This is a genomic window from Ruegeria sp. HKCCD7221 (assembly GCF_013031225.1).
Taxonomy (GTDB): Bacteria; Pseudomonadota; Alphaproteobacteria; order Rhodobacterales; family Rhodobacteraceae; genus Ruegeria.
The window spans coordinates 340,473-396,046 of the sequence record NZ_WPZE01000002.1 but is presented as its reverse complement, the minus strand read 5'-3'; the positions used below and the strand labels follow the sequence as shown (position 1 = coordinate 396,046).

Sequence of the window (55,574 nt, the reverse complement as noted above, 5' to 3'; positions counted from 1 at the left end):
CCTGCGCCTTATCGATCGCCGCCAACCGTTCCTGCAATTGCGTCAGAGAGGTCGCGGTCTGTTTCGACGATCCATGCAGTGATTCTCTCATCCTCTCCTGCATCTCGGCCAGCGCGCGGGCGGATTTCATCGCGTTATCCGCCAGCCGGTCATTCATCTGCTGCTGCACCGAAGAAAGCCGCGCCTCAACCGTCTGGATCACCTGCACCTGCGCATTGGCCTGCGTGTCCGAGACATGTTGGAGTCCACCGCGCAACTGCTCCTGCCCTTGACCCAACTGCTGCACATTCTGCCCCAGATGCGCCATCTGCCGCGCCAATGGCTCGGCCATCCGTGCCGAACGGTTGGCGGCACGCAGCGACAGGAACAGCAGGAGCAGGATCAGCGCGACAATGCCACCGCTGATCAGGATCACGGGGTCATTCAACGCAATTTGTGTGCCAGAAATCTCGATCATGTCGCCTCGAACGTTCTTGTTTTATTCTTCTTACCGCGCAGCTTGCGCTGGATCAACTGCGTCCGAACAGACGTTCGATATCAGCCAGTTTCAGCTCCACATAGGTTGGCCGCCCGTGGTTGCACTGTCCGGAATGGGGCGTCGCCTCCATCTCGCGCAGCAGGGCATTCATCTCTTCGGCCCGCATCCGGCGACCCGACCGGACCGAGCCATGGCAAGCGACGCGGCTGAGGATCGCCTCTATCCGCGCCTGTACGGTTTGGCTTTCGCCCTGATCGGCCAGTTCGTCAAGGATATCCAAAATCATCGCCCGGGCGTCGACCTCACCCAATATGGCCGGCGTTTCGCGCACCGCGATGGCACCGCCGCCAAAGGGTTCCAGCGTCAGGCCAAGGCGTGACAGGTCATCGGCCACGGCCATTAGACGGGCGCAGTCGCCATCGGACAGTTCCACAATCTCAGGGATCAGCAGCGCCTGCGCAGCCACCCCATTTTCCGCCATCTGATGTTTGAGCTTTTCATAAACCAACCGCTCGTGCGCTGCGTGCTGGTCGACGATCACCATGCCGTCTGCAGTCTGGGCGATGATATAGTTCTCATGCACCTGACCGCGCGCCGCACCCAAGGGCAAATCCTGCGCTGGGGGCTCTTCTGTGGCCACGGGCGCAGGTTCCAAAATACTGCCGCTGTAGTCCTGTGACAGCTCCGCAAAACCCGGCGCTTGGGCCTGATACGCCACCTGTGGCGCGGCGGACGAGGGGCGGTCCATCTGATACACCCGCGCCGGGGTGGGTTGCGGGGGCAGCGCGGGTTCCGGCCGCATCGCACCCAGAGTCGCATTCGCTACGGTCGAGGATGCGCGATGTCCCGCCTCGGCCAGCGCGTGCCGCAGGGTCGAAACGATCAGCCCGCGCGCCACGCCGGGATCGCGGAACCGGACCTCGGATTTCGCGGGATGCACGTTCACATCAACCAGCGCCGGGTCACAGTCGATGAACAAAGCCGCTGCCGGGTGACGGTCGCGGCTAAGGAAATCGAAATACGCCGCCCGCAGCGCGCCGGTCAGCATCTTGTCGCGCACCGGGCGGCCATTGACGAACAGGTACTGCGCCACCGCCGCGCCCCGCGAATAGGTCGGCAGAGCGGCATACCCATAAAGGCGAATCCCTTCACGCGTGGCGTCGATCTGCAAGGCGTTCTCAGCAAATTCGCGCCCTATGACCCGGGCCAGACGAGCGTGCAGGGCATCAAACAGATCACCGTTCTCGCGGTCAGCGCGAAAGGTCACGCGCCCCTCACCCCCGCCCGAGACATCGCGCAGGGTGAAAGTAATCGCCGGTTCGGCCATGGCCAGACGTTTGACGACGTCCGTGATGGCCTGCGCCTCGGCCCTATCGGTGCGCATGAATTTCAGACGTGCGGGCGTGGCAAAGAACAGGTCGCGCAGTTCAACCACCGTCCCCGCACGCAGAGCGGCGGGCTTCACGGCGTCTGTCTTGCCGCCCGCAACGTGGATAGAAGCGGCCTCGGTCCCCGAAACGCGGCTGGTGATTGTCAGCCGCCCTACCGCGCCCAGTGACGGCAGCGCCTCGCCCCGGAACCCGAAAGTATGAATGTTCAGCAGGTCCGATCCGTCGATTTTGGACGTCGCATGACGAGACAGAGCCAGCGGCAGATCCTTGCCGGAAATCCCACACCCGTCATCGGTGACTCGGATTAAAGTCTTTCCTCCATCAGCAATATCAATGGCGATGCGCGTCGATCCCGCGTCGATTGCATTTTCAGCTAGTTCTTTCACGGCAGAGGCTGGCCGCTCGACCACCTCACCCGCCGCGATGCGATTGATCGCAGCATCGTCGAGCTGTCGAATTACGGGTCGAGCTTCGCTGATATTGGGGTTTGCCTGCGCCATACCCCTAGACCTAGCACAGTCACAGACGATTCTGCTACAGGTTTGGGGACTGGATTTTAGGGGGGCGAGGGGGCGTTCGAACAATCGCGCCGTGTCACAGAGAGGCGGCGAACATCGCCGCGATTGTCCGAACGAACCATTGTGAGTGGTGGACGTCCTTTAGCAATGATTGGTTCGTAGCACGATGAAACGCATGTGACTCTTAAACTCTGGTCGGGGTCATTTGGTGGGCGGAGATCAGCCGAAAGACCGCATCCTCACATAGCAAGATCACGCCTAGTCAAGTCGTACCGGGCGCGCCAGTCCGCGTTCGACAAGGGCCCCAAATTGCAGCGCAAGCAAGGATCAAACCCGAAACCGTTGCGATCATTCCCGCCGCGCTGACAGCATCTACAGCGCCCAACCACAACGGCCCGTACCCCGCCAGCACATAACCCGCGACAGCCGAAACAATCGCGAAAACGATACTCCAAGCGATCTGAGTTTCCAATCGGTTGGTCATCATGCGCGCCGCCGCCGGCGGGCATATAAACATCGCGATCACGATGATCGAACCCACGGCATCAAACGCCGCAACGGCCGCAATCGCCGCAACGATCACCAGAGCCATGCCAAGCGCTCCGGTCCTGATTCCGATCGTTCGGGCAAACCCTTCGTCGAAGGTAGAGATCTTGAGCGGTCTCCAGAACAGCCAAGTGAACAAGCAAACACCGGCCAATGTCAGCGCGATACGGGGCAATTCGGGCGGCAGCCCCGCCAGCGCCTGAACATCCCACACAGACGCCCATCCCACCGCGTCCAACCAGATCAAACTTTCAAGGTTCCCGTACAATGCATGTTCGACATCCAGATGAACGGTCGACGTGTCAGTTTGCTCCAGCAACAGCACTCCGGCTGCAAACATTGTGGTAAAAACGACCCCCATTGCGGCACCGGATTCAATCTGACCCAGCCTGCGGATGGCCTCGATCATGATAACCGCCACCACCGCGGCACCTGCGGCACCCAGCATCATGGGCCAGGTCGAAATCGCTCCGGTCAGCAGAAAGGCCACAACGATACCGGGTAGAACAACGTGGCTGATTGCATCGCCGATCAGAGCCTGCTTACGCAGCACCAGAAAATTGCCTGGCAAAGCGCAGGCGATGGCCGCAAAAGTTCCGATCAGCAATGGCGTGAGGGACAGGGGGACGAATTCTTCTCCGCTCATGGGGTCACTCCCTGCGGGTCGCCGATCTTACGGTCAATTTCGGTGATCTGATCTGGGGTCAGGACAGTTTCAATGTCACGCAAACCGTCATACAGGGCAGCCGTGGCCTCGTGCGCCTGATCCGCCCGGACGATCTCCCACCGTTTTTCGTCGCGCAGCGCCTTTGCAGCGCGTGCCCTGCCCGCCTCGGTCGCAACCCCATCGGCCCGGACCAGCCCCGCGTTGCGCAACAGGCGAAGCGTTAACGGCTCGTAGATTTTTTGCCCCTGCGCCAGCGCCAAAAGCCCTTGTCGAATATGGACCCTGCGTTGGAATCTGAGATGCCGCAAGACAGCCGCCAGTACCCCCCGCACCGGCGCAAGCAATAAGGACACTGCAAACAGGGCAAAGCTGACCAGAACAATGATCGGACCGGTTGGCAGATTGGGAGCCGAGGCCGACAGTGCCGCCCCCAGATATCCCGAAAGCCCTCCGGTCAGACCGGCCAGCAGCACCACACGTTCCGACCGCTCGGTCCAGAAACGCGCGGCAACAGGCGGAATGATCAGCAACGCAACGATCAGGATCAACCCGACGATTTTCAACCCCACAACCGTCACGGCCATGACCAGCCCCATCATTGCCAGGTCAATGCGATGCACAACATGCCCGCGGGCCGCCGCATATTCGGCGTCAAACGCCACCAGAGTCATGGGGCGGCGAATGATCATAACCAAAGCCAGCGTTGCCGCGCCACCAACCGCGATAATCATGGCGTCAGCCCACAACATGCCCGCCGTAGAGCCCAGCAAGAACCCTTCCAGCCCGGCCTGGCGGCCCATACCCATCGTCTGAATCACCGTTAGCAGGACGATACCAAACCCAAAGAACACGGACAGAACTGCACCGATCGCTGCGTCCTCGGCCAGCCTTGTGTGCCGGGTCAACCAGTTCATGCACAGAAGGCCCACCCAAGCGGAAAGGGCTGACCCAACCAGCAGACCGATCAGATTGCGACCATCGCCCCCAAGCGCGACCAGAACCATGAACGCCAGACACACGCCCGGCAGAGTCGCATGGCTGATCGCGTCACTGACAAGCGCACGTTTTCTCAGGAATAGAAACGTTCCGGTGACGCCAGCCGAAATACCCAGCAAAGTCGCGCCGATGGCGACCAGCGTGGCGTTATAGCCAAGCTGCAGGGTCAGGGCATCCCAAAGCATGTCTACCCCAGCGCGCGCGAAATCTGGTCGATCTGAGCGGTAGCAAGGCGGCCTCCATACGCAGATTGGAGCGTTTCGGCGGTGAATGCCTCGGACACCGGTCCTTCGGCGACTTTGCGCGTGTTGATCAGGAAGACGTGGTCAAAATAATCCGTGATGGTCGCCAGATCATGATGCACGGCGACAACAGTCTTACCGGCTGTTTTCAGCTCCTTCAACACCGCTATGATCGCCTTTTCTGTGGCCGCATCAACGCCCGCGAACGGCTCGTCCAGCAGGTAAAGCTCTGCGTCCTGAGCCAAGGCGCGTGCCAGAAAGACGCGCTGTTGCTGGCCGCCCGACAACTGACCGATCTGACGATCGGCAAAGTCGCGCATTCCCACCCGGTGCAGACAGTCCATCGCCCGCGATATGTGACGAAACCGCACCCGACCAAGCAGCCCCAACTGACCGGACAGCCCCATCAGCACCACGTCGATCACACGGGCTGGAAAATCCCAATCGACACTCGCCCGCTGTGGGACATAGGCGATCCGTTCGCGCTGTTTGTCCAGCGGCTTGCCAAACACCGTCACCTGACCGGACAAGGGCGAGACAATGCCCAAAGCCGCCTTAAGCAGGGTGGACTTGCCCGCGCCGTTGGGCCCGATGATCGCAGTCATCGCGCCCGGCTGAACCGTCATATCCACAGAAAAAACCGCAGGTTTCTGGCCGTATGAGACTGTCAGACCCCGGATCGCCAACGGGCTATCATCAAGACAGTCCTCCGATATCGAAACACCCTGATCAGCGGCCAGTTCCAGCATCACTCAAAACCCCGCAGACAGCTTTCCGTTCATGCCACGGTCAGGCACATCCGCACCCAGCGCCCCGGCAATCACGGTGATATTGTGATCCAGCATCCCAACATAGGTGCCTTCATAAGTTCCCGGCTCGCCCATGGCGTCCGAGTAAAGTTCGCCGCCAACGCCAACCTCATGACCCCGTGCGGCAGCACCTTCAATCAGGGCGCGCATTGACCTGTCAGAGACCGAGCTTTCGACGAATACCGCCCCAAGCTGTTGATCCACCAGCGTATCGACCAGTTCACCAATCCGGTTCAGACCGGCCTCGGACTGGGTCGAGATCCCCTGAATGCCCATCACCTCGTAGCCATATTCAGCCCCGAAATAGCCAAACGCATCATGCGCTGTGACCAACACGCGGTTGTTTTCGGGGACAGAGGCAAGGGCCTCAGCAGCATATGCTTCCAACTGTTCAATCTCAGCCAGATGCACCTGTGCGTTACTTGCAAAGAGGTCAGCGGCCTCGGGGCGCGCCTCGGTCAGGGCTGCTTGCACCTCGACCACCACGTCGCGCCAAAGGGCCGGGCTCATCCAGACATGCGGGTCGAACTTGTCGGCGTAGTCGTCATGCGCCCGCAGTTTAGAGGTATCTACCCCTTCGGCCACCGCCACGACGGGGCGTTTGCGGCCCAGATCATGAAAAAAGTCCTGCATCTGCGCCTCAAGATACAGCCCGTGCCACAGAATGAGGTCAGCGCGGGTCATGGCAACGATATCGCTGCGGGTCTGACGATAGGCGTGCGGGTCCACGCCCGGACCCATCAGGCCTTTGACGTCGACCTCATCACCGCCAATCTGACGAACGGCGTCTGCAATCATACCCGTGGTTGCCACCACCTTCAGCGGTGCCTCGGCCCATGCCGTAACGGGCAGTGCAGCGACAAATGCCAGCGCTGCAATAAAGGTACGACGAATCATAGTGTGACCCCGGTTTTCTATCCCCTTGAGTCTGAATATGCGAACCATTCGCAACTAAGTCAACGCTATTGCGAATTATTCGCAAGAAAGGTGGTGGATTTTGTCCATTTGGTCAAAAAAAACACCCAGGCGGCCGCCACGCCTTCCATTTAGGCGCAACCCGTGCGATTTTGGCGCAAACTTCCCAAAGGATGTGAAGATGGATACGCAGAGCTCAGACAGCCCCGTGCGCACCGCGCATCTGCCGCAAGTGACCGAACCCCGGAACCCTGGAATGGATCTGGACCTTGAATGGGTTCGGGGGGTTCAGGCCAACACCTCGGCAATCGAACGCCGCGCCGCGACCCTACCGGGCCGACGGTCGGTGAAAAAAGACCATCAGGCCGCGTGGCTGTTGAAGGCAATCACGATGATCGACCTGACGACGCTGTCCGGTGACGACACTGTGGGGCGAGTGCGCCGCCTGTGCGCGAAAGCCCGTCAACCGGTCGCACCCGCGCTGCTGCGGGCGATGGATATGCCTGCGATCACCACCGGGGCCGTCTGCGTCTATCATGATATGGTCGAAACCGCTGTTGATGCGCTGAAAGGCACTGGCATCCCAGTCGCCGCTGTCTCAACCGGGTTTCCAGCAGGACTGTCACCGTTCCACCTGCGCGTGGCTGAGATCGAAGAAAGCGTCAAAGCAGGGGCGGAAGAGATCGACATTGTCATCTCTCGCCGCCACGTTCTGTCAGGCGACTGGCAAGCTTTGTATGATGAGATGAAGGCATTCCGAACCGCCTGTGGTGATGCCCACGTCAAAGCCATTCTGGCGACCGGAGAATTGGGCAGCCTGCGCAATGTCGCGCGCGCTTCGGTCGTGTGCATGATGGCGGGGGCGGATTTCATCAAGACGTCGACCGGCAAGGAAAGCGTCAACGCCACGTTGCCCGTCACCCTAGTGATGATCCGCGCGATCCGCGACTACTATGACCGCACCGGGTATCGGGTTGGCTATAAGCCTGCAGGCGGGATTTCCAAGGCAAAAGACGCTCTGGTCTACCTGTCACTGATCAAGGATGAGTTGGGCGACCGCTGGCTGGAGCCGGACCTGTTCCGCTTTGGCGCGTCATCGCTGCTTGGCGATATTGAACGACAGTTGGAACACTATGTCACCGGGGCATACTCTGCCGGCTACCGTCACTCCATGGGCTGAGGAAAGAACAATGACAGTCAAAGAAATCTTCGAGACCATGGACTACGGACCCGCCCCCGAAAGCGCTGCCGAGGCTTTGGCATGGCTGGTCGATCAGGGTGGCAAGTTCGGCCACTATATTGACGGTGCCTTCACCAAGCCGGGCAAAGGCTTCGAAAGCCGCAACCCGGCGACCGGAAAGGTTCTGGCCAAGCTGACCCAAGCCAAGCAGGGCGACGTGGACGCCGCCGTTTCCGCCGCCCGCAAAGCCCAGCCCAAGTGGGAGAAACTGGGCGGTGCTGGCCGTGCGCGATACCTCTATGCCATTGCGCGGATATTGCAGAAACATTCGCGCCTGTTCGCGGTTCTGGAAAGCCTTGATAACGGCAAACCGATCCGGGAATCGCGCGACATCGACATCCCTCTGGTCCAGCGGCATTTCTACTATCACGCAGGCATGGCGCAGTTGATGGAAAGCGAGTTGCCCGACGCGCAGGCGTTGGGTGTGTGCGGTCAAATCATTCCGTGGAACTTCCCCCTGTTGATGCTGGCATGGAAAGTGGCCCCCGCTTTGGCAATGGGAAACACGGTGGTTCTGAAACCCGCCGAATACACCTCGCTTACCGCGCTGCTATTTGCCGATATCTGTTCGCAAGCCGGGCTGCCTAAGGGCGTGGTCAATATCGTCACCGGCGATGGCGAGGTGGGCGAGATGATCGTGGCCTCGGATGTGGACAAGATCGCCTTCACCGGCTCAACGGTTGTGGGGCGGCGCATCCGCGAAGCGACGGCAGGCTCGGGCAAAGAACTGACGTTAGAGCTGGGCGGCAAGTCCGCCTATATCGTCTTCGACGATGCGGATATTGATTCAGCTATCGAAGGGCTGGTTGATGCGATCTGGTTCAATCAGGGTCAGGTCTGCTGTGCAGGTTCGCGCCTGTTGGTGCAGGAGGGAATCGCTGATCGTTTTCATACCAAACTGCGCGCGCGGATGGACAACCTGCGCATTGGCGACCCGCTGGACAAATGTATAGACGTCGGCGCAGTTGTGGACCCGGTTCAGTTGCAGACCATCAAGGGTATGGTCGAAAGCAACACCGCAGGTGACCTCTACCAAGCCAATTGCGCGTTGCCCGATAATGGCTGCTACTATCCTCCGACCCTGATTTCGGGGTTGGAAACCTCGGACCCACTGATGCAGGAAGAGATTTTTGGCCCTGTTCTGGTGTCGTCCACCTTCCGCACCCCGTCCGAGGCGGTCGAGCTGGCCAACAACACGCGCTACGGACTGGCAGCGACTGTCTGGACCGAGAATGTGAACCTCGCGCTGGAAATTGCGCAGAAACTGGTTGCCGGGGTTGTCTGGGTGAATGCGACAAACCTGTTCGACGCCGCCGCCGGGTTTGGCGGCGTGCGTGAAAGCGGGTTCGGGCGCGAAGGCGGCTGGGAAGGTCTGACCGCCTATACCAAGCCCAAGGGCAAGTCCAATGCGCTGACAAAGCTTGACGCCACCACCGGCGAGGGTGCGCCAGTTGATCCAATCGACCGCACCGCAAAAATGTATGTCGGCGGCAAGCAGGCGCGACCCGATGGCGGCTATTCCAAACACGTTTGGGGTAAATCGGGCCTGTTGGGGCATGTGGGTCTGGCGAACCGCAAGGACGTACGTAACGCGGTCGAGGCTGCGGCAGGCGCAAAAGGTTGGTCCAAGACTACCGGCCATCTGCGGGCGCAGATTCTGTATTACATTGGCGAAAACCTCTCGGCCCGCGCAGGTGAATTCGCCGCGCGGATCGACGCCATGACCGGCGGCAAAACCGGCGCGGCCGAGGTTGAGGCCTCGATCCAACGCCTGTTCACCGCCGCCGCATGGGCAGACAAGTATGACGGTCAGGTGCATGGCGTCCCGATCCGGGGTGTCGCGATTGCGATGAAAGAACCCGTGGGCGTGATCGGCGCGCTTTGTGCGGATGAGGCACCTCTGCTGGGTCTGGTGTCAGCCATGGCCCCGGCGATCGCGATGGGCAACCGAGTGGTGCTGGCCGCGTCCGAGCCCTTTCCGCTGGCCGCAACGGATTTCTACCAGATCCTTGAAACCTCGGACGTGCCCGCAGGCGTGGTCAACATCCTGACCGGAAGCCATGCGGAACTGGCAAAACCGCTGGCCTCGCATCTGAACGTGGATGCGGTCTGGTCGTTCTCGTCCACCGACCTGTCGAAACAGATTGAGGTTGTATCTGCCGGGAACCTCAAGCGGACATGGGTCAACAACGCCAAGGCAACCGATTGGAACGTGGATCACACGCGCCAATTCCTGCAGGCGGCGACCGAGGTCAAGAACATCTGGGTCCCCTACGGCGAATAGGACGGCGCGGACCGGCCTGCCTGCTTTAAACGGGCGAAAGGTCGCTCATGCGTGAACATGTTGTGACGCGGGTCACATACAAGTTCACAGCCCCACCCCAGTTTAAGGCCCATTCAATCCCAGAATGGGCCTTTTTCATGCTGAATTTTCCAATAGATTTCCCAACGTCCCTTCAACTGGTCACAATGGTGGGCGTGTTCGGGGCGGGGCTTTATATCCTGAACTACTTTCTGCTGCAGATCGGCATCGTCCGGGGCAATGGGGCCCTTTACCCCTTACTGGTCATCATCGCAGCGGGCTGCGTTTTGATCAGCATGGCCGAAGAATTCAATCTGGCCGGGGCGATCATCCAGATGTCTTACATCGCAATCTCTGTGATCGGGTTGTTGCGCGGATACCTCTCGCGCCATTTGGTGCGCTTCTCCGAGGCCGAACGGCAATTCATCTCGCAACACCTGCACTCGCTCAAGCCCCATCAGGCACGCAGATTGTTGAACACGGCTGTGATACAGACTTTCGATACCGGGGATATCCTGATCGAAGAAGGTGAGACGACCGACTTTCTGGGTTTCGTCCTAAAAGGGCGCACAACGGTTCTGAAAGACGGGCAGGTGATCAATCAATGCGGTGCAGATGAGATTTTAGGGGAACTGACCTTCAGCCTTGGCCTGCCCGCGACGGCCACGGTGATCGCCACGGAACCCACAACCTGCTTGGTGTTCGACGACCGCCGCCTGTCCCGGCTGCTGCGGCGAAACCGGCATATCGACGACGCATTGAAAGCCGCGCATTTCAGACATGCGCGACAAAAGCTGTTGAACAGCAACAAACACACATTACAGGCCCAGAAACGGCCCACAGCGGCCTGAACTTTAGCCGTCCAGATCTTCGGGTTTGCCGACGACCGTGAAATGTAGACCCTCGGGATCCAGCAGTTCTGACGCGACGCGGTTCACGTCTTCCAGTGTCACCGCGTTCACCTTGTCGTTGCGGGTCGAGATATAGTCGATCGGCAGGTCATCCATCTGCATCCCGACCATGATGCTGGCAATCTGACCGTTCCCATCAAACCGCAGCGGATACGCGCCCGTCAGATAGGTTTTGGCATCATCCAATTCTTTCTGTGTGACGCCCTCTGATGCTGCGCGCGCCCATTCGTTTCGGATCACGTCAACCGCCTCGGCGATGCGGTCGTTTGAGGACGACACCGACCCCAGATAGACCGAGGCCAGATCCTTGGGGACAAGATAGGTTGCCACGCCATAGGTCAGTCCACGCTTTTCACGCACTTCCTGCATCAGGCGGCTTTCAAATCCGCCGCCGCCAAGAATGTGGTTCAGAACAAACGCCGCAAAGAAATCGGGGTCATCACGATCAATGCCCGCATGTCCGAACAGAGCGACCGACTGAGGGGTGTCGAATTCGACAATACTGATCCCGCCGGGAATGGTCACTTCGGCACGGTCTGGAATGGGTTTCCCCGTTTCGGGTAGATCGGCAAGCAGTTTGTCCAGCAACGTACCCAACTCGTCGGCAGTAATGTCGCCAACCGCGCCTACGTATAGCCGATCTTTCGCGAACACGTTCTCAAAGGCCGAAACTACGTCGTCCCGGGTCAGGGCCGTCACGCTGTCTATGGTGCCTTTCCCCTCGGACCCATAAGGGTGGTCCCCGTAGGCCATGCGCGCAAAATTGCGCCCGGCGATATCATTTGGGTCTGTCTGGTCCGAGCGCAGGCCCGACAGGACCTGCCCCCTGACACGGTCAACGGCATCCTGATCGAACCGGGGTTCGTGGAGCGTGGTGTGCAGCAGATCAATCACGTCATCCCGGTTTTCGGTCAGAAACTGCGCCGAGACCGAAACCGTATCATCGCTCGCATTATAGCTGAACGACGCTGCCAGCGATTCCAATTCGCGCGCATAGGTGCGGGCGTCCATATCCCCGGCCCCTTCTTCTATCAGGCCGCTCATCAGATATGTGGCCCCGCGCTTGTCGGGATCATCCAAAGACGTACCCCCGCGAAAGCGCAGTTCCAGCGCGGTGAAGGGGATCGAGTGATCTTCGACAAGCCATGCCGTGATCCCACCGGGCGAGGTGACCTCCTGAATGTCGATCTCGGCCCATGCGGGCAACGCGATGACAAATGCGATCAGGGTTGCGAAAATCCGTTTCATTGCGTCACCTCGTCGTCACGCATCAGCCACCCGGTCACAGAGGATTCCGGCTGCAAGACCTCACGGGCGGCTGCGATAATCTCGTCGCCGGTCACAGCCTGAAGGATATCGGGCCACGCCTGAACATCCTCGACCGTCAGCCCGCTGGTCAGGGCACGGCCATACCGATTCCCGATGCCGTCCACGTTGTCACGCGCATAAGTTTGCGAAGCGCGGAGCTGCATCTTGATCCGTTCCAGATCCTCTTGGTTCACACCTTCGGCAATAAAGTCGGCTACGGCCTGATCCATTGCATCTTCGGCCTCTTGCAAGGAAACGCCCTGCGCCGGTACGACCAAAAGATCAAAGGTTGTGTCGTCCAGGGACACCCCACGGTAGAATGCGGCCGTGTAAATGGCCTTTTGCTCCTCGAACTGCAGCTTTTCATTCAGGTAAGACGTGTTTCCGCCGCCCAGCAATTCAGCCAGCAAGAACAGCGCCGCCGCTTTTTCCTGCGCGCCGGGGTCACGCTCGGGCGCAAGATAACTGCGCTGAACATAGGGCTGAGACACGCGCGGATCCTTGTAGGTCAAGCGACGTTCAGCGGTTTGCGGCGGTTCCTGAGACCGCACCCGTTCGGGTAGGTCGGGGTTGGCAGGGATGACGCCGTAATACTGATCCGCCAGTTCCTTGACCGCGTCGGGCTGCACATCGCCGGTGACCACAAGAATCGCGTTATTTGGCGCGTAATGGGTCCGGTAGAAAGACAGCGCATCTTCCATGTCTAGCGTTTCCATCTCGTGCCGCCAGCCGATGATCGGAACGCCATAGCGATGGTTCAGGTATTGCGCGGCGTTCATCTGTTCGCCAAACAGGGCGCGCGGGTTGTTTTCGGTGCGCTGGTTGCGTTCTTCAAGGATCACATCACGCTCGGTGCGGATGTCCTCGTCGGACAGGCGGATGTTGCGCATACGGTCCGCTTCCATCTGCATCATCAATTCCAGCCTATCGGCTGCAACGCGCTGATAATAGGCGGTATAATCATAGGACGTGAACGCATTGTCATTGCCGCCGTTGGCCGCAACGGTCGCCGAAAACTCACCCGGCGCAAGCGTATCGGTCCCTTTGAACAGCAAATGCTCCAGAAAATGAGCCACGCCGGACGAGCCAATCGGCTCATCCGCTGACCCAGCGCGGTACCAGACCATATGCTGCACCACCGGGGCGCGGTGATCCTCGATCACGACGACATCCATGCCGTTGTCCAGCGTAAAGGTAGTGACCGCTTCAAGGCCATCCTCGGCAAAAACCGGTGTGGCGGCAATCAGGGCGGCCGACAATGCCAGGGCCCGAACCATGGGGCATCCTCCGTTTCGTTCTGTGATCTTCAAACTACGGTGGTGCGGCGCGGGTTCAAGGCCGATGACGAAAAGTTAAGGATTATTCATCGACCGGCGGTGCCGAGGGCGTCTCTATCCCTGCACGGCGCGCGGCTTCGTTCTGAATGTCAGCATCAAGGGCTTGGCGGCGATAGATTTGCGAGTACCGGTCGACCTTGAACAGGCGCAATCTGGTAAAGCGGCCCTGCTTTTTGCGGAACGCGGCATCTTCGCTGTCGACGACCTGACGCGTATTCGCTGGCACACCATAGCGGCTGGACGCTGTCACAAGCGCCCCATCCGACGACGGAATCGGCGTATTTGGGTTCAGCGCCGCAGCATTGCCGCCCAGCGCCACGACCGCGTCCGCATTGGGCGTCGGGTCTGTCAGATTGCCTCCGCCGGGTGTCGGTGCAGGCAGAAACTGATAATCCTTCGGCTGTGTCAGCGGTTTGACTGGCAGGACCGAGAATTCATCCGGACCCGGGCCGGGCGCTTCAAGATGGCGCAAGCCAATGTCAGAGCATCCCGCCGTAGCAACGGCCAATGTCACTGCAATAATGGAACGCGGCAACCGCATCAAAGTCTCCAGCCTGTTTGAGGGGCTTTTATCGCATTTCCCCGGGCGCGTCACGAGGCCTTTTTTCCATCAAACAACACAAGTCCGATGGCACCGGCAAAGATGAACACGTCGGCAAGGTTGAAAACAAACGGGTTGTTGATGCCGCAGCAGGACATGTTCAGAAAATCCAGCACATAGCCATACAGCACTCGGTCCAAAACATTCGCCAGCGCCCCGCCGATCAGCAGCCCGCCGCAAAACCGCATCAGTTTCGACGGTGTGGACCGCAGCAACCAGATCAGCACACCCAGCGAGATTGCCAGAGAAATCCCAATCAGCACCCAGCGCGCCGCATCCGTATCGCCCTGAAACAGGCCGAAATTGATGCCGCGATTCTCGCCGTACTTGAACACTAACAGGGGCGGCAGAACGTCAATACTGCCCTCGGCCACGCGCATGACGTGAACGACCAGATATTTACTGATCTGGTCGATCAGAAATGCCGCAAGCGCGGCCCAGAGCAGAGGACGATACCGCATCAGTGACGGAAGTGGCGCATGCCGGTAAAGACCATGGCAAGGCCCGCCTCATCCGCGGCCGCGATCACTTCATCATCGCGCATCGAGCCACCGGGCTGGATCACGCAGGTCGCGCCCGCCTCTGCCGCCTCCATCAGACCGTCAGGGAAGGGAAAGAACGCGTCCGAGGCCACGGCCGAGCCGATGGTCAGCGGTTGCGGCAGCCCCAGCACGTCGGCCATGCGCTCGGCTTTCTTGGCGGCGATCAGCGCCGAATCCACGCGGCTCATCTGGCCTGCGCCTACGCCCACGGTCGCGCCATCCTTGACGTAGACGATGGCATTGGATTTGACGTGTTTTGCCACTTTCCAAGCAAACAGAAGATCGCGCATCTGTTCATCAGACGGGGCCTTTTTGGTCACGACCTTCAAATCATCCATGCCGACAAAGCCGTTATCCTTGTCCTGCACCAGCAGACCACCAGCCACTTGCCGCACGGTCTTGCCGCCTGCGGTCACGTCAGGCAGCGCCTCGGTCGTCAGCAGGCGCAGGTTCTTTTTGGCCGCAAAGATCGCTTTGGCCTCATCCGAGGCACCAGGGGCAATTACGACCTCAGTAAAGATGCCCGTGATTTCCTGCGCGGTTTCCGCGTCCAGAGGCTGATTCAACGCCACAATTCCGCCAAAGGCGGACGTGCGGTCGCAGTCGAACGCAGCCTTATAGGCGTCGATCAGCGTGGCACCCGTCGCCACCCCGCAGGGATTGGCGTGTTTGATAATGGCACATGCAGCACCTTGGGTCGGGTCAAACTCGGCCACCAGTTCAAACGCCGCATCAGTGTCGTTGATGTTGTTATAGCTCAGTTCTTTACCCTGATGCTGCAGGGCCGTCGCCACACCGGGACGGTTGGTGCCATCGGTATAGAACGCCGCTTGCTGATGGCTGTTCTCACCATAGCGCAGGGTCTGTTTCAGCTCACCCGCAAAAGCACGACGGCGCGGAGCCTTGGCAGCCAGCGCATCGGCCATCCAGTTCGACACGGCAGTATCATAGGCCGCCGTGCGCGCATATGCCGTCTGCGCCAATGTCTGACGGAACGCATAGGATGTCTGGCCGTCATTGGCCGCCAGCTCTGCCAGCAGCGCGTCATAATCTTCGACATCAACCACAACGTTGACAAAAGCGTGGTTCTTCGAAGCGGCACGGATCATCGCGGGGCCACCAATGTCGATATTCTCGACACATTCGTCATAGCCCGCACCTTTGGCAACGGTCGCCTCGAACGGATAGAGGTTCACGACCAGCAGGTCGATCGCGCCAATGCCATGTTCGTCCATCGCCGCAACGTGGGTGTCATTGTCGCGCAGGGCCAGCAGGCCGCCATGCACCATCGGATGCAGGGTTTTCACGCGGCCATCCATCATTTCGGGAAAACCCGTCACGTCGCTGACATCCTTGACCTCAAGCCCGGCCTCCCGCAGCGCCTTGGCCGTGCCGCCGGTCGACAACAGTTCGACCCCGCGCTCGGCCAGTGCCTTACCCAAGTCTATCAATCCAGTCTTGTCGGAAACGGAAAGCAACGCGCGGCGCACGGGGTGAAGATCGGTCATGGGTCCAAAGGTCCTTTTGGCGTCAGTCGAAATCGGGCTCGTCCCGGTGCATGTCGCGCACGGCATAGGCTGTATCCTGAGCCTTGCTCAACGTCCACCGGATGCGCGTCGCATACTCCATTGCGCGGCCAGATAGAACGATCTGTTTTGTCGCGCGTGGCTTCAAGCGTCCCTTCTCAAGGTAAACGCTTGGTTCAACTGACAATTTTGCCACGCCATCGTGGCGGAACACCCAGATCTCACCACTTTTCAGCGCCATGGACACCGCCGCGCCACCCAGATCAATCGCTGCATCCACATCCGGGTGCAGGTGAAACCTTACGTCAAACTCGATACCTTTGAGGTTCGACGCATCCAACGCCTTGTCGAACTGCCGCTTGGCCTTGTCGGTCGCCGTCAGCAAAATATCTTCACCAGTCAGCTCGCGACCGTCAAAGCGCAGCTCGAAGGTTCTGGCATGGGTCAGACCGAACACCTTGGCGTATCCGTCGTGGCCGATCATGAAACGCGCACCTTCGATGACGTCCTCGAACTCTGTCGGCACGTCCTTGGGAGTATCGACCAGCGCCTCTTTCTCGGTGCCGGGAACCGGCCCGGTCAGGCGCGCGCTGGAATAACCATCCAGACACAGGGTTGAATGCGATGGCGTCGCCCGCCCGGCCCGGCGCCACTCCAACCCGAAACTCTCGCCCGAGCCGCAATTCACGATCAACGGCCGCCGACCAGACGTAAGCTCGAACGCCAATGTCGAGGCGTGCGCATTGTAAGACGCCGTGCCTTTGGGCGGGGCGCTTGCATCCACGATAACGCTGGTGCGCGCTGCGTATAGCCGGGCATATCCCATCGCCAACCCGCTTGCGTGCTGGGGCCGAACACCGCTTTGCGCCAAGGCTTGATCCAGCCGCCCTTCAAGGCCGCGACCACCCCCATGAAACCGGGCCAGCGCACCGTCCGAATGGCGCAGGTTGCGCAGGGTCGGCGCAATACGCTTGATTGCATCCGCCTGCGCCCCGGGTGTGCCACGCCCCAGATCGCTGAGCGCCGCCGACGTCCAGGTCAGCAGGGTAAACACCTCAAGCAACTCTTCGGGATTGCGCGTTGGGATGCCGCCCTGCGTGTCAATCTGTTTTTCGCACTCTCTCGCCAAAGCCCGCAGCGCCGGGTCCGCCATCTGCTCGAGCCCTTGCAACGCCAATCCTGCCTGCACCAACCCGGCCAAAGCCTCGAACCTCGGCAAACCAGGTGTTGCGGCCTGCCATCGTTTGGACAGGAACCAGGATTGCTGCGCCAAAGCCCGAAAAAACACCTTGGACCGTTCGTCATCCATGCCGCGTAACAGAAACGCCGAATGGTTGATCCACCGTATCACCCGGCGTCCGGTCAGATCCGGTGCCCAGCCCGGACCCTGCCCACGACCATGTGCGTCGATCCAACCCCACACCCAGCGCTGCGCCTTTTCACGGGCGCGCATATCTCCGACGGCGGCTAGATCATCCAGCCACGCAAACCCGTGGCGTTCATTGTCAAAACCAGTGCTGGGCGCAGTCACGTCCCACAGGCCGGTATCCTGCGCTTCGACCAGAAACCCCGCGAACAACAGGTTGCCAGCAACCAACTGACGACCCCGCGCGAACGAGCCCACGGTGCGCGGCTCAGGATCAGCCGCGAACCCTGCAACCGCCTTGCGACGCTGACTGAGCCGCGCATAAAGACGGTTCTGAAACCGCGTCCACCGATTGGCCATGGTATCTGAGTTCGACATGCCGCTCGTTACTCTGCCTCTTGCGCTCTGCTGGCGCCTGAGACCCAACGATAGACCGCGACGCCCGTCAAGTCACCGAAAAGCGTCGCCTTATTCCGTTTTGTTCAGACAGGCGATATAGAACCCGTCCAGTCCGCCGCGATCCGCCCAGTAATCGGGCCGTAGACGCAGGCCGCCTTCTTCGGTGATCCAGTCTTTGTCGACCCCGGCCACCATGACGGCCCCGCGATCGACCTGCATGTCGGGATATTGGGGCAACGCCTCTTCGATCTGAACCTCACCCTCGTCGGGCAGCAGCGAACAAGTGCAATAAACCAGCCGTCCGCCGGGTTTAAGCAGACCCCACGCATGAGCCAGCATCTGCGCCTGCAATTCGATCAACCCACCAAATTCCGATCCGTCCTTGGCAAAGGGCAAATCAGGGTGCCGACGAATGGTGCCCGTGGCGGAACACGGGGCATCCAACAGAATGGCGTCATATTGGCCCTGATGCTCCAACGCATCCCCGGCGATCACTGTGGCCTTCAACCCGGTCCGCACAAGGTTTTCGCGCACACGCTCAAGCCGCGACTCCGAGATGTCCAGCGCTGTGACTTCGGCCCCTTCTGCCGCCAACTGCAAGGTCTTCCCGCCCGGTGCAGCGCACAGGTCCAGTATTTTCTCACCCGACTTGGGTGCCAGTATTCGAACCGGCAGCGCCGCTGCCGCATCCTGCACCCACCAGTCTCCGCGATCATATCCTGGCAGCGCCGAGACCTGACCCGCATCACGCACCCGAAGCGACCCGGTCGGCAATGCCTCACCCGGACCCTGGGTGTCGGGTTTGGTGGATATATCCAGCGGAGCGCCGTCGAAATGCGCACTTTCCATACCCGTTACCGCCTCGGCGCCCCAAGCCATGACAAGCGGATCGCGCAACCATTCGGGAAGGCGCGGCACACGCATCTTTGGCCATGCGTCCGGCCCTTCGGCGGCCACTTTGCGCAGTACAGCATTCACCAACCCTTTGAGGCGGCCATGCTTGCGCGAGCGGCCCACAATTTCGACCATGGAATTGACGACACCATGCGCCGCCTCACCGTGGCACAGCTCAACCGCGCCAAGACGCAGGGCGTTATGGACCGTCAGTGCAGGCGTCCGGTTCAGGTGATTGTCCAGCAGACGGTCGGCCCGTTCCAAGCCGCGCAGGGTTTCCAGCGTCAGGCGCTGCGCCCGCGCGCGGTCCTCGGGGCTCAATCTGTCCAATGCGCCGGCGGCCAGACATTCGGACAACAGTCGCCCTTCTCCCAGAATCTGATCCAGCAGATAGATCGCGCTGCGCCGCGCTGCCGTTGCGGTGTCGGACATGAAATCGCCTTTCGATACGCCGCGCCTGCATTGCCAAGCGGGGACGGGGGCGTATATCAAGCCCAAGCACGGAAAGGAACCCGATGTCATGAGCGATGATTCCAAAGACCTGCCCCCAGCCGCCCAGCGCGCTTTGGCCGAGGCCGAAGAGCGCCGCCGCAAGGCCGCAGCCGACGCAAAAGAACAGCCTAAGGAACTGGGTGGCCGCGACGGCCCCGACCCTGCCCGATACGGCGATTGGGAGAAAAAAGGCATCGCAATCGACTTTTGAGCGGTTATCCCCGCAGCGCGGCCAGAAAATCATGGATCAGCGCGCGCTGCTTTTTGGACTTTGCCCGATCCTCGGGCCATGTCAGCCAATACCCGTCTTTCGTGTTCAGCGCAGGCAGGTCCAATTTACGCAAACGACCCTCGCGCAGGTGCGCGTCGGCCAACGGCACCGACCCCAGCACAACGCCCAATCCCTGACACGCCGCCGTCAGCGCGTGTTCCATTGAGTCAAAGCTGACTTTCGAAAGGGGCACGTCCTCGTGTCCGGTCTTGCTTGCCCAATCGCTCCAACCCGGTCGCTCACCACGCACGTTGATCAGCGGAGCCCCCCACGCGACGTCCGGTACAGCCATCGGAACCAGCACCTCGGGCGCGATCAGTTCTGCGTCGCGGCCGGGCCATGCCCCGCGCCCGTACCGGATCTGCAACCATGTAGGTTCCTCAGCCAAGGACGACCGACGCGCGACAGAGTCGGTCATGACCCGCACTTTGGGTCGAAGCGCTTGAAACCGGATCAGGCTCGGCAACACCAGCGCGTGGATATTCGACGACAAACCGGCAACGCGCAATTCACGGGGGGCTTTGCCAAACAGGTCTTCAGTATTCCGCTCTAACGCCTGCAGGCTGTCCTGCACCAGCGGCAGATAGCTTTCGCCTTCAACCGTCAGCGACACGCCGCGTGCCTCACGCACGAACAATGTCCGCCCCAGCCACGCCTCAAGGTTTCCGATCCGCTGACTGACCGCCGCCTGCGTCAAACCGAATTCTCGTGCGGCTGCCGAAAACCCGCCCAAACGCCCTGCGGCCTCGAACACGCGCAGCCAATCCAGTGGCGGTAATCCGACTTTCTTTTTAGACATAAATTTTTCCAGCCCTCAGTCGTAATAAGGTTTAATTGTGTTTATGTCACTGGACGCATATCTCCTCAAGCGTAGCCCGCGTTGATCAGGAGGCCCCTATGCTGCGTACAGCCAATCATGATGCGTCCGTTGTGACAGTAGAGTTTGATACCGGCACTCAGGCCCGATTCCATGCGATATGGCTGCGCGACAACGCGCTGGACCCAGAGACACGCGCACCCGGCAATGGCCAGCGCCTGATAACAATCGGCGATATCCCTGCCGATGTTTCCGTCGAGTCCGCAAGCGTAAAAAACGGCGACCTGCACATCACTTTTCAGCCCGAAAACAAAAGCGTGACCTTTCCCGCCGATTGGCTAGCCGATCACATCTATGACTGCGATCGACCGCTTCTCGCTGGTCGGACAGCCCCGGGTATAACGACGTGGCAAAGTGGTTTGGACGCCCCCAGCGCAGATTGGGATGAGGTTCACGCCGACCCCGCAGCCAAGCGCGACTGGCTGGCCGCCATTGCTGAATTCGGCTTTGCCAAGCTGACGAACGGCCCATGCGAGCCGGAATCCCTGCTGAAGGTCGCAGATCTGTTCGGCTATGTACGCAAGACCAACTATGGCCCCTATTTCGAGGTTCGGACCGAGGTGAATCCGACCAACCTCGCCTTTACCGGGCTGGGGTTGCAAGCCCATACCGACAACCCTTATCGCGACCCGGTGCCAACCCTGCAAATCCTCTATTGCCTTGAAAACAGTGCCGAAGGTGGGGACTCGATCGTGGTGGACGGCTTCCGCGCTGCCGAAAAACTGCGGGATCAGAACCCCGACGGCTTTGCCTTGTTGTCAGGTTACCCGGCCCGGTTCGAATTTAAGGGGTCTGACGGCGTTTGTCTGCGCGCGCGCCGCCCAATGATCGAACTGTCCCCGGACGGAGAGTTGATCGGCATCCGGTTCAACAACCGCTCCTCTGCTCCTTTCGTGGATATCCCGTTTGACCACATGGAAGCGTATTACACCGCCTATCGCCAACTGGCCGAGATCATTGATGACCCTGCAATGGGTGTGTCCTTCAAGCTGGAACCGGGCGAGAGTTTCATCGTCGACAACACCCGTGTCCTGCACGCGCGACTGGGATATTCCGGTGCGGGGTCACGCTGGTTGCAGGGGTGTTATGCTGACAAGGACGGCTTGCTATCGACGCTGGCCGCAATGGAAGAGGTCCAACCGGAGGCGGCGGAATGAAACCTGATTATTCGACCCTGAACCGGGACAATATCGTGGCCTTTATCGGTGACATCTTCGACCGCCGAGGCAGCGAAGAGTATCTGGGGGAACCCGTCACCATGGCCCAGCACATGCTGCAAGGCGCGACCATCGCCGAACAAAACGGAATGCCGGAAGAGATTATTGTGGGTGCCTTGCTTCATGACATCGGCCATTTCACGTCCGAGTTCGGCAGTTACCATCCCGACGACACTGAAGACCGCCACCACGAGGACGCAGGCGCGGCGGTGCTGGAACAGTTCTTCCCCTCGGTTATCACCGATTGCTGCCGCTACCATGTGGCCGCCAAACGCTATCTGTGCGCCACCAAACCCGAGTATTTCGACCGCCTTTCTGCGGCCTCAGTTCATACGTTGGAATTGCAGGGCGGCCCGATGAGCGCCGATGAAGTCGCCGAATTCGAGTCCAATCCAAACCTGAAAGAGATCGTTCAGGTCCGTTATCTGGACGAAGCAGGCAAACGCCCCGACATGGTACCCCCCGACTTCGCCCATTTCGCCCCCATGGTACAGAGGATGGTCGATCGTCATCTGGGCGCGGGCTGATCACAGGAATTAGCCTGCCCCCAATATTATGAAATTCCACCTGTCTTGTGCGGCAGACCTACGCCCTGCACGCGGTCTGGACCGACGTCTATGTTGCTTACAACTATCTGAGATTGCTGATTTAGCCCCTACAACCCCAGCACATCCACCATGTCATATTGACCCGGCGCCTTACCCTGCCCCCAGAGCGCGGCCTTCAACGCGCCGCGGGCAAAGATCGCGCGGTCGGTGGCCAGATGGCGCAGGACGATGCGCTCTCCTGGTGCGGCGAACAGGACGTCATGTTCGCCGACGATGTCGCCGCCGCGAATGGCGTGGAATCCGATATCCCCGCGCTTGCGCGCTCCGGTGATGCCGTCGCGGCCCCGATCAGACACATCGGCCAGATTGACACCGCGTCCTTCGGCTGCGGCCTCGCCCAGCATCAGCGCAGTGCCCGAGGGCGCGTCGACCTTGTGGTGGTGGTGGCCCTCGATCACTTCGATATCGAAATCCTCATCCAGCGCAGCGGCAACTTTTTTGGTCAGTTGCACCAGCAGGTTGACGCCGAGGCTCATATTACCAGCGCGCACGATCGCCGCGTGGCGGGAGGCAGGCTCAAGCGCGGCGATCTGTTCATCCGTCATGCCCGTCGTGCCGATCACATGGACACAACGTGCCTGCGCTGCCAGTGCAGCAAATTCCAGCGTCGCTTCGGGCGCGGTAAAATCGATGACAGCCTGCGCCTGTGCAAACGCCTCAAGCGGGTCATCCGTAACAGTAACACCCAGCGCCTGCCCGCCCATCGCGGTGCCCACGTCCTGACCGATCCAGTCATGGCCCTTACGCTCGACCACGCCGACCAGACGCGCCTGATCGCTGTCGGTCACGGTCTTGATCAGCATCTGCCCCATACGGCCCGAAGCCCCTGTGATGACGATCCCCGGAATATGGGTCATGGCGTTCTTTCCCTGTTTCTGTCGGCTCAAAGCCTCCTACCCGGTTCGGGGCCGCTTGGCAAAGGTGGGATTTGGGCTTAGATCGAGGACATGGCAAAGAACAAATTCCACGATGGCCCCGGCCCGTCCCAACGGCAACTGCGTGTCGGCGAACTGATCCGCCGCACCCTGTCCGAAGTTCTGGCGCGCGGAGATGTCCACGACCCCGACCTGAGCCGCATGTCGATCACCGTGGGTGAGGTGCGCACCTCGCCCGATCTGAAAATCGCCACCGCCTATGTGCTGCCATTGGGCGGCAAGGGCCAAGAAGACGTGATCGACTTGCTGGCCCGCAACAAGGGCGAGCTGCGGCGCATGATCGGCAAGAAGCTGAACCTGAAATTCTCGCCCGATCTGCGGTTCCGTCTGGATGATACTTTCGACCGTCTGGACGACACCCGCCGCATGTTCGAACAGGACGCGGTGCGCCGCGATCTGGACGAGTGATCCGCACGCTGGTCACATTGGGCGCGGTCCTTTGGGCCGCGCAGGCCGGTGCGGTAAGCTGCGAGAAAGTCACCCACGACGCCAAGCGTTATACTGTTTGCGAGGTGGACGCCGCCAACCAGGATCTGCGCCTCTTTCTGAACGACGACAATGGCGATCTGTTGGGTCATTTTTCCTCGGTGAACGACGCGCTGGCCAGTGACGGCAAGCGGCTGGCTTTTGCGATGAATGCCGGGATGTATCACGACGACCGCTCGCCCGTGGGCCACTATGTCGAGAATGGTCAGGAACAGATGCGCGTCATCGCCAATCCCGGCCCCGGCAATTTCGGCCTGCTGCCCAACGGTGTGTTCTGCATCCGCGAGGGCCGCGCGGATGTGTTCGAGACTTTAGATTTCGTTGATCAATCTCCTGATTGTCAGTTTGCAACCCAGTCCGGCCCCATGCTTGTGATCAACGGAGAGTTACACCCGCGCTTTCTGCCCGACTCGACCTCGGTTTTCGTGCGCAACGGTGTCGGCACCAGCGCCGACGGCACGCGGGCCGTGTTTGTGATCTCGGACGACTATGTCACCTTCCACGAATTCGGCAGCCTGTTTCGGGATGTGTTGGAAACCCCGAACGCGCTGTTCTTCGACGGTAATATTTCACGGATGTACGAACGGGCCAGCAATCGGTCGGACGTTGGTTTTTCGCTCGGGCCGATCGTGGGCGTGGTCGAGGACGCACCCTGAAATTGACAGGGCTTTTGTGATCCGCTAACTCGCGCTCCTTAGCAAGATTCAAGGTAAGACATGGGACGCAAACGCAAGGGCCGCGACATTTCCGGTTGGCTGGTGGTGGACAAGCCCGCGAGCATGACCTCGACCGCAGTGGTGAACAAGGTGCGTTGGGCGATGGATGCCAAGAAAGCAGGCCATGCAGGGACGCTGGACCCCGAAGCAACCGGCGTTCTGGCCGTTGCACTGGGTGAGGCGACCAAGACCGTTCCATATATCACCGATGCGTTGAAAGCCTACACCTTCACCGTGCGTTTGGGTCAGGCCACCAACACCGACGATGCCGAGGGCGAGGTGATTGCGCAAAGCGATGCACGCCCCACGGATGACGATATCAAGCAGGCGCTGACGCCGTTTCTGGGTGATATCATGCAAGTGCCGCCCAAGTTCTCGGCCGTGAAGATCGACGGCCAGCGCGCCTATAAGCTGGCCCGCGATGGTGAGGATGTAGAACTGTCCGCCCGGCCGCTGTGGGTTGAGGAGCTGATCCTTGTCGACCGCCCTGATGAAGACCATGTGGTGCTGGAGATGACCTGCGGCAAAGGCGGCTACGTCCGCTCGATCGCCCGCGATCTGGGCGCGGCGCTGGGCTGCCACGGCCACGTCAAAGAGCTGCGCCGCATCTGGTCCGGCCCGTTCGAGGTCGAAGACGGCCTGTCCATCGACCAGATCGACGAGATGGCCAAGACCGAAGCGCTGGACGAATATCTGCACCCGCTAGAAACCGGCCTCGCCGACCTGCCCGAGCTGAAATGCACCCCCGAGGGCGCAACTCGTCTGCGCAACGGCAATCCGGGCATGGTTATGGCCTCGGACGTGGAATACGGCGACGAGGCGTGGGCGTCTTTGGATGGTAAGGCCGTAGCGGTCGGCATCTACAAATCGGGCGAATTGCACCCCAGCCGGGTGTTCGTCACCTGAACACCGTGCTAGGCGGGGGCATGATTACCCGAACGCATATCAAGGGCGATGCCCCCTCGACCGCCGTCTATTCCGATTGCGAAAACTACCGTTATAGCCTGACCCGCGTGTGGGATGCGGACGGGCGTAAAGCGTTGTTCGTGATGCTGAACCCGTCCACTGCGACCGAGGTGCAGAACGACCCTACGGTTGAACGCTGCGAACGCCGCGCTCGGGCGCTGGGGTTTGGTGCGTTTCAGGTCACGAACATCTTTGCATGGCGCGACACCGACCCGCGCAAAATGCGCGCCGCCGCCGATCCAGTTGGGCCGAAAAATGACGCAGCCATTCTGGATGGTGTGCAATGGGCCGATCAGATCATCGCCGCTTGGGGCACCCACGGCGCCCATCTTGATCGCGGCCCGGCGGTCGAAACCCTCCTGCGCGGCACCGGGCACCCGCTGTTCCATCTGGGGCTGACCAAGGACGGCCACCCCAAGCATCCGCTCTATATCGCCTATACCCAACAGCCCGAACCATGGTGATCAAGGATTAACCACAAATCCAACTCGACTTTGACCAACCATCTGGCAACATGAGACAAATCCCCTTGATGCAGCACGTTTGCGGAGGGATGTCATGTTTCTATTCGGCTTGCTGGGCCTTGCCGCAGTTGGCGGCGCAGCCTATGCGATTGGTGATGTTTTTGAGGCCGACATAGACCTTGAAAACGAGGAAACCGTCGAGGATGAGCCGCAGGAGGTTTCAGAAGGCAACCTGTTGGATGTTGACGAAACCGGAGACATCCCTGCTGAACCCTCGACAGGGACAGTGATATCCGAATTCCAGGGTGATCTGATTATTGCAGGCTCAGAGGGTCCAGACATCCTGGCTGGGCAGGATGGCGACGACCAAATCAACGGGTACAGTAGCAACGATACTGTTGCAGGCGAGGAAGGTGACGACACTCTGCACGGCGGCGAAGGTGAGAATCTCCTTCTTGGCAAAGATGGCAATGATGTCCTGCACGGCGAAGGCGGGGCAGATCGAATAGCGGGGGGTGAGGGGAACGATGCGCTGTTTGGGCATCTCGGCGACGACATTCTGGACGGCGGCACGGGTGAGGACGAGCTATATGGCGGACAGAACAACGACACCCTGATCGGAGGTAAAGGCGCCGATGCTCTGCATGGCGGCTATGGCGACGATCATCTGGACGGTGGCGCGGGACAGGACGTCCTGTTCGGTGGTGATGGTGACGACGTCCTGATAGGTTCGGACGATACTGCGGATTTTCTGAACGGCGGTGATGGAAATGACACCATATTGGCTGATGGCAAAGATATTGTAACTGGCGGCGACGGCAGCGACGATGTTGTTGTGACGGATCAGCAGGAACAAGCGATCACTGTCATGGATTTCCAGCCGGGGCAGGACAAGTTGCTGATCTCATGGGAGGGTGAAGAAGACCCCGACATAAGGATCGAGCCGGACCCCGAGGATGACACGCTGACCAATGTCTCGATCAACGGCCAGCACGTCGCGCAGTTGCTGCACGCCGACGAGCTGACCACCAATGATATCCAACTGATCGCAGAAGGAGATCTGGCGCAACTGGCGGCGACAGGTTAAGCCGCACAGAATCCCTTTGCCATTTATCCCAATTCCGCTTATACGCGCGCATCCGTGCCGGAATCGGTGCGGTTTTCTCCATGGGCCTGCGCTGGACGACATCCCGGCCTGCGCCATCAACCTTAACCTTTTACAAGGAGACCCCGATGTCGATTACTGCCGCTGAAAAAGCACGCGTCATGAAAGAATTCGCGACCAAAGACGGCGACACCGGTTCGCCTGAAGTACAGGTTGCAATCCTGACCTCGCGCATCAACACCCTGACCGAGCACTTCAAGACCCACAAAAAAGACAACCACGGTCGCCGCGGTCTGCTGAAAATGGTCGCCCAGCGCCGTAAGCTGCTGGACTACCTGAAGGGCAAGGAAGAAGCGCGTTACCAGGACCTGATCCAGAAACTGGGCATCCGCCGCTAAACACCAACTGGTGTTTTCGGGTTCGAAAACCCGGATTTTTGACTTTAACGCCCACCAAGCGGTGGGCGTTTTTGTTTGGCCCATAGACAAGTTCAGGCTGCGATTCGATAACCGCAACCGAACCGGGACACCTGCCAAAACCTCGGAATTCCAAAAGCCGCACCGCAGGACCGCTGATCGCGAGCCGATGTCTTGCTTTTTGGCACCAACACCCGCCTAAAATCTTAACGTTTTCTACATTTTCTTTTCCACTCCGGGCGGCTGCCCTATGATTCCCCTCAGCCCTGACACAAGTCATCATGTAATTTGCGTAATTGTTTAAGGAGAGTTTGGATGAGGAAGTTTGCCCTCTTGTCCCTGATACCACTGGTACAAGCCGTTCCTGACGTGGCCCATGCGGATAGCACGTCTGCCGCAAGCGCGTTTGAGGGTGTCTATGCGGGGCTTGAAATTGGCGCGGCCGCAGCAGAGGGAACAACGGATTTTCCGGTTCTGTCCGGCGGTACGAGAAATGCCTCGTTCGATCCCGACAACGGCCGCAGCTTTGGTGCGCTATTTGGCTATAACATGCAGCGCGGCGATATGATCTATGGCGCTGAAGTCCGGTATTCGAACCTGTCTCATGTCGTCGAAAAGGGCGACCCCGAAACGCGGGAAGTGATGGATTTCGCTGACCTTCGTGGCCGGGTTGGGTACGTGAACGGCGATTTCATGTTCTACGGCACTTTGGGTTGGTCATGGTCCAGATTGCGGGTCCACCCAAGTGCGCAATTTGACAGGGAAAGCCAGACAACTCTGGACGGCTTCAACATCGGCTTGGGTATGGAGTACAACTTCAACGACCGCTGGTTTGCCGGTGCAGACTACACCTATCGTGATGTGAGCGGCGATTTTGACGACGCACCAAACGACTCGGATTTTGACCTGAGCACCATCACGGCACGCGTCGCCTATCGATTCTGACGCGCACAAAACGTCCGGCAGGTCCATAATCCTGACGGCCCGAAACAGGCTGATGCCGACAACTCGGCTCGGTCTGGCAAGCTCGTACAGCCGCGCTCCAAGGGAAAACCGATGCCCATTTTTCCGAACATCAAGGTGATCTTCGTCCACATCCCCAAATCCGGCGGATCAACTGTGACTACGGTTCTGAAGCGGGACCGCTTTTTTGGGCGGCAAGTCAATCCGCGCGACCCGCGCGACAAAAATATCGACTATATCTCTCAGTACTTTGACCTGTTGGGCGCCGACGCCAATGACTATTTCAAGTTCAGCTTTGTGCGCAATCCATGGGACCGCTTTGTTTCAGGGTATCACTACGTGTGTCAAAGGCGGCCCGAAATCACCGAGGTAACTGAACATGGGTCGTTCAAAGAATTCGCGCAGGCCCTTTCCCAAGGCCCTGAAAAGTTTCTGCAAATCCGCTATTTTCAACCGCAATATCTGTACCTGACCGACGCATCAGGAAACATGCCTCTGGACTTTGTCGGGCGTTTCGAACGGTTTGATGACGACCTTCGCAAGGCACTGAAACAGATCGGAATGCGGCGCCTCGTTATTCGGCACCGCAAACAGTCGAAGCGCACGGATTATCGGGATTACTATGACCAGGAAACCCGCGACATTGTTGGCCGCGTGTACGCCCGGGACATCGATGTGTTCAATTATGCGTTCGAAGATGGACGCCACCGTGAAAAACCGGGTTTATTTGGACGGCTCGGGCAGTCCTAATTACAGTCCGTAGCGCCAACAAGGCCGCCACTGAGCCCGTCCGGCACAATCGCCTAAAGGCATACTTAAAATGTAGAAACTTAAGAGATTTTTCAAAAAGTTCTGCAAGGTAATTGTAGGAACACTCTTTTCGAACGCTCCGGGATGGGCCATTAGTCGGTTCGTCAAACAAGGGAACAAAGTTTTTTGTTCTCGTTTAGATTCTCAGGACTGGTCGACCCTCAAATGGCAAATTTCAGCATCGCAAACGGTGACTCCGCCACGTTTACGGATACGTCCGCAGGTGACGGTTTCGTCATTGATTTTGACACACTGGACAACAGCTTCAGCATTCGGATCAACGATGTTGACCTGTTCATAGGCGGGCCAGCGGGCGCGGAGAACGAACTTCAGTTCCAAATTGTCCAAACCGAAGGACAGACTGTCCAGTTTGCCGATGGCGACCGGTACGAAATTGACACGCCCGCCGTCTGGCAGCTTGGCAATACCAACGGCGAACCCATCGTCCGCCTGGAGGTGAACCCCGACGGCACCATCGAACTGTACGGTGTAAAGGAAGACAACGGTCCGCTGGTCCCGCTGCAATTGTTCAACGGGCTGACCGTCAACACGGACGCAATTGCGGCGGCCTGGAATGACAGCGGCGACAACACAATTGAGATTGACCAGTCAGAAACAGGCCCCACAAACGCGGCCGGCGAATTTATCGACGTCCTGTGTTTTGCAGCCGGAACACTCATTGAGACCCGCGAAGGCCCCGTCGCAGTTGAAGACCTGAAAATCTCGGATCAGATTCTGACCTTTGACAACGGCTTTAAGCCTATTCGCTGGATCGGGTCGCGCGCGTTGACCCGGGCCGAGCTTGACGCCCAGCCAAGGCTCAAACCCATTGAAATCAGGGCGAACGCGCTGGGGGTCGGTTACCCCAAGCGGGACTTGATTGTTTCACCGCAACACCGCGTTCTTGTTTCGTCGGTTGTCGCCTTGCGCATGTTCGAACGCAAGGACGTCCTGATCCCGGCGAAAAAGCTGATTTCTCTGGACGGTGTGGAAACTCTGAAGGCGACACCAGATGGGGTGGAGTATTTCCACATCCTGTTCGATGCGCATGAAATCATCTGGTCCAACGGGGCACCGACCGAAAGCCTGTTTACCGGGCCGGAGGCTTTGAAATCCGTCCCCGAGGATTCCAGAAAAGAGATTCTGGAGCTGTTCCCCGAATGCTGCGAGCCGCAATTCCAGACACATTCCGCCCGATATATCCCGCAGAAGGGCAAACAGGTGCGAAAGCTGGTGGAACGGCACCGGGCCAATCACAAACCCCTTATTGACGGCCTTGCGTCCTCGGCTCAGAACTAGGCGGCAACTGACCCAATCGCGGCCTTCAAGTGCGGGTTACTACTCATTGCGCAGTCTTTAAACAAAAAAAACGCCCGCCAAATGACGGGCGTTACTGATTTCATTCGAACGTTGTTACATCTTGGCTTTCTCTGACTTCAGCGCCAGCCAGAGGCAATAGCACATGATCAGAACAACCATCGTAAACGGAATACCGGTCGAGACCGCCGCACCCTGAAGGGCAACCAATCCACCGCCCAGCAAGAGCGCGATTGCAACCAGCCCTTCCAGTGTGCACCAGAACACGCGCTGAATCACCGGAGCATCCATCTTGCCGCCCGCGGTGATCGTGTCGATCACCAGCGAACCGGAATCCGACGAGGTCACAAAGAACACCACGATCAGGATCAACGCGATCGGTGCGACGATACCATAAAGCGGAAGCTCTTTCAGGAAGCCAAACAGCGCGCCTTCGGGGGCATAGCTGTCGATCACGGTGGCGCGGACACCTTCCGCTCCGCCTGCGTTCAGCATGTCAATCGCGGCACCGCCGAAAGTAGACATCCAAAGGGCGCAAACCGCCGTGGGTGCCAGCAACGCGCAGATAACGAACTCTCGCACTGTGCGGCCCTTCGAGATACGGGCGATGAACATGCCCACAAACGGCGACCATGCAATCCACCAGGCCCAGTAGAAGGTCGTCCAGCCGTGGAAATAGCTGGTATCTTCTCGCCCGAACGGGTTGGACAAGGCCGGTAAGTGCAGCACGTAATCTGTCATGACGTTGAAATACCGCGCAATGGCCGTTCCAACACCGGTGACCGCGATCACGAACAGGAACAAACCAACGGCCATGATCATGTTGATCTCGCTCAGCCGTTTGACACCTGCATCCATGCCCAAAAGGACCGATCCCAGAGCAATCATCGTGATTCCGATGATCAGCAGCACCACAACTGTCGGGCTGGGTTCGATGCCGAACACCTCATAAAGGCCTGCGGCCACCTGCTGCGCACCCAATCCAAGCGAGGTTGTCAGACCGAACAGCGTGGCGAAAACAGCCAGGGTATCAATGATATGACCCCACCAGCCCCACACGCGCTCGCCAAGGATCGGGTAGAAGGCCGACCGTAGGGTCAATGGCAAGCCAAGGTTGTAGCTGAAGATGGCCAGCGCAAGGCCGACGGCGGCGTAGACGGCCCAGCCCTCAAGCCCCCAATGGTGGATCGTACCGACAACACCGGCATACTCATTACCGGGCACCGCGATATCAATTCCCAATGGAACTGCGTTTCCGCCCTCGGCAAAGTTGTAATAAACCGGCTCCATCACACCGAAGAACAACAAACCGATCCCGATCCCGGCTGCAAACATCATCGCAATCCAACCCGCATAGGAATAATCGGGTTTGGCGTCTTTGCCGCCGATCCGTACCTTGCCAACGGGCAAGACGATTAGCGCCAAACAAAACAGGGTGATTGCATCCACGGAAAGAACAAGGAACCAATCGAACGTACTGGTCAGCCATGGCCGGAGCCATCCAAAGAACGTCGCTGCGGCCTCTTGATTGGCCAATGCGATCAGAACGAACGCAAATATGAGGATACTTGAGATCAGGAATACCGGGTTATGGATGTCCAAACCGAAGGGTCGGACGTTATCCTGCCCAAGTTCGTATTCGGTTTCAAAGTCATAGATCCGAGGATCCGGATCCAGCATTTTCTTCGTCTGAGCCATTCGACTGCCCCTCTGTCCGCTAGGTGCAAACGCCAAGGTATTCGGTCGACTGACGGATATGAGTATTGTACCCCCTTGGCGCGTTTCCGTCTTTTCGACCGCGGGTTCAGTGATAACAGCTTACACTGACATCATATTTTTGCAAAATGCATTCGAATTGCCGCATTTGCTCAAACAAATTCGAACGAAAGCCTGGTATGTTCGGCAACTCTGTTCCGATGGGTCGGATTGCCGTCAATTGCCCCACTATGCGGTTTCGCTTTCCTTTGGCTGCAATCTCATGTATGCGCGCGGGTATCTGAGACGTTGTGCCCTGACCCCGGCACTCGAACGGAAGATAAAATGGGGTCGGCGGCAATGGGGCCGCCATGCAAAACGGGAGACCCGGAGGGCCGGGAGTGCTCCCTTTTAGGATACGCAAATGTTTGATGTAACAAAGAAATCAATGCAGTGGGGCGAAGAGACGCTGACACTGGAAACTGGCAAGGTTGCCCGTCAGGCGGACGGCACCGTGATCGCCACGCTGGGCGAAACCAGCGTCATGGCGAACGTGACCTTTGCCAAGCAACAAAAGCCCGGTCAGGACTTTTTCCCGCTGACCGTGCACTACCAAGAAAAATACTATGCCGCCGGTAAAGTTCCGGGTGGCTTCTTCAAGCGCGAGGCGCGCCCGACCGAGAAAGAGACGCTGACCGCGCGTCTGATCGACCGTCCGATCCGCCCGCTGTTCGTTGACGGCTTCAAAAACGAAGTTCTGGTCATGTGCACCGTGCTGTCTCACGATCTGGTCAACGATCCCGACATCGTGGCGATGATCGCGGCCTCGGCTGCTTTGACCATTTCCGGTGCGCCTTTCATGGGCCCGATCGCCGGCGCCCGTGTTGGTTTCGTGGATGGCGAATACGTCCTGAACCCGACCGTAGACGACATGCAGGACCTGCGCCTGAACCCCGAACAGCGTCTGGATCTGGTTGTGGCCGGCACCAAAGACGCCGTGATGATGGTGGAATCGGAAGCTTACGAGCTGTCTGAGTCCGAAATGCTGGGCGCCGTGACCTTCGCGCACGAGCAGATCCAGCCGGTCATCGACCTGATCATCGCTCTGGCCGAAGACGCCGCCAAAGAGCCGTTTGAATTCGCAGCACCCGACTATGCGGACCTCTATGCTGCTGTTTCGGCCGCTGGCGAAGAGCAGATGCGCGCCGCCTTCGCAATCACCGACAAGCAAGAGCGCACCGCCGCTGTTGCCGCGGCCCGTGAAGCGATCAAAGAAGCCCTGACCGAGGAACAGCTGGAAGACGCTAACCTCGGTTCCGCGATGAAAAAGCTGGAAGCTGGCATTCTGCGTGGCGACGTCGTCAAAGGCGGCAAGCGGATCGACGGTCGCTCGACCACCGATATCCGTTCGATCGTTGCAGAAACCTCGATGCTGCCGCGGACCCACGGTTCGGCCCTGTTCACCCGTGGCGAAACGCAGGCGCTGGCCGTGACCACGCTGGGCACCGGTGACGATGAACAATTCATCGACGCGCTGCACGGCAACTTCAAATCGAACTTCCTGCTGCACTACAACTTCCCTCCGTATTCGGTTGGTGAAGTTGGCCGCGTTGGTGGCCCCGGCCGTCGCGAGATCGGCCACGGCAAGCTGGCATGGCGTGCGCTTCAGGCGGTTCTGCCTGCGGCGACCGACTTCCCCTACACGATCCGTATCGTGTCCGAAATCACGGAATCGAACGGCTCCAGCTCGATGGCTTCGGTCTGCGGCGGTTCGCTGTCGATGATGGATGCGGGCGTTCCGCTGAAAGCGCCGGTTGCTGGTGTGGCCATGGGCCTGATCCTGGAAGATGACGGCAACTATGCCATCCTGTCGGACATTCTGGGTGACGAAGACCACCTGGGCGACATGGACTTCAAAGTGGCGGGTACCGAAAACGGCATCACCTCGCTGCAGATGGACATCAAGGTTGCGGGCATCACACCCGAGATCATGGAGAAAGCCCTGGCACAGGCCAAGGACGGCCGGATGCACATTCTGGGCGAGATGGGCAAAGCCCTGTCCGAGACCAACGAATTCTCGGTCCACGCCCCGCGCATCGAGACCATGAACATCCCGACCGATAAGATCCGCGAAGTGATCGGCTCGGGCGGTAAGGTCATCCGCGAAATCGTCGAGGTTTCGGGTGCCAAGGTCGACATCAACGATGACGGCGTCATCAAGATCGCCTCGCCCGACGGTGAATCGATCCAAAAGGCTTATGACATGATCTATTCGATCGTGGCCGAGCCGGAAGAAGGTCAGATCTACACTGGTAAAGTGGTCAAGATCGTCGACTTCGGTGCCTTCGTGAACTTCTTTGGCAAGCGCGACGGTCTGGTCCACGTATCGCAGATCGAAAACCGCCGTCTGAACCATCCGTCGGATGTTCTGAAAGAAGGTCAGGAAGTTAAGGTCAAGCTGCTGGGCTTTGACGATCGCGGCAAGGTCCGCCTGTCGATGAAAGTCGTCGATCAGGAAACCGGCGAAGAGATTGTGCCTGAGAAGAAAGAAAAGAAAGAAGACGCCGAGTAATCGGGAACTCTTTTCTTAAATAATGAAAGACCCCGGTTATGGCCGGGGTCTTTTGTTTAGTGGGCCACGCCGGACGGCCCATGCTTCATAATATGCCATTGTCCAAAGCTGTCGTTCAAATCCAGTTTGATCGCCGCATTCGCTTTGGTCGATGCATTGCCAATTTCCGCCAGAGTGAATTCGATCCCACCGGGTATGTCGATCCGCACCCGGTGCTCTCCTCCGCCGTGCGGGGCCTGAATCGGTCGTCCAGTCGAGCTGAGCACATCGCCGATGGTAACACTGGCCGTGCGCCTCTCCATGTCCATCTCGAAATCAATTGGCAGATACAGCGTCTCGTGAACGGTTTTGCACATCGCCCGAAAGACGAACCAATGGGTCGCCATTTCTTCGGTCTCTTCACCGTGAAAGACCTTTTCCAGCGCCGCGCGCTGCGCATCCGAGGCGCTTGGATCGATGATAACCTGCATCTCGCCGCCGCCTTCAAAAATCGGACCGGGCCACGCATAAATTAGTGCGGCTTTCGCCCCGACAAGGTTCGTATCGCCAAAATGCCCCTTTGAAATTTCCAGAACTTCAAATCCACGGCAGTTCCCGTGTGTAGGCAATTCTTCGAACTGACAAGGGCAGGCATAGCCGCAGTTGCAGTTCCCAAAAGCCTCACCTTCGACATACCAATCTGTAAATGCCATCGTCTTCTCCTGTAGTGCACAGTGTGAACGCTCGATGTTTGTGGCCGTGTGCCTGTTCGTCAGCTCAATCGCCATACCCTATCACAAAAGGTCGGATTCACGAACCGAGGCGCACTTCCATTCTGAAAGCCGCACCTGCCAGTTCGGTGCCAAACAAGGTCTTTCAGACCATGTGACAGATCAATCGCACAAGTCCTGAGGGAATTTCTGTACCTGACCGGACCTATAGTTGTATTTTGCCCTTCTTACCCTCTGGTTTCTCTTTCCCAGATTGCGTGGGTGTTCTATGCACTTGTGCATGCGCTCTTTTGTTATTCACATGTCCTCAAGTACGGCCCGGCGGCCCAACGCAGAAAAGCTTTGCGCTAGTCTGCCAAACGCCGAACTATTCGAGGCAGTGAATGGTCGCAATTCTGACCAGATCGCAGATGTAGAGTTGTTTCCCGGCAATTTGCATCGTCCCGAATACCCGTTCAATTTGCGACCAGCAGAAATCGGAGTGTTCGAAAGCCACCGCCGAATCTGGCAGAAGCTGGTGGATGAAAAGATCGACCTGGCCATCATTACCGAGGACGACCTGCGCGTTGACCCCTGCCGGATGGACGAGGCGCTGAAGATGCTCACCCCGATCGCGACACCCGACCATTACATCCGCATTCCGGTAAAGCAGCGCGAAATTGCGGCGCAGGTGCTGGCCCGGCGCAACGACATGCGACTGATCCTGCCCAAGGTGATCGGATTGCAATGCGTGTGTCAGTTGGTCGGACGTCGTGCGGCCGAGCGGCTGCTTGAGGCCACCAACAAAATCGACCGCCCGATTGACACGTTCCTACAAATGCACTGGTTGACGGGCCAGCCGATTCTGGCGCTGCTAGGCAGCGGCAATCAGGAGGTCGCCAACGAGATCGGTGGGTCCACGATTCAAACCCGCCCCCCACTTGGTGACAAAATTTCCCGAGAGTTCAAGCGCGCCGCTTACCGCGCGAAGCTTTATCAACACCCGCAGCGACCCGCGGCATGACCAGCGCATAAGATCGAACCTATGCGCACAGCGGATAAGCGGGGCATTTAGCCCCGCCCTCTGTCTTAGCTGGGCGCCTTGGTTTTGCGCAGGTAAGGGAAGATCGTCTCAAACTCACCAAACTTTTCCTTGGCTTCTTCGTTCGAAACCGCTGGTGGAATGATCACGTCTTCGCCCGGAATCCAGTTGGCCGGAGTTGCTACGCCCTTGGCGCTCATTTGCAAGCCGTCCAAGGCGCGCAGGATTTCTGCAAAGTTACGGCCTACGGTCATCGGATAGGTCATCGACAGCTTCAGTTGCTTGTCAGGCCCAATGATAAAGACCGAACGGACCGTGGCGCTGTCAGCCGGTGTGCGGCCATCCGGCAGGTACGCTTCGGCTGGCAGCATGTCGAAAGCTTTCGAAACGGCCAGCCCGTCATCCGCGATGATCGGGAAACCGGGGTTGGCATTGCCATAAGCTTCGATGTCTTTCTTCCACTTTTTGTGGTCCTCGACGCCGTCGACGGACACACCCAGAACTTTGGTATTCCGTGCAGCCCATTCATCATTCAGTTGGGCCACGGCCGAGAATTCGGTGGTGCAGACCGGGGTGAAATCCTTGGGGTGCGAAAACAGAATGGCCCAGCTGTCACCAATCCAGTCGTGAAACTGAATGGTTCCCTGATCCGTTTCTGCAGTGAAATTCGGGACGGTGTCGTTAATGCGCAAACCCATGGGGCGTCTCCTTTCCTGCTGATAAGCCGAAATCGGCTGACGCAAATTTAATCACTTTGCCGACAAGTTAAACCAATCATTTGAGGCTGAGCGACAAAACTGCGTTACTCATACGATCGCGCAATTTGAATTGCCCCCTTGCCCCTTGCTGACCGGGGTGACAAAGTGCCCACAAAACCGACCGGGCGGTCGGAGAATATTTGTGGAAAGGTGGAGCCATGATCGACAAGCGGAACTTCTATATTAACGGCCAGTGGGTCGCCCCGGCACAGGCCAACGATTTTGAGGTCATCAACCCCTCGACCGAAGACCCCTGCGCGGTGATTTCACTTGGAGGCGCCGACGATACCAACGCCGCAGTCGCTGCCGCCAAAGCCGCCCTGCCCGGCTGGATGGCAACCCCGGTGCAAGAGCGCATTGCGCTGGTTGAAAAGCTGGTCGAGATCTACCTGTCGCGCTCGGAAGATCTGGCGCAAGCCATGTCTCTGGAAATGGGTGCTCCGATTGATATGGCGCGCACGCAGCAGTCTGGCGCTGGTGTCTATCACCTGAAAAATTTCGTCCGTGCAGCCAAGGCGTTTCAGTTCGAACGCCCCTTGGGGGATCACGCCCCCAACGACCGGATTATCTATGAAGCTGTGGGCGTCGCCGCCCTGATCACACCTTGGAACTGGCCGATGAACCAGATCACACTCAAGGTAGGCGCGGCTGCGATTGCGGGCTGCACCATGGTTCTGAAACCGTCCGAGCAAAGCCCGCTGAACGCGATGATCTTTGCCGAGATGATGGACGAGGCCGGGTTCCCGGCAGGCGTGTTCAACCTAGTGAATGGCGATGGTGTGGGTGTGGGATCGCAACTGTCGGCGCATCCAGATGTGGATATGATCAGTTTCACCGGCTCGACCCGCGCGGGCACCGCGATCTCAAAGAACGCCGCAGATACCTTGAAGAAAGTGCATCTTGAACTGGGCGGCAAGGGCGCAAACGTCGTCTTTGCCGATGCCGATGAAAAGGCCGTTAAGCGCGGCGTGCTGCATATGATGAACAACACCGGCCAAAGCTGTAACGCCCCCAGCCGTATGCTGGTGCAACGCCCGATCTACGATCAGGCGGTCGAGACTGCCGCGCAAGTTGCCAACATGGTTTCGGTCGGGAACGCTCAGGAAGAAGGGCGGCACATTGGCCCCGTGGTGAACGAGCTTCAGTGGAACAAGATTCAGGATCTGATCCAGAAAGGCATCGACGAAGGCGCGCGCCTTGTAGCGGGCGGCACCGGTCGGCCTGAAGGTCTGAACAAAGGCTATTATGTCCGTCCCACGGTTTTTGCCGATGCCAATAACCAGATGACCATCGCGCGCGAGGAGATCTTTGGCCCGGTTCTGACCATGATCCCTTTCGATACCGAGGAAGAAGCCGTCGAGATCGCCAATGACACGCCGTATGGCCTGACAAACTATGTCCAGACGCAGGACGGAAGCCGTGCCAACCGCATGGCACGGGAACTGCGTTCGGGAATGGTCGAGATGAACGGCCAGTCACGCAGCGCGGGGTCTCCGTTCGGGGGGATGAAACAATCGGGCAACGGACGCGAAGGCGGCGTCTGGGGTCTTGAGGATTTCCTTGAGATCAAGGCTGTCGGCGGTTGGGCCGCCGAGTAACCCCATTCGGACATAATCCAGTTGTGAGGCACCCTAGGGTGCCTCACTTTGTTTTCAGGCTTCCGCCTGCGCGGCCTCATAGGCCAGCATGACGCGTTTGACCGGCAGACCCCAGTGATAGCCGCCCAACCCGCCGGATTTCCGCAAGGCGCGGTGACACGGAATCAGCCAACTGACCGGATTGCGCCCAACCGCAGTACCAACAGCACGCACCGCTTGCGGAGACCCAACCCGCTGCGCGATCTCGGAATATGTCGTTACCTGCCCCGAAGGGATATGCATCAGCGCTTCCCACACTTTGATTTGCAGCGGTGAGCCGATCAAGTGCAGCGGGGTTTCAGCCCGGTGCGCCCCAAACGATGCCTCGACCCACGGGCGTAGCTTTTCGGTATCCTCGACGTAATCCGCCTTGGGCCAGCGGGACGTCATGTCCTCCATTGCGGCTGCCTCGCCAGTTTCCGCACCGAACGCCATGCCGCAGATGCCCTTGTCGGTGCCCATCACTAGTGCCGGACCAAAGGGGCAATCGAACCAGCCCCAATAAATCGTCAGACCCGCGCCTTTGCGCGCGTATTCGCCGGGACTCATGGATTCCCATTTCAAGAACAGATCATGCAGGCGACCGCTGCCAGACAGACCCACGTTATGCGCGGTTTCCAGCGTGGTGAAACGCTCGTGCAGCAGGGCTTTTGCGTGGCCCAGCGTCAGGTACTGCTGATACCGTTTCGGTGACACCCCGGTCCAGCGTGAAAACAGACGCTGGAAATGGGCCGGGCTCATGTCCATCTGATCGGCCAGTTCTTCCAGAGACAGGGATTCGCCGCCCTGATCAATCAGTTCAATCGCGCGCCGCATGACGTTGTAGTGATATCCGCTTTCGGGGGTTTGAACATTCATGACTCTCACCTCTTATATTGCCCGAACCATATCGCGGTGACAGCGCCCCGGCGACCCGAAACCTGCGCATTGGCTTTAGGCTTGTGTCACCGGCCCTTGGGCGGCATTAAGGCGCGGATGGCAAAACAACTTGATTATCACACGATCCGCGAGATCTTTACGCGCTTTCAGGACGCCGAACCCGAACCCAAGGGCGAGCTTGAGCATGTGAACGTCTATACCCTTGTCGTGGCCGTGGCGCTGTCGGCGCAAGCGACCGATGCGGGTGTCAACAAGGCCACGCGCGAATTGTTCAAGATCGCCGACACCCCGCAAAAGATGCTGGATCTGGGTGAAGAGGGCCTGATCGAACACATCAAGACCATCGGCCTGTTCCGCCAAAAGGCCAAGAACGTCGTCAAACTCAGCCGCATTCTGGTCGAAGACTATGGCGGCGAGGTGCCCAATTCCCGTGCCGCCCTGCAATCCCTGCCCGGTGTAGGGCGCAAGACGGCCAATGTGGTTCTGAACATGTGGTGGCGGCAACCGGCACAGGCGGTGGATACGCATATCTTCCGCGTCGGCAACCGCACCGGCATTTGCCCCGGCAAAACCGTGGACGCGGTCGAGCGCGCAATCGAAGATAACATCCCCGCCGATTTCCAATTGCACGCGCATCACTGGCTGATCCTGCATGGCCGCTATCACTGCAAGGCGCGCAAACCCCTGTGCGGAACCTGTATCATCCGCGATCTCTGCGAATTTGAGGACAAGAACCTATGAAAACCTATCAGCTTACCGGTATCGGCAACGCCGTCGTGGACGTGATCTCTCAGGCCGATGACAGCTTTCTGGAGCTGATGGGCATCGAAAAAGGCATCATGCAACTGATCGAGCAGGAACGCGGCGAGGTGCTGTATGCCTCGATGGAAGGTCGGGTGCAGACGCCGGGCGGTTCGGTCGCCAACACCATCGCAGGGGCCGGGGCGCTGGGACTGGATGCAGCCTTTATCGGGCGTGTGCATGACGACGCTTTGGGCCGGTTCTATGCGGATGCGATGAACGAAGAGGGCGTCGACTTCGTCAACCCTCCGGTACCAGGAGGCGAGCTGCCGACCTCGCGTTCGATGATCTTTGTCTCGCCCGATGGGGAACGGTCGATGAACACTTATCTGGGGATTTCGTCCGAGCTGTCTTCGACCGACGTGTCCGCGGATGTTTCGGGCAATAGCCAGATCATGTTCCTTGAGGGCTATTTATTCGACAAAGAAAAGGGCAAGGCCGCATTTCTTGAGGCCGCGCGCACCTGCCACAAGGGCGGCGGCAAGGCCGGGATCGCCATTTCCGACCCGTTCTGCGTGGAACGTCACCGAGTCGATTTCCTGCTGTTGATCGAAAACGAATTGGATTTCGTCATCGGGAACGAAGCCGAGATCAAATCCCTGTTCGAAACCGACGATCTGGAAGACGCACTGGCAAAGACCGCGGACATTTGCCCTCTGGTCGTGTGTACCCGGTCAGGCGATGGTGTGACGGTGTTGTACGAAGGGCAACGGGTTGATGTGCCCGTCGAAAAAGTTGTGCCGGTCGATGCCACCGGCGCGGGCGATCAGTTCGCCGCCGGGTTCTTGTTTGGCATGGCCACGGGCCGCGATTACGAGACCTGCGCCAAAATAGGCAATGTCTGCGCCCGCGAAGTGATCAGCCATATCGGCCCCCGCCCCGAGGCGAACATGCAAGAATTGCTGCGGGCCGAAGGGTTGCTCTGACCCCGTCTGTTAGAAACCAGCTGCCGCGTCGTTCAGAGACCAATCGTATTTGTAGGAGCTGACGCGGCGCACGTCTTGTAGGCGCGTTTTCAGATCCGGATCGGCAACGGTTCGGATATAGGCTAAGACCGCCTGTTCGTTCGGTCCGAAATCTTCGCGGAACCAGATGAAGATTTTGGACAGGATCAGCCCGCCATTGTCGTTGAACCGAACCCCGCGCGGGTCGTTGATATATTCATGTTCGGCGGCGGCGAAATCACGCTCCAGCGTTTCGGCCTGCCAAGCGCGGTTCATCAGGTTGGGGCAGCCGACAGCCGCACAATTCAGCGCGTAGTGGATTCGCGGCTCGGCATAGTTGGGTCGGATGATGCGATGCTCGATATCGTTCAGGGTCAGAGTCTGCCCCGCGACCATCACCAGAGGCCGGTTCCACGGCCCGATTGACAGCGGCCCGTCCTTGATGTCGCGGATCGAGGCGACGGGGTAGTTCTCAAGGATCACATCCACCGTCACCGCGTTATACATGTTGATCCAATAGGCCAATTGCTGATCGCGGGTCAGAGCGGCAGGGTCCACCGCTTGCAACGCCGTCAGATACTCGTCCAGCCGCACCTTGTCGGCCTGCGTTACCTGCCCATAAGCTACTCGGTTCACCCCTTGCGCATCCGGAGCGACATAGCGGTTCAGGAACAGGGTCCAGTCGCTGTGATCCACACGCGCACCTGGCGGTGGCGCAGATTGCGTCAGGGCACCGTCCGGCAATGGGGCCGCAGTGGGCAGGGCCAACCGCTCGACACTGGCGCAGGCGACCAGCAGGGGTAGCAGCAAGATCAGTATTAAACGCATTGAGGCCCCCCCCGGCATTGACGATGGACCTTGGGCAACGCAGCAAGGTCTGACGGATACCCAACAGTTAGAGGCGAGCCCCGGACAGGGCTACGCCCCCTCACGTCAACGTGCAGGACGGTGATCGTATCAACCGCAACATCCGCGCGATTGACGTGTCTGGACCGACGTGGGTGCTTCGTTCTGGTTAGCGCCACGCCCCAGCCAAGTGCGATCGGCCAGATAAAAATCTGTAAACCGAACGGCGAAATCTTCGGATACCGACTTTTGCGAAATCCCTGTCGCCAACACAGCCTGTTGCCATGCCTTCACCTTGGGATAACGCGCCAACATGTCATGACCGCTATGCGCTTCGACGATCGAAGCGCGGTGCAATAGCGGCAGCCACGCCATATCGACATTGCCCAGCGCCTCGCCACTAAAGAACGGGTCGCTGCCCATTGTCTGTTCGACCCTGGCAAAGGCGGCGTTCAGTTTTGACATACGTTCGGTAAACGTCGCCAAATCGGCGCTTTGCATCGCGCTGCACTGGACAAGATAGTGCTTGCTGGCCTGATAGCTCCAGGCGCGGTTCAGGGCGCGTTGCTCGGGCGTCAAATCGGGTTGCAGCGGTGCGGAAATGTCATCGAGATATTCCGCGATCGCGTCAGACTCGAAAAGCGGCGTGCCGCCTTCAGTCACCAGAACAGGCACCTGACCTGTTGGCGAGAGGTCAAGGAACCAGTCGGGCTTGTCGCTGAGACTGATGTAATCAATCTGATAAGGTATCTGCTTGGCCTCAAGCAAGGCGGTTACGCGCTGCACGAAGGGGCAGATTTTGAAGCTAATGATACGGATCATCTTCGTTTCCTTTTGGTGGTTTCATCTGTCAGACGAAGCCCGCGCCAAAAAGACGACGTTCAGATCAACATTTTTTGCAGTTTTCCGATTTTATCTGCACATCCGCGATGTTTCCGCGCGCATCCATTGTGATGTCACAGCAGTTTTCAAACGCTTTTCGCAACTCAGCCCGACCTTTCTGTACGCGGGATTTGAGGGTCGAATACGGTAGACCATGTGCCACAGCATAATCATTCTGAGACATTCCGTTGATATCTATAGCCATCAGCATATCCGCTGTTTCCGCGGGCAGGCCGCGAATGAACGGCTCAACGCAGCCTTCCAAATCCTGCCGGGTTTCGGGGTCATCGCGGTGATACCACAGGTCATCCGGGTGCGCCTGCGCGCGGCCGGACTTGCGATAGAAATCAATGATGGTGCGATCTGCGGTCTGAAAAAGCCATGGCTGCAACTTGGACGGATCCATCAGCGCAGGCAAACCTGTAAACACTTTGACCGAAATCTCTTGCAACAGGTCGTCCACATCCGCTGCATTCGCAACGCGCGAGTGCAAAAACGCCTTCAGGCGCGCACGGTACTTGGGCCAGATGTCCTCGATGCGCATGACACATTATGACAGGTGTTCGGCAAAGGCGGCAACAACCTGTTCATAAACGTCACGTTTAAACGGCACGATCTCTTGCACCAACCGCGAAGGCTCCTGCCATTTCCAGCGGGTGAACTCGGGGTGATCGGTGTCGATATTGATCTGATCGTCGCGGCCTGAGTAGCGCAGCAGAAACCATTTCTGCTCTTGCCCACGAAAGCGACCTTTCCAGATTTTCGGGACGATATCATGCGGCAGGTCATAAGGCAGCCAACCTGGCGTTTCGGCCACGACCTCGACCAGATCAGCGGTCACCCCTGTTTCTTCCCAAAGCTCGCGCAGGGCCGCATCGCGGGGGTCTTCGCCCTTGTCCACGCCCCCTTGCGGCATCTGCCAAGCGTTCTTGTGGCGATCATTGCGCTGGCCCACGAAAATCTGGCCATGCGCATTCATCAACATCAGGCCAACACAAGGACGATAGGGCAGTTTCGCGATCTGATCAGGGGTCATGCTTGGTCTCTTTTTCCTGTAACGATCCGTCTGTATCAACTGCCGGTGCGACAGCATAGACCGTGACGCAAGGTTTCGCGTGACAAAGTTGACGCGAACATCAATCTAACGCTGAAAATCTGGGAGGGAGAGTTTGCCATGACTGCGTACCCAAATATGCTGGCCCCGCTTGATCTGGGCTTCACCACACTGAAAAATCGCGTTCTGATGGGCTCGATGCATACAGGGCTTGAGGAGACCGGCGACTGGAATCGCGTGGCTGAATTCTATGCAGACCGTGCGCGCGGCGGTGTTGCGCTTATGGTGACAGGCGGGATCGGTCCGAACCTTGAAGGCTCGGTTCTGCCGGGCGCGTCGATGATGACCAACGATGACGAGGTTGCAAAACATTCCATCGTCACGCAGCGCGTGCACGAAGCGGGCGGCAAGATTGCCATGCAAATCCTGCACGCAGGCCGCTATGCCTATGGTCCCAAATGTGTGGCGCCCAGCCCGGTTAAATCGCCGATCTCTCCGTTCCCGCCCAGCGAACTGGACGAGGAAGGTATCGAGAAGCAGATCAGCGACATCGTCAACGCGGCTGCTCTGGCCCAGAAAGCGGGCTATGACGGGGTCGAGATCATGGGGTCCGAAGGGTATTTCATCAACCAGTTCCTTGTGACCCACACCAACAAGCGTGAGGACCGCTGGGGTGGCTCTTACGAAAACCGGATGCGCCTGCCGATCGAAATCGTGCGCCGGACGCGCGAAGCCGTGGGAACCGATTTCATCATCATCTACCGCTTGTCGATGATTGACCTTGTGCCCAACGGTTCGACCTATGATGAAGTTGTGGAGCTGGCGAAGCGGGTCGAAGAGGCTGGTGCGACGATCATCAACACCGGCATCGGCTGGCACGAGGCGCGAATCCCGACCATCGCCACCAGCGTCCCCCGCGCGGCCTTTGCCTGGGTGACCAAGAAACTGATGGGCGAAGTCAACATTCCGGTGATCACCTCAAACCGGATCAACACCCCCGAAGTCGCCGAAGAGGTTCTGTCCACAGGCTGCGCCGACATGGTGTCGCTGGCGCGTCCGATGCTTGCGGATGCGGAATTCGTGAACAAGGCCATCGCGGGCCAGTCCGCGAAGATCGCGCCTTGTATTGCCTGTAACCAAGCCTGCCTTGACCATACGTTCGGCGGCAAATTGACCTCGTGCCTGGTCAATCCACGCGCATGTCATGAGACTGAACTGGTCATCGAAAACGCTGCAACTCCCAAGTCGGTTGCCATCGTGGGCGCAGGTCCGGCCGGTCTGTCCACCGCGATGACCGCTGCCCAGCGCGGCCATGACGTAACCTTGTTCGACCGCGCCGCCGAAGTGGGCGGACAGCTAAACATGGCCAAGCAGGTTCCGGGCAAGGAAGAGTTCTGGGGACTGGTCGACTGGTATCGCACAATGATCGCAGATCTGGGTGTGAAGGTCGAACTGAACCGCGATGTCAGCGCCGAGGACCTGACCGGATTTGATGAAGTCGTCATCGCAACCGGCGTCAACCCGCGCGACCCGGAAATCCCCGGGCAAGACCGCGAGAATGTCATCAGCTATATCGACGTTCTGCGCGACAAGGCCGAAGTCGGCAAATCCGTCGCCGTGATCGGCGCCGGCGGCATCGGGTTTGACGTGTCCGAGTTTTTGCTGGAAGACGGCCACAGCATCACCACGGACCTGCCTGCTTGGATGAAGGAATGGGGCGTAACCGACCCGGCCGAACACCGCTCGGGTTTAGCTCCTGAAGGACCGCAGCCTGCAGCCCCGGCGCGCGAGGTAACATTACTGCAGCGCAAGAAACAGGCGCATGGCAAGGGACTGGGTAAAACCACCGGCTGGATTCACCGTGCGACGCTGAAGATGAAGGACGTGAATTTCGTTGGCGGCGTCAATTATGAGCGCATCGACGACGACGGCCTGCATATCAGCTTTGGCGAAGAGCGCGCGGACCCAACCGTTATCGCGGCAGATACGGTTGTTCTATGTTCCGGTCAGGTTTCAGAACGCAGCCTTGCGGATGCGCTGATCGAACGCGGTATCACTCCGCATGTAATCGGCGGCGCGGATCTGGCCGCAGAACTGGATGCAAAACGCGCGATCAATCAAGGGACGCGTTTGGCGGCTACGTTCTGACGCGACGATCATATTTATACTCAGCAAAGCCGCCTCGAATGAGGCGGCTTCCAAATGTTCTCTTGCCGCTGGCAGAGATGCAGCGGTTATCCGAAGAAACGATGTAAGGGAACAAGTAAGGCGGTGTGCGCACAGCCTACTCGACCGTGATCGTAATCACTTCGGACACAACTGGCGTTGCGTGTGGCACATGACCCGCATCCCCCAAGACCAGTTGCAGCGTATGTTCGCCCGGTGCCAAATCCAGTGTCACTTCGGTTTGCCCACCACCGAAATGGATGTGGTTGTCATCGGCAGGCAGACCATAGGCCAACTCATCGGCGCCGTCCTCGCCCTCACCCAGCGGTGGGCGGTCGATCAGAAGGTGGTGATGGCCGGTGTTCTCTTTCTCTGTTCCGGCTGGGGCGACGCCCATTCCACTTAGGCCGAAAACGATCGTCACGGGTGATTTTACGGTATCTCCATCCGACAAATTCACGAAATAGACCTCGGCATCCGGGTTCGAAGGTGTCTCACCTCCGGCCAAAGCAAGCGTCGCGGAAAGGGTCAGGGCAGCGATGGTAAAAAGAGCTCTCATTGTCTTCTCCATGGTCACAAATTTGCCATGCTCATCTTAACATATTTAGCCAAATTCCCCTAAAAGCCTGCGTGTATTGAGTTTGTGGCGAATTAAGAAACCATCGTTTCCGCGTTTCCTATACGCAAACGATCCGAATAAAATCCCTGATATTATCCCATGTCTGCCCAGTTTCCGCCCAGATTGGCCGCAAAAATCGGTCAACGAACCAATACCTGGGGAACGAGAATGGACAGACTGACCGAAATGGAAGCCTTTGCCAACGTGGTGGACCAGGGTGGCTTCACCGACGCGGCCAAGAAAATGGGCATCTCCAAGTCGGCCGTGTCAAAGCACGTATCGAGCCTGGAGGCCCGCCTGGGCGCCCGCCTGTTAAACCGCACGACTCGTCGTGTTTCGCCGACAGAAATCGGCCTGGCCTACTATGACCGGGCGCGTCGCGTCCTGAATGACGCGGGTGAAGCCGACGCCTTGGTGACCTCGATGCAATCCGCGCCGTCCGGGTTGCTTAGAATCAGCGTCGCGACAGATTTCGGCGTGAATCACCTGTCACCGGTTTTGTCAGGTTTTCTGGCAGCTTACCCGGATATCACAGTGAACATGGTTCTGAATAACCGGTATGTGGAACTGATTTCAGAAGGCTTTGATGTGGCCGTTCGAATCGGAGAGCTGGAAGACAGCACGCTGCGCGCCCGCAAGCTTACGGAAACCGTGAAACGCATGGTCGCGGCCCCAAGCTATATCGAGAAATACGGACGTCCGCAAAAGATCGACGATCTGAACGAACACAAGCTGCTGCACTATTCCAGCCAGTCTTCGGGCAACGTATGGAAACTGACCGCGCCTTCGGGCGAAAAACGTCAGGTCCGTACTGCAGGCTGGCTAAGCGTCAACGACGGCCAATCCCTGCTGAACGCGGCGATCTCGGGCCTTGGGATCGCCCATCTGCCCAGCTATCTTTATGCAGACGCACTGAAATCTGGCCGCGTTCAGGATGCGATGCCGTCACTGCCCGACGAGGTTCAAGGCGTCTACGCGGTTTACCCGCCCGGCCGTTTCACACAGCCCAAAGTAAGGGCATTCATTGATTTTCTGGTCGAGTCCTTCAATGACAAGGGCCCGATGGATTGGTAATTTCTCCCCGGTGAAGACTGTACGACCCGCGCATGTTGTGCGGGTCTTTTTTTATTCGGGCGAAACCGTCAACCCCATGTCGCGTGCAACCGCGCGCAGAGATTGCGTCAGAATATTCCGGCCGGGCAGGTCGTCTTCCCCACGACGCGCCAACAGCGCGATATCGCGATTGGCATTTGGAATAGCCAAGGGGCGCAGCCGAACCTCATCGCGGTAGATACCCTGCCGACAGGCGTACAAATCGGGCAAGACGGCGACTCCGACCCCCGAAGCCGCCATCAATACAATCGAATCCAGCGTTGTTCCTTCATATTCGTCCGACACGACACCGCCACACTCGGCGGCCAGCGCATATACGATTCGGGACAGACGATGGCTTTGATCCAGCGTCAGGATCAAACGGTCGCGCAGGTCTTCGGCGGTGACGCCATGCAAATCCCGCGCCAGCAAGTCGTCAACGGCCACGCCGATCCACAAGGTTTCATTGAACAGACGCTGCTGCATCGTGTTGGGATGATCTTCGGGGGTTGAGATTATTAGGTCAAAGCGTCCGGCCTTTAACCCCTGTTCCAGATCGCGTGTATTCTCTTCACGCACAACAATCCGCAGACCCGGCCGATCCCGGTGAATCTTTTTGATGGCCTGCGGCAAAAGATATGGGCCAATTGACGGCAAAACGCCCAGCCTCAACCGTCCGCCGACCGGCGCGTCGCTGGTCATGGCGTGGCGCAGGTCCTGAACCTCGGCCAATATCTTCTGGGCGCGTGAAATGAACGCCTCGCCTTTGGCTGTCGCGTGAACACCGCCCCTATTGCGTTCGAAAATGCGCAGGCCAAGCTCTTGTTCTACTGCTGATATCTGCGCTGACAGGCTGGGTTGGCTGACATTCAGCACGTCTGCTGCAAGCCCGAACCTGCCAAGGCGACTGACGGTGACGATATATTCAAGCTGACGCAGGGTTGGGCGCATTTCATAGCCTCAAACTATGTTAAAATTAGAAAGATAATATTTGGATAATGCATTTCGGCAAGGCACCTAGCCCAAAAACCGGGACAGGAGCCTCAAATGCCAACCGTAATCGACACGCTGTCCAGCAATTTGCTGGTGCCCACGATCCTTTTCTTCGCGCTTGGGCTGCTGGCGGCCTTTGTGCGCAGCGATCTCTCGATCCCCACGGGTGCGGCCAAGTTCATGTCGCTGTATCTGCTGCTGGCCATCGGGTTCAAAGGCGGCAGCAATCTGTCCGAGCATGGCATCCATCTGGACCTGTTTCTAACCTTACTGGGTGGCGTGGCGCTGTCCTTTGCCATTCCGTTCGTGGCCTTTGGTTTGCTGCGGGTCATGACCCGGCTGGACCCGCTGAACGCGGCTGCGGTCGCCGGGCATTATGGGTCGATTTCGATCGTCACTTTCGTGACTGCCACAAGCCTGCTGGACCTTGTCGGCCTCAGCCATGACGGGTTCATGGTCGCCGTCGCCGCCGCGATGGAGGTACCCGCCATCCTGTCCGCTCTGTGGCTTGCCCACAGATCAAATGGCAATGGCGTAAAGGAAGCGGGGCTTTGGCGCGATTTGCTGGCAAACGGGTCGATTGTCCTGTTGACCGGGGCGTTCTTCATCGGGGCCATAACCGGTGGTGAGGGGATGCAGATGATCGCACCGTTCATCGTGACTCCTTTTACCGGTATCCTCTGCCTGTTTCTTCTGGACATGGGCCTTTCAGCCGGGCGGAGCTTGCTGAGTAACCGCGATAAACTGTCGGTTGGGCTGTTTGGCTTTGGTGTGCTGATGCCCCTGATCGGAGCGATGATGGCGTGGGCCGTCGGCGCAGTGATCGGCCTGTCCGAAGGCAGCCTGTTCCTGCTGATGGTACTGTCCGCGTCGGCCTCCTACATCGCGGTGCCCGCAGCAATGAAAATCGCGCTGCCCAAGGCCGAGTCCGGGATTTACCTGACCCTGTCACTGGGGGTTTCGTTCCCGTTCAACATCACGGTTGGATTGCCGCTTTACCTGTGGTGGGTGATGTGACGGATCAGTTGACCAACAAAATCGCCTCGACCCGGCGGTTCAGGTCCCTACCCTCGTGCGTGGCGTTCGAGGTCAACGGGGCAAGATAACCGATACCGCGCGCCTCAAGCCGGTCTGCCGAGACACCATGTTTTTCGATCAGGCGGACGCGAACCGCCTGAGCCCGCCCCGTGCTGACTGAGATATTTGCCTCGAGCGTGCCGGTGTCATCTGTGTTGCCCACAAGGGCCATCCGCACCGCCGGGTTGTCTTTCAGATATGCAGCGATCAGCGCAAGCGACGCAAAGGGGCCGTCGCCCAACGTGATCTCACCGGTGCGAAAATGCAGATCGTCCAGAATGACATGGCCGTTCTGTTCAAGATCAGCCAGCAGCCCCTGCGACTGTTCCACTGTCTCTTCGATGACAAGCGGCGGAGGGGCCTCGGCATCTGCAGGCGAAACGCGGATCATCTGAACATAACCATCGGGTGGGTTGCGGCTGACCAGCAAACTCAGCGCTTCGTCCCCGCGCGTGGCCGACAAAAGGCGATAGTCCTGAATGGCGACATACATGTCAGGCGTTGGCACAACCTCGGTTCCAAAGCGGAAGTCAAAGCCGCCGCAGGTGCGCGCCTCACACTCAAACAACACATCGAACCCTTGTGCCTGAATCTGATCCCGCAGCGGTTCCAGCAACTGCAGCGTTGTGCTGGACCCCGCCTGCAAGCGCCACGTCAAACGCTCAACCCTGCCTTCGACCGTTCGGGCGGGCACAGAGCCGTCGGCAAAAACCCCGGTTGGCATGTCATAGCTGTCCAGGGCACTGGTCCTGTCGCTCACCAGACGCGAACCAGAAGACATCGTCAGGTCTTGCGCGGCCGCCGGCCCGACCCACAGGGCCAGTATGAGGGTGAGGTTTCGGATCATCGGGCCTGCGCGTGATATTCTTCATTGGGGGCCATCGCCGTGGCGCTGGCAACCCGGTTGGACATGTTGAAAAAGCCGGTCACATTGGCAATGTCCCAGATATCGCGGTCCGAAAATCCCGCGTCGCGCAGGCGCTGACGATCAGGTTCTTCGATCTCGGTGCTGGCGGTCGTCATCTTTGCCGCAAAATCCAGCATGGCGCGCTGACGCGTATCCAAAGGGGCAACACGGTAGTTCATCACCAACATCTCACCCAGTTGCGGATCGCCCGATAATTGCCGGACCGCCGCACCATGGGCCACAAGACAGTAAAAGCACTTATTGATGGCCGAGACCACGACGGCGATCATCTCACGTTCCAGTTTGGACAAGCCGCTGTCGCCCAGCATCAAATCGTTATACATCCCCGTAAAGCCATTCAGCTTGTCGATGTCGAACGCATACGCCTTTAACACATTTGGCACGAAACCCAGCTTTTCGACGCAGATATCAAAGTACTTTTGGGTTTCGGGCGGCAGCGGATCGGCCATCGGCAGGTTCAGGGCTGTTGGCAGGGTGTGATCAGTCACGTCGGGCTCTCTCCTTGGGTAAGCTGACGGTAATGGTATTCTCCGACGATCTCCATCCCAAGCGAATGATAGAGACCGTTGGCCCCATCATTCGCCTTGGTGCAGATCACGCTAAGCGTTTCAGCGCCTTGCTCCTGCGCCCAGAACGCGGCAGCGCGCATCGCCCACCGGCCCAAGCCGTGACGCCGGTGCGACGGCAAAACCTCTAACGCGTGCACCATGGCGACCGTGTCATGCGCCGCGACAAAAGCAGTTCCCGCTGGCTGGTCCGCTCGCCGCAGTAACAGCCCGGTTTTCGGCCCCGGCGCGCGATCCATCACAGCCAGACGGTCGGGGCCAATACCCCCCTTGGCCCAGATTTCGTTCATGATTGCCAACGGGTCCCAGATGGCAAAAGCCGTGACACGTGGGATCGGAATATCCGTCAGATGCTCAACAGGGCAGAAATAGATGTTAACCGGGTCCAAAACGTCATACCCACGGTCCGCAAGCTGTCTGTCCAGCACCTCATCCCCCGGCCAAAGACAGAATATGCGCTTTTGCCCCATGGCCTGCATCGCAGCTTCGGCCTCTTCAATGTCAGCTATTGCCGCCGGGGCAAGCGCACTTGCAGCCGACACGCGAGAGCCCCCGCCCAACCCCCGCCGCAACCGGAACGGGCCGTGCACCTTGTACTCGGCGGCAGGCCAAGTGCCGTCGACCACGTCGCCCCAGTGCAGCGTCAAAGGTCTAGCTCTTTCGCCAATCGAGTAGTGGCTGCGTCAACACGAGCACCGTCGGTCCCGCGGATGACAACATTGGACCCGAATACGCCGTTGACCTGAAATGGATAGCTGCCAATGGAAAGATCAGGGAAGTCTTCGGCCAACACGGACAACGTCGCGGCAATGTCCCCTTCCCCGCGATCCACCCGCAGGGTTTGCGACAATAGCGGGCTGCCACGGGTCAGCCCATGCAGAACGCTGGCGACCATTGCCTGAAATACCGAAGGAACCCCGGCCATCACATGAACGTTCTCGATAGTAAAGCCCGGTGCAGTTGAAACCGGATTGTCAATCAGCGCTGCACCATCAGGGATGCGCGCCATGCGCAGGCGCGCTGCATTCAGTTCCAGCCCGGATTTCTCGTAATGCGCCTCAAGCAGGGCACGTGCGTCATCACGAATATCAATCGGCGCGTCGAAAGCGCGGGCAATACAGTCGGCAGTGATGTCGTCATGGGTCGGTCCGATCCCACCGCTGGTAAAGACGTGGTCATGGGTTGCAGACAGCGCCTTGACCGCTGCTTCGATTGCGGCGGCCTCGTCGCTGACGACACGCACCTCTTTCAGGTCAATGCCCAGCTTAGTCAGTTCACCGGCAAGGTAGTGCATATTGGCGTCGCGCGTGCGGCCCGACAGGATCTCATCCCCGATCACCAGCATTGCGGCGGTTGGATTGGCCATGGCACGTGCCCCCCTCTTGATCGACCCTATGGGCAGGTATAGGCCCTTGGCCATGCGATTTGAAACCCCTCTTGTCCCCGCCCGCCTGATCCGCCGATACAAACGCTTTCTGGCTGATTGCAGGCTGGAGGACGGGCGCGAGGTGACCGCCCATTGCGCCAATCCGGGGTCGATGATGGGGCTGGCGGAACCAGAGCAGAAAATCTGGCTGGAACCCAATGACGACCCAAAGAAAAAGCTGAAATACGGCTGGCGGCTGGTCGATCATGAAAACGGCCATTTCACCGGGGTCGACACATCGGTTCCGAACAAAGCCCTGCGCGCAGCCTTGGAGGCGCGGGATATCCGCGAACTGGCCGCCTATGAAACCGTCCGCCCCGAGGTAAAATATGGCGAAAACAGCCGCATCGACTTTCTGTTGACCCGACCTGGCCTGCCGGATGCCTATGTCGAAGTCAAAAGCGTGACCCTGTCGCGCCTGCCGGGGCTGGCTGAATTCCCCGACAGCGTCACTGCACGCGGCACCAAACATCTGGGCGAACTTTCCGCGATGGTGGCACGGGGTCACCGGGCGATCATGCTGTACCTTGTGCAGCGCACGGATTGCGACCGGTTTGCATTGGCCGCCGATATAGACCCAACTTATGCCGACACGTTCGAAACCGTTCAGGCACAAGGGGTGGAGCGTCTGATCTACACGACACGCATCTCACCCGAAGGTGTTTGGGTACTGCCTAAGCCTTTGGACTAATTCGCAACCTAACGACTTTTACGGGTTGGGCCCTGTTCGAATGCGACGCGAACAATTGGCCGTCACTCGCCTTAAAAGTGCCACGCTGCAGCAGCACACACAACTTGAAGGGTGGGTCTGACACGACAGAATCCGGCCTTCCAGTTCCGAGGCAATATCAGAGACATCAATGAAAAAGACATTTTCCGTACTTATCGCCGCGCTCACCCTGACCGCCTGTTCCGTGGACCCCCAAGCGGCGGCGACCCGCCGTGCCACACTGGTTCAAAGTGTTTTCCTAAACCTTGCTGACCAGCAAGGTCTGGATCTGGCATTTCCACTGGAATCAGGTGGCGTTTACAAGACCATTGAAATCGGGTTCTTCCCTGACGAAGTGACCGAGCCCGAAGTCAGACGCCGCGTCGCAGCATTCTGCGCAGGTCAGGCCAGCCCAAGGCTAACCGGACAAGCCGCAATCAAAAAAGACCTTGGTGTCAGCAACAGAACACAGGCCGACGGGTCAGTCCGCCCCGTGCATTTCATTTTCTACACTTGCGTCTGAGACAAACAAAAAACTGCAAGCGTCCTCGATCATAGGGTCGGGGGGCTTGCAAAATCCGGCTCAGTTCAAGAAGCGGAAATTTCCCAGAAATGAACCGCTTATCGGACTTTTTCCCCGAAACTGACCATCTTCGCTCTGCCCAACCACGGCGCAAAGCTCTTGCCCTTGTCGGAAGTTCGCCCACCGGCTGCAGATTTTGTCTCCGTCCAGCCACCAGGTTCCGGTGTCGCGCCCAAGATGGGGGACTGTGGCCTCGAAGCTTCCGTCGCGCCGCAGAGTGGCGGCACCAGAGATATGGAACCGCTCAAACGCAATCTTTCGGCTGATGTTCAGTTCCGAGGCCAACTCCTGCGCTGTCAGGGTTCTATGGTCCTCGCGGCAGCCGCCCAGAAAGACCGCCACGGCGAAAACAAGCCATCTGTTCACATCAAGAATCTTCATTCTGCCACGCTGTACGGAAAACAGTGCTGGCGCAGCATAACAGAGGCAGACAGAGACCCTTGCTTGAAATTCCCGTGCTCAACGCCATTTGAACAGTTGAAAAAACCCGCGACCCATCGCCCTCTGGTACTTTCTGCACAAGCAGCGTAAAAGAAATGCTGCGCGAAACATTTGGAGCCTCGCACCGATGAAGGAACATCGTGGCCGTCTGACCAAGGACGGTATCCGCATCTATGAACAGGGCGACTTTGCCGGTATGCACGCGGCAGGGGCCTTGGCTGCGCGGATTCTGGATGACATTGCTGAGCATGTTTTTCCCGGTCAGACCACCGGGGCGATTGACGGCCTGATCACCCAGATGGTCGAGGACGCAGGCGCGACATCGGCCACCATCGGCTATAAGGGCTATCAGCACGCAAGCTGTATCAGCGTCAATCACGTGGTTTGCCACGGTATTCCCGGCGACAAGCGGCTAAAGGATGGCGATATCCTGAATATCGACGTCACCGTCATCGTCGACGGCTGGTTTGGTGACACCTCGCGCATGTATGTCGCGGGCAAACTGCCCCGCAAGGCGGAACGCCTGATTCAGGTGACCCATGAT

Annotated in this window: 56 protein-coding genes (2 of these 56 cut by a window edge); 26 read left to right on the top strand and 30 right to left on the bottom strand. The window is 58.8% G+C overall.

The genetic code is table 11. The features are described 5' to 3' along the window. The 6 genes from GOX73_RS07575 to GOX73_RS07550 all read right to left on the bottom strand — a co-directional run. Positions 1-457 carry the start of a DNA recombination protein RmuC gene (locus GOX73_RS07575; RefSeq protein WP_171134843.1) on the bottom strand. 773 nt of this gene lie to the left of the window's left edge, so only the first 457 of its 1,230 coding nucleotides appear in the window; the start codon lies at positions 455-457; its stop codon lies beyond the left edge, outside the window. Between the two features lie 52 nt (positions 458-509). Further along, positions 510-2,369 (bottom strand): DNA mismatch repair endonuclease MutL, encoded by a 1,860-nt coding sequence (mutL, locus tag GOX73_RS07570; protein ID WP_171124242.1) that lies wholly within the window; start codon positions 2,367-2,369, stop codon positions 510-512. A gap of 280 nt (positions 2,370-2,649) precedes the next feature. Beyond that, a complete protein-coding gene (locus tag GOX73_RS07565; RefSeq protein ID WP_171124240.1) occupies positions 2,650-3,579 on the bottom strand; it encodes a metal ABC transporter permease in 930 nt (309 codons plus the stop codon). Next, a complete protein-coding gene (locus tag GOX73_RS07560; protein ID WP_171124239.1) occupies positions 3,576-4,781 on the bottom strand; it encodes a metal ABC transporter permease in 1,206 nt (401 codons plus the stop codon). Before GOX73_RS07560 ends, GOX73_RS07565 begins: the two co-directional genes overlap by 4 nt. 2 nt (positions 4,782-4,783) lie before the next feature. Then, a complete protein-coding gene (locus GOX73_RS07555; RefSeq protein ID WP_171124668.1) occupies positions 4,784-5,587 on the bottom strand; it encodes a metal ABC transporter ATP-binding protein in 804 nt (267 codons plus the stop codon). A 3-nt stretch (positions 5,588-5,590) separates the two neighbouring features. After that, entirely contained in the window at positions 5,591-6,544 is a 954-nt protein-coding gene (locus GOX73_RS07550) for a metal ABC transporter solute-binding protein, Zn/Mn family (RefSeq protein ID WP_171124237.1), read from the bottom strand. A 199-nt stretch (positions 6,545-6,743) separates the two neighbouring features. Here GOX73_RS07550 and deoC point away from each other — a divergent pair, with 199 nt between their 5' ends. The 3 genes from deoC to GOX73_RS07535 all read left to right on the top strand — a co-directional run bounded on the left by deoC (position 6,744) and on the right by GOX73_RS07535 (position 10,955). After that, entirely contained in the window at positions 6,744-7,742 is a 999-nt protein-coding gene (gene deoC, locus GOX73_RS07545) for a deoxyribose-phosphate aldolase (RefSeq protein ID WP_171124235.1), read from the top strand. A gap of 10 nt (positions 7,743-7,752) precedes the next feature. Further along, positions 7,753-10,086, top strand: coding sequence for an aldehyde dehydrogenase family protein (locus GOX73_RS07540; RefSeq protein ID WP_171124233.1), 2,334 nt, complete (start codon positions 7,753-7,755; stop codon positions 10,084-10,086). Between the two features lie 137 nt (positions 10,087-10,223). Then, positions 10,224-10,955 (top strand): cyclic nucleotide-binding domain-containing protein, encoded by a 732-nt coding sequence (locus GOX73_RS07535; RefSeq protein ID WP_171124231.1) that lies wholly within the window; start codon positions 10,224-10,226, stop codon positions 10,953-10,955. Positions 10,956-10,958: 3 nt separating this feature from the next. On the opposite strand, the gene GOX73_RS07530 is transcribed toward GOX73_RS07535, so the two are convergent. The 7 genes from GOX73_RS07530 to GOX73_RS07500 all read right to left on the bottom strand — a co-directional run bounded on the left by GOX73_RS07530 (position 10,959) and on the right by GOX73_RS07500 (position 19,420). After that, on the bottom strand, positions 10,959-12,263 hold the full coding sequence (locus GOX73_RS07530; RefSeq protein ID WP_171124230.1) for a pitrilysin family protein: 1,305 nt from the start codon (positions 12,261-12,263) through the stop codon (positions 10,959-10,961). After that, the gene (locus tag GOX73_RS07525) at positions 12,260-13,600 is read right to left on the bottom strand and encodes a pitrilysin family protein (protein ID WP_171124228.1); all 1,341 of its coding nucleotides are present in this window, start codon (positions 13,598-13,600) and stop codon (positions 12,260-12,262) included. The genes GOX73_RS07530 and GOX73_RS07525 overlap by 4 nt, the downstream gene beginning before the upstream one ends. Before the next feature lie 82 nt (positions 13,601-13,682). After that, the gene (locus GOX73_RS07520; RefSeq protein ID WP_171122891.1) at positions 13,683-14,201 is read right to left on the bottom strand and encodes a DUF3035 domain-containing protein; all 519 of its coding nucleotides are present in this window, start codon (positions 14,199-14,201) and stop codon (positions 13,683-13,685) included. Between the two features lie 50 nt (positions 14,202-14,251). After that, on the bottom strand, positions 14,252-14,722 hold the full coding sequence (lspA, locus tag GOX73_RS07515; protein ID WP_171124226.1) for a signal peptidase II: 471 nt from the start codon (positions 14,720-14,722) through the stop codon (positions 14,252-14,254). Further along, on the bottom strand, positions 14,722-16,311 hold the full coding sequence (gene purH / locus GOX73_RS07510; RefSeq protein WP_171124224.1) for a bifunctional phosphoribosylaminoimidazolecarboxamide formyltransferase/IMP cyclohydrolase: 1,590 nt from the start codon (positions 16,309-16,311) through the stop codon (positions 14,722-14,724). The genes lspA and purH overlap by 1 nt, the downstream gene beginning before the upstream one ends. 22 nt (positions 16,312-16,333) lie before the next feature. Further along, positions 16,334-18,073 carry a heparinase II/III family protein gene (locus GOX73_RS07505; RefSeq protein ID WP_171122897.1) on the bottom strand — a complete coding sequence of 580 codons (1,740 nt, stop codon included), beginning with the start codon at positions 18,071-18,073 and terminating at the stop codon, positions 16,334-16,336. A gap of 90 nt (positions 18,074-18,163) precedes the next feature. Further along, positions 18,164-19,420, bottom strand: a complete 1,257-nt coding sequence (locus GOX73_RS07500) for an RsmB/NOP family class I SAM-dependent RNA methyltransferase (RefSeq protein WP_171124222.1) — start codon at positions 19,418-19,420, stop codon at positions 18,164-18,166. Between the two features lie 88 nt (positions 19,421-19,508). Here GOX73_RS07500 and GOX73_RS07495 point away from each other — a divergent pair, with 88 nt between their 5' ends. Continuing rightward, positions 19,509-19,691: a DUF1674 domain-containing protein gene (locus GOX73_RS07495; protein ID WP_171124666.1), complete on the top strand. Its 183-nt coding sequence runs from the start codon at positions 19,509-19,511 to the stop codon at positions 19,689-19,691. A gap of 4 nt (positions 19,692-19,695) precedes the next feature. Here GOX73_RS07495 and GOX73_RS07490 read toward each other — a convergent pair whose 3' ends face one another. Continuing rightward, the gene (locus GOX73_RS07490) at positions 19,696-20,550 is read right to left on the bottom strand and encodes a LysR family transcriptional regulator (protein ID WP_171124220.1); all 855 of its coding nucleotides are present in this window, start codon (positions 20,548-20,550) and stop codon (positions 19,696-19,698) included. 98 nt (positions 20,551-20,648) lie between these two features. Here GOX73_RS07490 and GOX73_RS07485 point away from each other — a divergent pair, with 98 nt between their 5' ends. Together GOX73_RS07485 and GOX73_RS07480 are read left to right on the top strand one after the other, a co-directional pair. Then, entirely contained in the window at positions 20,649-21,785 is a 1,137-nt protein-coding gene (locus GOX73_RS07485) for a TauD/TfdA family dioxygenase (RefSeq protein WP_171124218.1), read from the top strand. After that, entirely contained in the window at positions 21,782-22,372 is a 591-nt protein-coding gene (locus GOX73_RS07480) for an HD domain-containing protein (protein ID WP_171124216.1), read from the top strand. The genes GOX73_RS07485 and GOX73_RS07480 overlap by 4 nt, the downstream gene beginning before the upstream one ends. Positions 22,373-22,500: 128 nt before the next feature. Here GOX73_RS07480 and dapB read toward each other — a convergent pair whose 3' ends face one another. After that, entirely contained in the window at positions 22,501-23,310 is an 810-nt protein-coding gene (gene dapB, locus GOX73_RS07475) for a 4-hydroxy-tetrahydrodipicolinate reductase (RefSeq protein WP_171124214.1), read from the bottom strand. Positions 23,311-23,400: 90 nt separating this feature from the next. On the opposite strand from dapB, the gene rbfA reads away from it, so the two are divergent. The 9 genes from rbfA (at position 23,401) to GOX73_RS07430 (ending at position 30,613) form a co-directional block, all read left to right on the top strand. Continuing rightward, positions 23,401-23,796 (top strand): 30S ribosome-binding factor RbfA, encoded by a 396-nt coding sequence (rbfA, locus tag GOX73_RS07470; protein ID WP_171134842.1) that lies wholly within the window; start codon positions 23,401-23,403, stop codon positions 23,794-23,796. Then, positions 23,793-24,530 carry a phosphodiester glycosidase family protein gene (locus GOX73_RS07465; RefSeq protein ID WP_171122913.1) on the top strand — a complete coding sequence of 246 codons (738 nt, stop codon included), beginning with the start codon at positions 23,793-23,795 and terminating at the stop codon, positions 24,528-24,530. The genes rbfA and GOX73_RS07465 overlap by 4 nt, the downstream gene beginning before the upstream one ends. A 60-nt stretch (positions 24,531-24,590) precedes the next feature. Next, positions 24,591-25,496 (top strand): tRNA pseudouridine(55) synthase TruB, encoded by a 906-nt coding sequence (gene truB / locus GOX73_RS07460; protein ID WP_171134841.1) that lies wholly within the window; start codon positions 24,591-24,593, stop codon positions 25,494-25,496. A 20-nt stretch (positions 25,497-25,516) separates the two neighbouring features. Then, entirely contained in the window at positions 25,517-26,020 is a 504-nt protein-coding gene (locus GOX73_RS07455) for a DUF1643 domain-containing protein (RefSeq protein ID WP_171124210.1), read from the top strand. Positions 26,021-26,114: 94 nt separating this feature from the next. Continuing rightward, positions 26,115-27,107, top strand: coding sequence for a calcium-binding protein (locus GOX73_RS07450; RefSeq protein WP_171124208.1), 993 nt, complete (start codon positions 26,115-26,117; stop codon positions 27,105-27,107). A 146-nt stretch (positions 27,108-27,253) separates the two neighbouring features. Further along, positions 27,254-27,523 (top strand): 30S ribosomal protein S15, encoded by a 270-nt coding sequence (gene rpsO, locus GOX73_RS07445; protein WP_171122921.1) that lies wholly within the window; start codon positions 27,254-27,256, stop codon positions 27,521-27,523. 333 nt (positions 27,524-27,856) lie between these two features. Continuing rightward, entirely contained in the window at positions 27,857-28,486 is a 630-nt protein-coding gene (locus GOX73_RS07440; RefSeq protein ID WP_171124207.1) for an outer membrane protein, read from the top strand. Positions 28,487-28,597: 111 nt separating this feature from the next. Next, positions 28,598-29,254 carry a sulfotransferase family protein gene (locus tag GOX73_RS07435; protein WP_171124205.1) on the top strand — a complete coding sequence of 219 codons (657 nt, stop codon included), beginning with the start codon at positions 28,598-28,600 and terminating at the stop codon, positions 29,252-29,254. A gap of 225 nt (positions 29,255-29,479) precedes the next feature. Further along, a complete protein-coding gene (locus GOX73_RS07430; protein WP_171124204.1) occupies positions 29,480-30,613 on the top strand; it encodes a Hint domain-containing protein in 1,134 nt (377 codons plus the stop codon). A gap of 114 nt (positions 30,614-30,727) precedes the next feature. Here the strand turns inward: GOX73_RS07430 and GOX73_RS07425 are convergent, their stop codons facing one another. Continuing rightward, positions 30,728-32,329: a BCCT family transporter gene (locus GOX73_RS07425; protein WP_171122933.1), complete on the bottom strand. Its 1,602-nt coding sequence runs from the start codon at positions 32,327-32,329 to the stop codon at positions 30,728-30,730. Between the two features lie 421 nt (positions 32,330-32,750). On the opposite strand from GOX73_RS07425, the gene pnp reads away from it, so the two are divergent. Further along, positions 32,751-34,898: a polyribonucleotide nucleotidyltransferase gene (gene pnp, locus GOX73_RS07420; protein ID WP_171124201.1), complete on the top strand. Its 2,148-nt coding sequence runs from the start codon at positions 32,751-32,753 to the stop codon at positions 34,896-34,898. A gap of 56 nt (positions 34,899-34,954) precedes the next feature. Here pnp and GOX73_RS07415 read toward each other — a convergent pair whose 3' ends face one another. Beyond that, positions 34,955-35,590 carry a DUF1326 domain-containing protein gene (locus tag GOX73_RS07415; protein ID WP_171122936.1) on the bottom strand — a complete coding sequence of 212 codons (636 nt, stop codon included), beginning with the start codon at positions 35,588-35,590 and terminating at the stop codon, positions 34,955-34,957. 286 nt (positions 35,591-35,876) lie between these two features. On the opposite strand from GOX73_RS07415, the gene GOX73_RS07410 reads away from it, so the two are divergent. Beyond that, entirely contained in the window at positions 35,877-36,611 is a 735-nt protein-coding gene (locus tag GOX73_RS07410) for a glycosyltransferase family 25 protein (RefSeq protein WP_371808229.1), read from the top strand. Positions 36,612-36,676: 65 nt separating this feature from the next. On the opposite strand, the gene GOX73_RS07405 is transcribed toward GOX73_RS07410, so the two are convergent. Continuing rightward, complete coding sequence (locus tag GOX73_RS07405) at positions 36,677-37,327, bottom strand: peroxiredoxin (protein ID WP_171122940.1); 651 nt, start codon at positions 37,325-37,327, stop codon at positions 36,677-36,679. A 218-nt stretch (positions 37,328-37,545) separates the two neighbouring features. On the opposite strand from GOX73_RS07405, the gene GOX73_RS07400 reads away from it, so the two are divergent. Continuing rightward, positions 37,546-38,985: an aldehyde dehydrogenase family protein gene (locus tag GOX73_RS07400; protein ID WP_171122942.1), complete on the top strand. Its 1,440-nt coding sequence runs from the start codon at positions 37,546-37,548 to the stop codon at positions 38,983-38,985. 54 nt (positions 38,986-39,039) lie between these two features. On the opposite strand, the gene GOX73_RS07395 is transcribed toward GOX73_RS07400, so the two are convergent. Then, on the bottom strand, positions 39,040-39,882 hold the full coding sequence (locus GOX73_RS07395; protein ID WP_171124195.1) for a bifunctional helix-turn-helix domain-containing protein/methylated-DNA--[protein]-cysteine S-methyltransferase: 843 nt from the start codon (positions 39,880-39,882) through the stop codon (positions 39,040-39,042). Between the two features lie 117 nt (positions 39,883-39,999). On the opposite strand from GOX73_RS07395, the gene nth reads away from it, so the two are divergent. Both nth and GOX73_RS07385 read left to right on the top strand, forming a co-directional pair. Beyond that, positions 40,000-40,644, top strand: coding sequence for an endonuclease III (gene nth / locus GOX73_RS07390; protein WP_171124193.1), 645 nt, complete (start codon positions 40,000-40,002; stop codon positions 40,642-40,644). Further along, a complete protein-coding gene (locus GOX73_RS07385) occupies positions 40,641-41,630 on the top strand; it encodes an adenosine kinase (RefSeq protein ID WP_171122949.1) in 990 nt (329 codons plus the stop codon). Before nth ends, GOX73_RS07385 begins: the two co-directional genes overlap by 4 nt. Before the next feature lie 9 nt (positions 41,631-41,639). Here the strand turns inward: GOX73_RS07385 and GOX73_RS07380 are convergent, their stop codons facing one another. The 4 genes from GOX73_RS07380 to GOX73_RS07365 all read right to left on the bottom strand — a co-directional run bounded on the left by GOX73_RS07380 (position 41,640) and on the right by GOX73_RS07365 (position 44,412). Next, a complete protein-coding gene (locus GOX73_RS07380; protein WP_171124191.1) occupies positions 41,640-42,476 on the bottom strand; it encodes a DUF547 domain-containing protein in 837 nt (278 codons plus the stop codon). Between the two features lie 129 nt (positions 42,477-42,605). Next, entirely contained in the window at positions 42,606-43,316 is a 711-nt protein-coding gene (locus GOX73_RS07375; protein ID WP_171124189.1) for a glutathione S-transferase family protein, read from the bottom strand. 64 nt (positions 43,317-43,380) lie between these two features. Further along, positions 43,381-43,920: an RNA polymerase sigma factor SigZ gene (gene sigZ, locus GOX73_RS07370; RefSeq protein ID WP_171124187.1), complete on the bottom strand. Its 540-nt coding sequence runs from the start codon at positions 43,918-43,920 to the stop codon at positions 43,381-43,383. A gap of 6 nt (positions 43,921-43,926) precedes the next feature. Further along, on the bottom strand, positions 43,927-44,412 hold the full coding sequence (locus GOX73_RS07365) for an RNA pyrophosphohydrolase (protein WP_171122956.1): 486 nt from the start codon (positions 44,410-44,412) through the stop codon (positions 43,927-43,929). Between the two features lie 138 nt (positions 44,413-44,550). On the opposite strand from GOX73_RS07365, the gene GOX73_RS07360 reads away from it, so the two are divergent. Beyond that, positions 44,551-46,578 carry an NADPH-dependent 2,4-dienoyl-CoA reductase gene (locus GOX73_RS07360; protein WP_171124185.1) on the top strand — a complete coding sequence of 676 codons (2,028 nt, stop codon included), beginning with the start codon at positions 44,551-44,553 and terminating at the stop codon, positions 46,576-46,578. Positions 46,579-46,714: 136 nt separating this feature from the next. Here GOX73_RS07360 and GOX73_RS07355 read toward each other — a convergent pair whose 3' ends face one another. Next, complete coding sequence (locus GOX73_RS07355; protein WP_254429134.1) at positions 46,715-47,155, bottom strand: DUF4399 domain-containing protein; 441 nt, start codon at positions 47,153-47,155, stop codon at positions 46,715-46,717. 228 nt (positions 47,156-47,383) lie between these two features. On the opposite strand from GOX73_RS07355, the gene GOX73_RS07350 reads away from it, so the two are divergent. Next, complete coding sequence (locus GOX73_RS07350; RefSeq protein ID WP_171122965.1) at positions 47,384-48,289, top strand: LysR family transcriptional regulator; 906 nt, start codon at positions 47,384-47,386, stop codon at positions 48,287-48,289. Positions 48,290-48,340: 51 nt separating this feature from the next. On the opposite strand, the gene GOX73_RS07345 is transcribed toward GOX73_RS07350, so the two are convergent. Continuing rightward, the gene (locus GOX73_RS07345; RefSeq protein WP_171124180.1) at positions 48,341-49,258 is read right to left on the bottom strand and encodes a LysR substrate-binding domain-containing protein; all 918 of its coding nucleotides are present in this window, start codon (positions 49,256-49,258) and stop codon (positions 48,341-48,343) included. Positions 49,259-49,354: 96 nt separating this feature from the next. On the opposite strand from GOX73_RS07345, the gene GOX73_RS07340 reads away from it, so the two are divergent. Next, a complete protein-coding gene (locus GOX73_RS07340) occupies positions 49,355-50,317 on the top strand; it encodes a sodium-dependent bicarbonate transport family permease (RefSeq protein WP_171124178.1) in 963 nt (320 codons plus the stop codon). Positions 50,318-50,321: 4 nt separating this feature from the next. Here GOX73_RS07340 and GOX73_RS07335 read toward each other — a convergent pair whose 3' ends face one another. The 4 genes from GOX73_RS07335 to GOX73_RS07320 are packed head-to-tail and all read right to left on the bottom strand — an operon-like array spanning position 50,322 to position 53,237. Next, on the bottom strand, positions 50,322-51,224 hold the full coding sequence (locus GOX73_RS07335; RefSeq protein WP_171124177.1) for an OmpA family protein: 903 nt from the start codon (positions 51,222-51,224) through the stop codon (positions 50,322-50,324). Beyond that, positions 51,221-51,793, bottom strand: coding sequence for a peroxidase-related enzyme (locus GOX73_RS07330; protein ID WP_171124174.1), 573 nt, complete (start codon positions 51,791-51,793; stop codon positions 51,221-51,223). The genes GOX73_RS07335 and GOX73_RS07330 overlap by 4 nt, the downstream gene beginning before the upstream one ends. Then, positions 51,790-52,518 carry a GNAT family N-acetyltransferase gene (locus GOX73_RS07325; protein WP_171124172.1) on the bottom strand — a complete coding sequence of 243 codons (729 nt, stop codon included), beginning with the start codon at positions 52,516-52,518 and terminating at the stop codon, positions 51,790-51,792. The genes GOX73_RS07330 and GOX73_RS07325 overlap by 4 nt, the downstream gene beginning before the upstream one ends. Further along, a complete protein-coding gene (locus tag GOX73_RS07320) occupies positions 52,515-53,237 on the bottom strand; it encodes a molybdopterin-binding protein (protein ID WP_171124170.1) in 723 nt (240 codons plus the stop codon). Before GOX73_RS07320 ends, GOX73_RS07325 begins: the two co-directional genes overlap by 4 nt. Positions 53,238-53,289: 52 nt before the next feature. Between GOX73_RS07320 and sfsA the strand changes: the two genes are divergently transcribed. Beyond that, positions 53,290-53,988 (top strand): DNA/RNA nuclease SfsA, encoded by a 699-nt coding sequence (gene sfsA / locus GOX73_RS07315; protein ID WP_171122979.1) that lies wholly within the window; start codon positions 53,290-53,292, stop codon positions 53,986-53,988. Positions 53,989-54,157: 169 nt separating this feature from the next. Further along, entirely contained in the window at positions 54,158-54,529 is a 372-nt protein-coding gene (locus GOX73_RS07310) for a lipoprotein (protein ID WP_171134840.1), read from the top strand. A gap of 60 nt (positions 54,530-54,589) precedes the next feature. Here GOX73_RS07310 and GOX73_RS07305 read toward each other — a convergent pair whose 3' ends face one another. Continuing rightward, complete coding sequence (locus GOX73_RS07305; RefSeq protein ID WP_171124166.1) at positions 54,590-54,970, bottom strand: hypothetical protein; 381 nt, start codon at positions 54,968-54,970, stop codon at positions 54,590-54,592. Between the two features lie 187 nt (positions 54,971-55,157). Between GOX73_RS07305 and map the strand changes: the two genes are divergently transcribed. Further along, a protein-coding gene (gene map, locus GOX73_RS07300; RefSeq protein ID WP_171124164.1) for a type I methionyl aminopeptidase crosses the window boundary here: on the top strand, positions 55,158-55,574 show its 5' portion. Its footprint extends 396 nt past the window's final position; 417 of the gene's 813 nt are visible here — the first part of the coding sequence; the start codon lies at positions 55,158-55,160; its stop codon lies off the right edge, out of view.

What these genes read in the sequence shown, in the direction of transcription:
- GOX73_RS07495 (WP_171124666.1), top strand. Translation starts at nt 19,509, where the DNA reads ATGAGCGATGATTCCAAAGACCTGCCCCCAGCCGCCCAGCGCGCTTTG.
- pnp (WP_171124201.1), top strand. Translation starts at nt 32,751, where the DNA reads ATGTTTGATGTAACAAAGAAATCAATGCAGTGGGGCGAAGAGACGCTG.
- GOX73_RS07550 (WP_171124237.1), bottom strand. Translation starts at nt 6,544, where the DNA reads ATGATTCGTCGTACCTTTATTGCAGCGCTGGCATTTGTCGCTGCACTG.
- GOX73_RS07340 (WP_171124178.1), top strand. Translation starts at nt 49,355, where the DNA reads ATGCCAACCGTAATCGACACGCTGTCCAGCAATTTGCTGGTGCCCACG.
- GOX73_RS07555 (WP_171124668.1), bottom strand. Translation starts at nt 5,587, where the DNA reads ATGCTGGAACTGGCCGCTGATCAGGGTGTTTCGATATCGGAGGACTGT.
- GOX73_RS07375 (WP_171124189.1), bottom strand. Translation starts at nt 43,316, where the DNA reads ATGATCCGTATCATTAGCTTCAAAATCTGCCCCTTCGTGCAGCGCGTA.
- GOX73_RS07560 (WP_171124239.1), bottom strand. Translation starts at nt 4,781, where the DNA reads ATGCTTTGGGATGCCCTGACCCTGCAGCTTGGCTATAACGCCACGCTG.
- GOX73_RS07415 (WP_171122936.1), bottom strand. Translation starts at nt 35,590, where the DNA reads ATGGCATTTACAGATTGGTATGTCGAAGGTGAGGCTTTTGGGAACTGC.
- dapB (WP_171124214.1), bottom strand. Translation starts at nt 23,310, where the DNA reads ATGACCCATATTCCGGGGATCGTCATCACAGGGGCTTCGGGCCGTATG.
- rbfA (WP_171134842.1), top strand. Translation starts at nt 23,401, where the DNA reads ATGGCAAAGAACAAATTCCACGATGGCCCCGGCCCGTCCCAACGGCAA.
- GOX73_RS07320 (WP_171124170.1), bottom strand. Translation starts at nt 53,237, where the DNA reads ATGGCCAATCCAACCGCCGCAATGCTGGTGATCGGGGATGAGATCCTG.
- GOX73_RS07430 (WP_171124204.1), top strand. Translation starts at nt 29,480, where the DNA reads ATGGCAAATTTCAGCATCGCAAACGGTGACTCCGCCACGTTTACGGAT.
- sfsA (WP_171122979.1), top strand. Translation starts at nt 53,290, where the DNA reads ATGCGATTTGAAACCCCTCTTGTCCCCGCCCGCCTGATCCGCCGATAC.
- GOX73_RS07350 (WP_171122965.1), top strand. Translation starts at nt 47,384, where the DNA reads ATGGACAGACTGACCGAAATGGAAGCCTTTGCCAACGTGGTGGACCAG.
- GOX73_RS07305 (WP_171124166.1), bottom strand. Translation starts at nt 54,970, where the DNA reads ATGAAGATTCTTGATGTGAACAGATGGCTTGTTTTCGCCGTGGCGGTC.
- GOX73_RS07395 (WP_171124195.1), bottom strand. Translation starts at nt 39,882, where the DNA reads ATGAATGTTCAAACCCCCGAAAGCGGATATCACTACAACGTCATGCGG.
- GOX73_RS07490 (WP_171124220.1), bottom strand. Translation starts at nt 20,550, where the DNA reads ATGTCTAAAAAGAAAGTCGGATTACCGCCACTGGATTGGCTGCGCGTG.
- mutL (WP_171124242.1), bottom strand. Translation starts at nt 2,369, where the DNA reads ATGGCGCAGGCAAACCCCAATATCAGCGAAGCTCGACCCGTAATTCGA.
- GOX73_RS07540 (WP_171124233.1), top strand. Translation starts at nt 7,753, where the DNA reads ATGACAGTCAAAGAAATCTTCGAGACCATGGACTACGGACCCGCCCCC.
- GOX73_RS07455 (WP_171124210.1), top strand. Translation starts at nt 25,517, where the DNA reads ATGATTACCCGAACGCATATCAAGGGCGATGCCCCCTCGACCGCCGTC.
- rpsO (WP_171122921.1), top strand. Translation starts at nt 27,254, where the DNA reads ATGTCGATTACTGCCGCTGAAAAAGCACGCGTCATGAAAGAATTCGCG.
- GOX73_RS07525 (WP_171124228.1), bottom strand. Translation starts at nt 13,600, where the DNA reads ATGGTTCGGGCCCTGGCATTGTCGGCCGCCCTGATTGCCGCCACACCG.
- GOX73_RS07410 (WP_371808229.1), top strand. Translation starts at nt 35,877, where the DNA reads ATGCACTTGTGCATGCGCTCTTTTGTTATTCACATGTCCTCAAGTACG.
- GOX73_RS07520 (WP_171122891.1), bottom strand. Translation starts at nt 14,201, where the DNA reads ATGCGGTTGCCGCGTTCCATTATTGCAGTGACATTGGCCGTTGCTACG.
- sigZ (WP_171124187.1), bottom strand. Translation starts at nt 43,920, where the DNA reads ATGCGCATCGAGGACATCTGGCCCAAGTACCGTGCGCGCCTGAAGGCG.
- GOX73_RS07425 (WP_171122933.1), bottom strand. Translation starts at nt 32,329, where the DNA reads ATGGCTCAGACGAAGAAAATGCTGGATCCGGATCCTCGGATCTATGAC.
- GOX73_RS07405 (WP_171122940.1), bottom strand. Translation starts at nt 37,327, where the DNA reads ATGGGTTTGCGCATTAACGACACCGTCCCGAATTTCACTGCAGAAACG.
- GOX73_RS07440 (WP_171124207.1), top strand. Translation starts at nt 27,857, where the DNA reads ATGAGGAAGTTTGCCCTCTTGTCCCTGATACCACTGGTACAAGCCGTT.
- GOX73_RS07565 (WP_171124240.1), bottom strand. Translation starts at nt 3,579, where the DNA reads ATGAGCGGAGAAGAATTCGTCCCCCTGTCCCTCACGCCATTGCTGATC.
- GOX73_RS07310 (WP_171134840.1), top strand. Translation starts at nt 54,158, where the DNA reads ATGAAAAAGACATTTTCCGTACTTATCGCCGCGCTCACCCTGACCGCC.
- GOX73_RS07500 (WP_171124222.1), bottom strand. Translation starts at nt 19,420, where the DNA reads ATGTCCGACACCGCAACGGCAGCGCGGCGCAGCGCGATCTATCTGCTG.
- GOX73_RS07345 (WP_171124180.1), bottom strand. Translation starts at nt 49,258, where the DNA reads ATGCGCCCAACCCTGCGTCAGCTTGAATATATCGTCACCGTCAGTCGC.
- GOX73_RS07505 (WP_171122897.1), bottom strand. Translation starts at nt 18,073, where the DNA reads ATGTCGAACTCAGATACCATGGCCAATCGGTGGACGCGGTTTCAGAAC.
- lspA (WP_171124226.1), bottom strand. Translation starts at nt 14,722, where the DNA reads ATGCGGTATCGTCCTCTGCTCTGGGCCGCGCTTGCGGCATTTCTGATC.
- GOX73_RS07380 (WP_171124191.1), bottom strand. Translation starts at nt 42,476, where the DNA reads ATGCGTTTAATACTGATCTTGCTGCTACCCCTGCTGGTCGCCTGCGCC.
- GOX73_RS07530 (WP_171124230.1), bottom strand. Translation starts at nt 12,263, where the DNA reads ATGAAACGGATTTTCGCAACCCTGATCGCATTTGTCATCGCGTTGCCC.
- GOX73_RS07365 (WP_171122956.1), bottom strand. Translation starts at nt 44,412, where the DNA reads ATGACCCCTGATCAGATCGCGAAACTGCCCTATCGTCCTTGTGTTGGC.
- GOX73_RS07450 (WP_171124208.1), top strand. Translation starts at nt 26,115, where the DNA reads ATGTTTCTATTCGGCTTGCTGGGCCTTGCCGCAGTTGGCGGCGCAGCC.
- GOX73_RS07535 (WP_171124231.1), top strand. Translation starts at nt 10,224, where the DNA reads ATGCTGAATTTTCCAATAGATTTCCCAACGTCCCTTCAACTGGTCACA.
- GOX73_RS07335 (WP_171124177.1), bottom strand. Translation starts at nt 51,224, where the DNA reads ATGATCCGAAACCTCACCCTCATACTGGCCCTGTGGGTCGGGCCGGCG.
- GOX73_RS07480 (WP_171124216.1), top strand. Translation starts at nt 21,782, where the DNA reads ATGAAACCTGATTATTCGACCCTGAACCGGGACAATATCGTGGCCTTT.
- nth (WP_171124193.1), top strand. Translation starts at nt 40,000, where the DNA reads ATGGCAAAACAACTTGATTATCACACGATCCGCGAGATCTTTACGCGC.
- purH (WP_171124224.1), bottom strand. Translation starts at nt 16,311, where the DNA reads ATGACCGATCTTCACCCCGTGCGCCGCGCGTTGCTTTCCGTTTCCGAC.
- GOX73_RS07485 (WP_171124218.1), top strand. Translation starts at nt 20,649, where the DNA reads ATGCTGCGTACAGCCAATCATGATGCGTCCGTTGTGACAGTAGAGTTT.
- GOX73_RS07385 (WP_171122949.1), top strand. Translation starts at nt 40,641, where the DNA reads ATGAAAACCTATCAGCTTACCGGTATCGGCAACGCCGTCGTGGACGTG.
- truB (WP_171134841.1), top strand. Translation starts at nt 24,591, where the DNA reads ATGGGACGCAAACGCAAGGGCCGCGACATTTCCGGTTGGCTGGTGGTG.
- deoC (WP_171124235.1), top strand. Translation starts at nt 6,744, where the DNA reads ATGGATACGCAGAGCTCAGACAGCCCCGTGCGCACCGCGCATCTGCCG.
- GOX73_RS07360 (WP_171124185.1), top strand. Translation starts at nt 44,551, where the DNA reads ATGACTGCGTACCCAAATATGCTGGCCCCGCTTGATCTGGGCTTCACC.
- GOX73_RS07355 (WP_254429134.1), bottom strand. Translation starts at nt 47,155, where the DNA reads ATGAGAGCTCTTTTTACCATCGCTGCCCTGACCCTTTCCGCGACGCTT.
- GOX73_RS07400 (WP_171122942.1), top strand. Translation starts at nt 37,546, where the DNA reads ATGATCGACAAGCGGAACTTCTATATTAACGGCCAGTGGGTCGCCCCG.
- GOX73_RS07435 (WP_171124205.1), top strand. Translation starts at nt 28,598, where the DNA reads ATGCCCATTTTTCCGAACATCAAGGTGATCTTCGTCCACATCCCCAAA.